Origin of the sequence: Photobacterium lipolyticum (assembly GCF_003026475.1) — a bacterium.
Lineage (GTDB): Bacteria > Pseudomonadota > Gammaproteobacteria > Enterobacterales > Vibrionaceae > Photobacterium > Photobacterium lipolyticum.
Genome location: NZ_PYMC01000003.1, coordinates 403553 through 461223, shown reverse-complemented (window position 1 = coordinate 461223; position 57671 = coordinate 403553). Strand labels below are relative to the sequence as shown.

Annotated in this window: 39 protein-coding genes and 2 pseudogenes (2 of these 41 running past the window's edge); 26 read left to right on the top strand and 15 right to left on the bottom strand. The window is 44.5% G+C overall.

Translation table 11 applies throughout. The features are described 5' to 3' along the window. Window positions 1–64 (bottom strand): annotated as a pseudogene (locus C9I89_RS07320) (ATP-dependent RNA helicase) (its annotated part extends 221 nt beyond the left edge of the window); the annotation flags it as partial. Between the two features lie 282 nt (window positions 65–346). Here C9I89_RS07320 and sbcD point away from each other — a divergent pair. Beyond that, window positions 347–1594 (top strand): exonuclease subunit SbcD, encoded by a 1248-nt coding sequence (sbcD, locus tag C9I89_RS07315; RefSeq protein ID WP_107282687.1) that lies wholly within the window; start codon window positions 347–349, stop codon window positions 1592–1594. After that, on the top strand, window positions 1591–5277 hold the full coding sequence (locus C9I89_RS07310) for an SbcC/MukB-like Walker B domain-containing protein (RefSeq protein WP_107282686.1): 3687 nt from the start codon (window positions 1591–1593) through the stop codon (window positions 5275–5277). Before sbcD ends, C9I89_RS07310 begins: the two co-directional genes overlap by 4 nt. Window positions 5278–5414: 137 nt before the next feature. Here the strand turns inward: C9I89_RS07310 and cspE (C9I89_RS07305) are convergent, their stop codons facing one another. Both cspE (C9I89_RS07305) and cspE (C9I89_RS07300) read right to left on the bottom strand, forming a co-directional pair. Continuing rightward, complete coding sequence (gene cspE / locus C9I89_RS07305; RefSeq protein ID WP_107282685.1) at window positions 5415–5624, bottom strand: transcription antiterminator/RNA stability regulator CspE; 210 nt, start codon at window positions 5622–5624, stop codon at window positions 5415–5417. Window positions 5625–6029: 405 nt separating this feature from the next. Beyond that, window positions 6030–6239 (bottom strand): transcription antiterminator/RNA stability regulator CspE, encoded by a 210-nt coding sequence (gene cspE / locus C9I89_RS07300; RefSeq protein WP_107282684.1) that lies wholly within the window; start codon window positions 6237–6239, stop codon window positions 6030–6032. A 431-nt stretch (window positions 6240–6670) separates the two neighbouring features. Here cspE (C9I89_RS07300) and C9I89_RS07295 point away from each other — a divergent pair, with 431 nt between their 5' ends. Beyond that, the gene (locus C9I89_RS07295) at window positions 6671–6976 is read left to right on the top strand and encodes a DUF496 family protein (RefSeq protein WP_107282683.1); all 306 of its coding nucleotides are present in this window, start codon (window positions 6671–6673) and stop codon (window positions 6974–6976) included. 278 nt (window positions 6977–7254) lie between these two features. Beyond that, window positions 7255–8529: a MipA/OmpV family protein gene (locus C9I89_RS07290; protein ID WP_245905431.1), complete on the top strand. Its 1275-nt coding sequence runs from the start codon at window positions 7255–7257 to the stop codon at window positions 8527–8529. A 300-nt stretch (window positions 8530–8829) separates the two neighbouring features. Here the strand turns inward: C9I89_RS07290 and C9I89_RS07285 are convergent, their stop codons facing one another. From C9I89_RS07285 to C9I89_RS07265, 5 genes are all read right to left on the bottom strand, one after another. After that, the gene (locus C9I89_RS07285) at window positions 8830–9423 is read right to left on the bottom strand and encodes an FMN-dependent NADH-azoreductase (protein WP_107282682.1); all 594 of its coding nucleotides are present in this window, start codon (window positions 9421–9423) and stop codon (window positions 8830–8832) included. A gap of 343 nt (window positions 9424–9766) precedes the next feature. Next, window positions 9767–11197: a 16S rRNA (cytosine(1407)-C(5))-methyltransferase RsmF gene (gene rsmF, locus C9I89_RS07280; protein ID WP_107282681.1), complete on the bottom strand. Its 1431-nt coding sequence runs from the start codon at window positions 11195–11197 to the stop codon at window positions 9767–9769. Window positions 11198–11315: 118 nt separating this feature from the next. Continuing rightward, entirely contained in the window at window positions 11316–13943 is a 2628-nt protein-coding gene (locus C9I89_RS07275; protein WP_107282680.1) for a PqiB family protein, read from the bottom strand. Continuing rightward, a complete protein-coding gene (locus C9I89_RS07270) occupies window positions 13924–15120 on the bottom strand; it encodes a paraquat-inducible protein A (protein WP_107282679.1) in 1197 nt (398 codons plus the stop codon). Before C9I89_RS07270 ends, C9I89_RS07275 begins: the two co-directional genes overlap by 20 nt. A 116-nt stretch (window positions 15121–15236) precedes the next feature. Continuing rightward, the gene (locus C9I89_RS07265; protein WP_245905425.1) at window positions 15237–17057 is read right to left on the bottom strand and encodes an ABC transporter ATP-binding protein; all 1821 of its coding nucleotides are present in this window, start codon (window positions 17055–17057) and stop codon (window positions 15237–15239) included. A 77-nt stretch (window positions 17058–17134) separates the two neighbouring features. Here C9I89_RS07265 and C9I89_RS07260 point away from each other — a divergent pair, with 77 nt between their 5' ends. The 4 genes from C9I89_RS07260 (at window position 17135) to C9I89_RS07245 (ending at window position 21316) form a co-directional block, all read left to right on the top strand. Continuing rightward, window positions 17135–17593 (top strand): GAF domain-containing protein, encoded by a 459-nt coding sequence (locus C9I89_RS07260; RefSeq protein WP_107282678.1) that lies wholly within the window; start codon window positions 17135–17137, stop codon window positions 17591–17593. Window positions 17594–17703: 110 nt separating this feature from the next. Beyond that, the gene (gene proQ, locus C9I89_RS07255; RefSeq protein ID WP_107282677.1) at window positions 17704–18348 is read left to right on the top strand and encodes an RNA chaperone ProQ; all 645 of its coding nucleotides are present in this window, start codon (window positions 17704–17706) and stop codon (window positions 18346–18348) included. Between the two features lie 17 nt (window positions 18349–18365). After that, the gene (gene prc, locus C9I89_RS07250) at window positions 18366–20366 is read left to right on the top strand and encodes a carboxy terminal-processing peptidase (RefSeq protein WP_107282676.1); all 2001 of its coding nucleotides are present in this window, start codon (window positions 18366–18368) and stop codon (window positions 20364–20366) included. 287 nt (window positions 20367–20653) lie between these two features. Then, window positions 20654–21316, top strand: a complete 663-nt coding sequence (locus tag C9I89_RS07245; protein ID WP_107282675.1) for a lipocalin family protein — start codon at window positions 20654–20656, stop codon at window positions 21314–21316. A gap of 66 nt (window positions 21317–21382) precedes the next feature. Here the strand turns inward: C9I89_RS07245 and pncB are convergent, their stop codons facing one another. Then, complete coding sequence (pncB, locus tag C9I89_RS07240) at window positions 21383–22612, bottom strand: nicotinate phosphoribosyltransferase (protein WP_107282674.1); 1230 nt, start codon at window positions 22610–22612, stop codon at window positions 21383–21385. 249 nt (window positions 22613–22861) lie between these two features. Between pncB and pepN the strand changes: the two genes are divergently transcribed. The 10 genes from pepN (at window position 22862) to rmf (ending at window position 40630) form a co-directional block, all read left to right on the top strand. Continuing rightward, complete coding sequence (gene pepN, locus C9I89_RS07235; protein ID WP_107282673.1) at window positions 22862–25501, top strand: aminopeptidase N; 2640 nt, start codon at window positions 22862–22864, stop codon at window positions 25499–25501. A gap of 126 nt (window positions 25502–25627) precedes the next feature. After that, complete coding sequence (locus tag C9I89_RS07230; RefSeq protein ID WP_107282672.1) at window positions 25628–25849, top strand: DUF2835 domain-containing protein; 222 nt, start codon at window positions 25628–25630, stop codon at window positions 25847–25849. A 283-nt stretch (window positions 25850–26132) separates the two neighbouring features. Continuing rightward, on the top strand, window positions 26133–30962 hold the full coding sequence (locus C9I89_RS07225; protein ID WP_107282671.1) for an NAD-glutamate dehydrogenase: 4830 nt from the start codon (window positions 26133–26135) through the stop codon (window positions 30960–30962). A gap of 183 nt (window positions 30963–31145) precedes the next feature. Next, window positions 31146–32156 (top strand): quinone-dependent dihydroorotate dehydrogenase, encoded by a 1011-nt coding sequence (gene pyrD, locus C9I89_RS07220; RefSeq protein WP_107282670.1) that lies wholly within the window; start codon window positions 31146–31148, stop codon window positions 32154–32156. A gap of 147 nt (window positions 32157–32303) precedes the next feature. After that, window positions 32304–32843, top strand: a complete 540-nt coding sequence (locus C9I89_RS07215) for a cell division protein ZapC (RefSeq protein WP_107282669.1) — start codon at window positions 32304–32306, stop codon at window positions 32841–32843. A 1091-nt stretch (window positions 32844–33934) separates the two neighbouring features. Further along, window positions 33935–36079: a bifunctional 23S rRNA (guanine(2069)-N(7))-methyltransferase RlmK/23S rRNA (guanine(2445)-N(2))-methyltransferase RlmL gene (gene rlmKL / locus C9I89_RS07210; protein WP_107282668.1), complete on the top strand. Its 2145-nt coding sequence runs from the start codon at window positions 33935–33937 to the stop codon at window positions 36077–36079. Then, window positions 36080–36343: a glutaredoxin family protein gene (locus tag C9I89_RS07205; protein ID WP_107282667.1), complete on the top strand. Its 264-nt coding sequence runs from the start codon at window positions 36080–36082 to the stop codon at window positions 36341–36343. Further along, window positions 36330–38270 (top strand): ATP-binding cassette ATPase Uup, encoded by a 1941-nt coding sequence (gene uup / locus C9I89_RS07200; protein ID WP_107282666.1) that lies wholly within the window; start codon window positions 36330–36332, stop codon window positions 38268–38270. Before C9I89_RS07205 ends, uup begins: the two co-directional genes overlap by 14 nt. Then, window positions 38270–40288, top strand: coding sequence for a DUF3466 family protein (locus tag C9I89_RS07195; protein ID WP_107282665.1), 2019 nt, complete (start codon window positions 38270–38272; stop codon window positions 40286–40288). The genes uup and C9I89_RS07195 overlap by 1 nt, the downstream gene beginning before the upstream one ends. 171 nt (window positions 40289–40459) lie before the next feature. Next, window positions 40460–40630, top strand: a complete 171-nt coding sequence (gene rmf, locus C9I89_RS07190) for a ribosome modulation factor (RefSeq protein ID WP_107282664.1) — start codon at window positions 40460–40462, stop codon at window positions 40628–40630. Between the two features lie 190 nt (window positions 40631–40820). Here the strand turns inward: rmf and fabA are convergent, their stop codons facing one another. Together fabA and C9I89_RS07180 are read right to left on the bottom strand one after the other, a co-directional pair. Continuing rightward, window positions 40821–41339 (bottom strand): bifunctional 3-hydroxydecanoyl-ACP dehydratase/trans-2-decenoyl-ACP isomerase, encoded by a 519-nt coding sequence (gene fabA / locus C9I89_RS07185; protein WP_107282663.1) that lies wholly within the window; start codon window positions 41337–41339, stop codon window positions 40821–40823. 63 nt (window positions 41340–41402) lie between these two features. After that, the gene (locus C9I89_RS07180) at window positions 41403–43151 is read right to left on the bottom strand and encodes an AAA family ATPase (RefSeq protein WP_107282662.1); all 1749 of its coding nucleotides are present in this window, start codon (window positions 43149–43151) and stop codon (window positions 41403–41405) included. 198 nt (window positions 43152–43349) lie between these two features. On the opposite strand from C9I89_RS07180, the gene matP reads away from it, so the two are divergent. The 3 genes from matP (at window position 43350) to C9I89_RS07165 (ending at window position 44714) form a co-directional block, all read left to right on the top strand. Then, entirely contained in the window at window positions 43350–43826 is a 477-nt protein-coding gene (gene matP, locus C9I89_RS07175) for a macrodomain Ter protein MatP (RefSeq protein ID WP_107282661.1), read from the top strand. Between the two features lie 94 nt (window positions 43827–43920). Further along, window positions 43921–44226, top strand: coding sequence for a DUF3634 family protein (locus tag C9I89_RS07170; protein ID WP_107282660.1), 306 nt, complete (start codon window positions 43921–43923; stop codon window positions 44224–44226). Window positions 44227–44321: 95 nt separating this feature from the next. Beyond that, window positions 44322–44714, top strand: coding sequence for a PPC domain-containing DNA-binding protein (locus C9I89_RS07165; RefSeq protein WP_107282659.1), 393 nt, complete (start codon window positions 44322–44324; stop codon window positions 44712–44714). An 81-nt stretch (window positions 44715–44795) separates the two neighbouring features. Here the strand turns inward: C9I89_RS07165 and C9I89_RS07160 are convergent, their stop codons facing one another. Next, window positions 44796–45041, bottom strand: coding sequence for a hypothetical protein (locus C9I89_RS07160; RefSeq protein ID WP_107282658.1), 246 nt, complete (start codon window positions 45039–45041; stop codon window positions 44796–44798). A gap of 356 nt (window positions 45042–45397) precedes the next feature. Here C9I89_RS07160 and C9I89_RS07155 point away from each other — a divergent pair, with 356 nt between their 5' ends. Next, the gene (locus C9I89_RS07155) at window positions 45398–46123 is read left to right on the top strand and encodes a PilZ domain-containing protein (protein WP_107282657.1); all 726 of its coding nucleotides are present in this window, start codon (window positions 45398–45400) and stop codon (window positions 46121–46123) included. A 222-nt stretch (window positions 46124–46345) separates the two neighbouring features. Here the strand turns inward: C9I89_RS07155 and C9I89_RS07150 are convergent, their stop codons facing one another. Beyond that, complete coding sequence (locus C9I89_RS07150; RefSeq protein ID WP_107282656.1) at window positions 46346–47719, bottom strand: SLC13 family permease; 1374 nt, start codon at window positions 47717–47719, stop codon at window positions 46346–46348. A 1152-nt stretch (window positions 47720–48871) separates the two neighbouring features. On the opposite strand from C9I89_RS07150, the gene C9I89_RS07140 reads away from it, so the two are divergent. Next, window positions 48872–51595, top strand: coding sequence for a cation-translocating P-type ATPase (locus C9I89_RS07140; RefSeq protein ID WP_211315217.1), 2724 nt, complete (start codon window positions 48872–48874; stop codon window positions 51593–51595). Window positions 51596–52483: 888 nt separating this feature from the next. Continuing rightward, window positions 52484–53080, top strand: coding sequence for an outer membrane beta-barrel protein (locus C9I89_RS07130; protein WP_107282652.1), 597 nt, complete (start codon window positions 52484–52486; stop codon window positions 53078–53080). 152 nt (window positions 53081–53232) lie between these two features. On the opposite strand, the gene C9I89_RS07125 is transcribed toward C9I89_RS07130, so the two are convergent. Together C9I89_RS07125 and C9I89_RS07120 are read right to left on the bottom strand one after the other, a co-directional pair. After that, a complete protein-coding gene (locus C9I89_RS07125; RefSeq protein ID WP_107282651.1) occupies window positions 53233–55638 on the bottom strand; it encodes a spermidine synthase family protein in 2406 nt (801 codons plus the stop codon). Between the two features lie 2 nt (window positions 55639–55640). Further along, complete coding sequence (locus C9I89_RS07120; protein WP_107282650.1) at window positions 55641–56372, bottom strand: protein-L-isoaspartate(D-aspartate) O-methyltransferase; 732 nt, start codon at window positions 56370–56372, stop codon at window positions 55641–55643. 225 nt (window positions 56373–56597) lie between these two features. Between C9I89_RS07120 and C9I89_RS07115 the strand changes: the two are divergent. Beyond that, a pseudogene (locus tag C9I89_RS07115) lies at window positions 56598–56873 on the top strand (ATP-binding protein); the annotation flags it as partial. A gap of 132 nt (window positions 56874–57005) precedes the next feature. Continuing rightward, a protein-coding gene (locus tag C9I89_RS07110) for a DUF6035 family protein (RefSeq protein WP_107282649.1) crosses the window boundary here: on the top strand, window positions 57006–57671 show its 5' portion. The gene runs 528 nt beyond the window's last position; the window shows 666 of its 1194 coding nt (coding positions 1–666); its start codon is at window positions 57006–57008; the stop codon falls past the right edge of the window.

Genomic DNA, 57671 nt, shown 5'->3' with positions numbered 1-57671 from the left:
TACCCGTAAAGACAAAATCATCATTGTGAAAAAGCATAATGTCATCGACAGACTCAATCGGTAACAGCACTGGCGTATAAATCCACACAACGAGAGGTGCGCCTAGTTTACCCGGGATTGCCCATTGAAAGCACATTGGATGGGGTCAAACGCTTAATTTATCGTCATGAAAACCAGAAAAAACGTGTAAACTATCATGCATTAACATCATCAGCTGTAAATCTGAACTTGTGATCGGGTTTTAAACATCGACTGGTTAAATTCAATGTCACAGCTATAGCTTGCGAAGAGCGATACAATCCACCTAATTGCAGCAAGCAATATATTTGATCCTAGAGCACACATCATGCGAATTTTGCACACCTCTGATTGGCACCTTGGCCAGCATTTTATTACCAAAAGCCGGGCGGCTGAGCATCATGCCTTTATTACATGGCTATTAGAACAAATTGTTCAACACCAGATCGATGCCGTGATCATCGCCGGTGATGTGTTTGATACCGGTGCGCCACCCAGTTATGCCCGTGAGCTGTATAACCGCTTTGTGGTTGAAATAAACAAGCTTGGTTGTCAGTTAGTTGTGTTAGGAGGAAACCATGATTCGGTTTCAACCTTGGATGAATCCAAAGGGCTGCTGGCGTATTTAAACACCCAGGTTATCGCTAAAGTTCAGCCCGATCTCGATGAGCAAATTGTGGTGCTTAATAACCAGCAAGGTGAAGCCGGGGCTGTGCTGTGTGCCATTCCTTTTATCAGGCCGCGAGATGTGATGATCAGTCAGGCCGGAGAGAGCGGAGCCGAGAAACAGCAAGCATTAGGAAAAGCCATCAGCGAGCATTATCAAGAGCTTTATCAACGCGCTGTTAAGAAAAGAAGTGAGTTTACTCAGCCTCTGCCTATTATCGCCACCGGCCATCTAACGGCAATGGGGGTGAAAAGCTCAGATTCGGTACGGGATATTTATATCGGTACACTAGAAGCCTTTCCGGCCAGTGCATTTCCACCGGCCGACTATATCGCGTTAGGTCATATTCACCGCCCGCAAGTTGTTGCTAAATCAGATCATATTCGCTACTGCGGTTCGCCAATACCGCTTAGCTTTGATGAATTGGGCAGTCAGAAACAGGTGCTGGTGGCTGAATTCAATGATGGGAAACTGGCTAAGCTGGATGCTTTGGAAGTCCCTCAGTTTCAGCCTATGCAGGTGATTAAAGGCGATCTGGATAGTATTGAAACGCAATTGAATACACTGGCGGGCTACGATGGGGCGTTGCCGATTTGGCTCTACATTGAAGTTGAGACTCAGGATTACCTGAACGATCTGCAGCAACGCATTCAGGCGATGACAGCAGAGTTGAATGTGGAAGTGTTACAGCTGCGCCGCTCACGCACCAATCGACAAGCTCAGATTGAACGTGAGGAAAAAGAAATGTTAGCCGAGTTAACTCCTCTGGATGTATTTGAACGACGGTTAGCTCAAGAGCAGTTTGATACTGAACAAGATCAGCAGCGTATTACACGTATTCGTCAGACTTTTTGTGACATTGTGGAAGAAGTGACTGAACCCGCCAGTGATCTAGAAGGTAAAGCATGAAAATTCTGAGTTTACGTTTTAAGAATATCAACTCGCTGAAAGGTGAATGGAAAATTGATTTTACCCAGGCACCTTTCTCTGACAATGGATTGTTTGCGATCACCGGCCCCACCGGTGCCGGTAAAACCACTATTTTAGATGCGATCTGTCTTGCTCTCTACCACCGTACGCCAAGACTAAATAACATTTCCAAAGTCACGAATGAATTAATGACACGTGGTACCGCTGACTGCCTGGCTGAAGTGGAATTTGAAGTCAAAGGAAAGGGATACCGGGCATTTTGGAGCCAGCGCCGCTCTCGCGATAAGATCGATGGCAACTTACAAGAAGCCAAAGTAGAACTGGCCACAATCGATGACGGTAAGATTCTCGCTTCGCAAGTGAAGAAAAAAGCCCAATTGATCGAATCATTCAGCGGGTTGGATTTTGCGCGATTCACCAAATCTATGCTGCTTTCCCAAGGTCAGTTTGCCGCGTTTTTGAATGCGGATGCCAATGAGCGTGCCGAGCTGCTGGAAGAGCTTACCGGTACTGAAGTGTATGGCTTAATTTCAGAAAAGGTTCACGAGCATTTTACTACCACCAAAAACGAGCTGGCACAGCTGAAAGCGAAAGCCGATGGGGTCGAGCTGTTGACCGCAGAGCAGCTGGAAGCGCTGTTAGAGCAACAAATCCAGTTGTCGGGTCAGGAACAAGATGCAGAGAAAACACAGCGGCAGTTACAAGCCCACCAACAGTGGTGGGAAAAGGTTATTGCTGCCACAAATGCGGTTGAACAGGCTAAAAGCAAGTTAAGTCAGGCCCTGCTGCAGCAACAGCAAGAACAAGCAAGCTTAGAGCGTTTAGCGCAAAGTGAGCCGGCAGAAAAGATGCGCTCTCAATTTACTTTGCATCAGGCGGCGACGGAAAAAGCAGCCCGGGCCAAAGGTGAACTTGAACGGTTAACACTGGCATTACAGCAAGCGGGTGAGAAAGCTGAGCAGGCTAAACAGCAGTATAAACGGGCCAGTGACCGGTTCTCGCAAGCGAAGCAGGCCCAGCAACAGCTGGACATTTTGCTGAATGAGAAAATTGTTCCGCTTGATGCTGAATGCAAACAAAGTTTTGATGAGCTAACCAAGCTTCAGACCCTGCAACAGGCTCAGGAAGAACAAAGTAAGCAGGTGGCTGAGCAGTTACAACTGCGCGAAGTTCAGACACAGCAACATAAAACGAAACTAACTGAAGTGGTGTCGTATCTGACGCAACACAGCAACGATGCGGCCTTAGCCGAACAACTACCACTCTGGCAAGCGCAGTTTGCCCGTCTGGGGCAGTTGGCCAAAGGTAAAAACGATCTTGAGCAACGCCGTGTCCGAATTGATAAAGAGATCACGCAGCTGGCGGAAACCCAGCAGCAGTACCAACAAGCATTAGCCGGTAAAACTCTGCAGGTTGAGCAGAGTAAGGCTGAATTAATTTCTGTCGAACAAGCAGTATCTCAAGCCTTAAAAGGCAGCGATGAAAGTAAAATAGAACAGGAACACCGCTTATTGGCAGAGCAACACGGGCTGCGGCTAGAATTGCAGGCGCTGGCACAACAGGCTCAAAAGTGTCATCGCGAACAAGAACAACGCTTAGCAAGACAGACAGAATTAACCGCGACCAGCCAACAGTTGGATAAACAGATTGACACCCTGCGAGGGCAGTATAAAGACAAGCGAACGCACCTAAAAGATCTCGACAGGCTAATCGAACAGGAAAAGCGCATTACAGATTTAACTGAAGAGCGCGCTAAGCTGCAACCGAATGACCCCTGCCCGTTGTGTGGTTCGAAAGAGCACCCATTGGTGGAAAGTTATCAAGCCTTAAATGTATCGGAGACCGAGCAGCGTCGCCAGCAGGTTGTAACTGAGTTAGACACGATCGAACAACGTGCCAGTAAGCTGAAAGAGCAGTTGAATAAAGAGCTGGTAGAGTTAAGCGAATTGACCAAGCGGCTTGAACAGCTCACGACAGAACAGACCGAACTGCAGTTAAAGTGGCAGCAGCTCAGTGATTCATTGCAAATTGAACTGGCAATCACCGAACAGGAACTGCTATCGGCTTACCTTAATACCGTTCAACAACAGCAGAAAAGCTTATCAGCACAGCTTGAGCAGTTGAAACAGCTTAATCTGCAGAAAGTGACGGCTCAACAAGCCGTCGTCAATGCAGAACAGGCTGAAAAAGAGGTAAAACATCACATTGAATTAAATACCCAGCAGGGTGAAAACCTTGATAAGGAGATCTTGCAAGTCAGCACCGAACTGGAACAACTTGGTCAGGAACGGCAACTACTTGATGATAAGTTAACAGCGCAGCTGGCTAAATTAGATCTCACGTTACCAGAGTCCGATCAGATTGAAACCTGGTTAGACCAAAAACAGCAAGCGGCAGCAAGCTGGCAACAGGCAGAAAAAGAGCATCAGTCATGTCAAGAAGCATTGAAGGCTCTGGAGATTGAAACGACGAACCTGCTTGAAAAACAGCAAGAGATCGGTAAGCAGTTGCAAATCCTGTCGTCACAGCAGCAGAGCGTAACGATACAACTGAACGAAAAACGGCAGCTCAGGTTCGAACTGTTTGGAGAAAAATCGGTAACGGATGAGCGTCATAATGCGCAGCAGCTGACGCAACGCAGTGACAGTGAACATCAGCAGGCACAAAGCGCTCATCAGCTGGCGGATCAGGCACTGCAAAATCTGACGGGGCAATACAGTACTGCTGAGCAAAATCACCGCGATCTTGCTCAGGATGCACAAACTCAACAGCAGAAGTGGCAGACACGATTGGTATCTAGCCCGTTTGCGACGCATCTGGCTTTTGAGGCAGCCTTGTTAGCGGAAGAAGATCGTGCAAGGCTGGTTAGCTTAAAGCAACAGATCCACGATCAGTTAGCGCGAACTCAGGTTCTGAAAGAGCAGGCAGAAGAAGCTTACGCAGATCTGCATGCTAAACCAGATCAGCAACAATTGGCGCAAACACCATTAGAACAAGTGGCCGAACAGCTAGCTACCATTAGCGCGACGCTGAGAGAGATCACCCACCGACAGGGTGAAATTAAACGTAGCCTTGATGACGATAGTCAGCGCCGCAGCAACCAGAAGTCGCTGTTTGCACAGATTGAACAGTGGCAAGAAAAATACGACGATATTGCGTATTTGCATGCATTGATTGGATCGCAGAAGGGTGACAAGTTCCGTCGCTTTGCCCAAGGGTTAACGCTTGATCATTTGGTTTATCTGGCAAACCGACAGCTTGATCGCTTACACGGTCGTTATTTACTGCAACGCAAACAAAGCGAAGCGCTAGAGCTTCAGGTACTTGATACCTGGCAGGGGGATACCGTGCGAGATACCAAGACGCTCTCTGGTGGTGAAAGCTTTCTGGTCAGTCTTGCCTTAGCGTTGGCATTGTCTGATTTGGTCAGCCACAAGACCAGCATTGACTCTCTGTTTCTTGATGAAGGGTTTGGTACCTTAGACAGCGAAACCTTAGACACCGCCCTTGATGCCCTTGATAGCTTGAATGCTTCAGGAAAAATGATTGGTGTGATCAGCCACATTGAGGCAATGAAAGAGCGGATCCCGGTGCAGATTCAGGTGAAAAAAATGAATGGGCTAGGGGTTAGCCGATTGGAAGATCAGTATTATGTCAGGTAGGTGCTTAGCTTATCAACGAATGGGTATATATCCACCTAGCTATGATCCGCCTGATTAAGGGCGGAACTATTGAAAATTAATAACAAAAAAAGGGTATCCTAAGATACCCTTTGTCAATCTTACAAACTTAAAGCGAATTAGATACGCTCAACGTTTGCAGCTTGAGGACCTTTCTGACCTTGTTCAACGTCGAAAGATACTTTTTGGCCTTCAGCCAGAGATTTGAAGCCGTCACCAGCGATAGCACGGAAGTGAACGAATACGTCAGCGCCGCCGTTGTCTTGAGTGATGAAGCCAAAACCTTTCTCGTCGTTAAACCACTTAACAGTACCAGTTGTTTTAGACATGACATGTCTCCTGAAATTTGTATTTAAAATCACGCACTACGCGTACTTAAGCCAAAATAATGTATTACTTATGGACAAAAGAAGAATGAAGCTTCAGGACAACGACACTTATTATTAAGTGGTGTAACGAAGTTTTCGTTTTCAATTTCAATTTGCTGCATAAATAGGACCGCATTACAGGCCAAAACTATTAAGCCACAGGGCTATTTTGAGGGCAAGGCATTAGACTTAAAATCAAATAACCAGAATTAAGAATTGTGATGAAAGTAGCATAGTAGCTTGAGTAAAAGATAGGAATTAGAAGAGCTTAACGAAAAGTTGACCTGATTATAAAGGCTTGTGTCACTATGGTCAGGTGATAAAAAAAGGGCCGAACAGCCCTTTTTTATCAAATCTAACATAGGACTACATTTTTTCTACATTAGCAGCTTGTAAGCCTTTAGGACCTTGCTCCGTTTCATATGTAACTTTGTCGCCTTCAGCCAGTGTTTTAAAGCCGTCACCAGTGATAGCGCGAAAATGAACGAATACATCAGCACCGCCGTTATCCTGAGTGATGAAACCGAAACCTTTTTCTTCATTAAACCACTTAACGGTACCTGTTGCTTTAGACATGTTGTCTCCTGGATTCTCTACATCAATACGTTATAGCCAATAACAATTTAACTTATAGTGACAATTGAAACTTGAACATCTTCAGGACAACTTTCTTAAATTAAGAATTGTTACACGAAGCTTTCGGTGTTCAGATTGCTGCATTTCTGTCAAACAACTACTGGTCTACAAAAAGAGTAGGCATTGATATGCCAATTGCAAATATTGAAGTGGAAAATTTGTGATGACATTCACGCAGATAGGTGTAAACCTGTACTGAAGTAACAAAAATATGCCTATTGACTATGATATCAGGCGTCTGAATCGGCATTGAACGTAATCAATGAACCATAGATAAAATGGAGAGGATTCTATCTGTGACTTGAGGTTGTGCATGACTTTCTGTTATAACGAAGCGATTAAGATTTTATAGATTCATAAAAGGATAAAATATGAGCAATATCTTAGATCTAGTACGACAGACGCGCCGTAAGAATAAGCTGAAGCGTGAAATTTTGGATAACGATCGTAAGATCCGTGACAACCGTAAGCGTGTTGAGCTGCTTGAAAACCTTCTAGATTACATTCGACCTGAAATGACTCAGGAAGCGATTCTCGAGATCGTAGAAAATATGAAGGGTGATTACGAAGATCGTGTAGATGATCACATCATCATCAGCGCTGAGCTGTCGAAAGAGCGTCGTGAAGTGAGCAAGAACGTAAAAGAACTGAAGAAAGCCGAGATCGCTGCTAAGTAGTCATCAACCCTTTTTTCAGGTATTCAATTATTAGATTATGATTAATTGATAACCACAGAAACAAAGCCCGATAGCGTTCGGGCTTTTTTTTTTTCTTTTTTACTGCCACGAACTATAAATAATTGCAGCTATTGTTACTATTTAGCGGAATTTGCTCATATTGAGGAGGTCGTCTTTTGTTGAAAATCTTGTCCTGTTTTGTTTTGTTATTACCTTCACTGACGCTGGCGAACCCAAGTGAGGGGCTTGCTGAACAACTGCTTTCAGAAAGCCATGAAATAAAAAGTGGTTTCATTTCTGTTGAAGAGTTGCGACAGCAGAGAGCAGAAGAGCAAGACTGGGGAATTGCGGCTGTGATCCGGCATGCGGAAATTCCTTATGCCGTAGATTCTGACCTTGAAGACAATACCGTAACGACCTTTGTCCCGATGATATTTTACAGAGGGGAGCGTTTTTTCATTAACGGAACCGAAGGCGGTTTAAATCTTTACCGTCAGGATGACTGGGAAGTTAATGCATTATTACGCCTGCATTTTATTGATATTCCTTCTTCATATCAAAATCAGATCGGTGGCGACAGCGGAGATGGTGGCCTTCAGCTAAAGTTCCAGCTTGATGATAGCCTGTATAGCGAGCTGGACTTCATGTTCGACCCTGATATGAGGTTCCACTCCGTTGCGACGGTGGGGGGGCGATACAAGAATGGCAACTGGCTAGTTCATCCGAAAGCATCATTGATTTGGAAAGAATCGGATTACAACAGCTACTATTATGGCTTGAACCGAGAAACGATTGATAGCGGAATATCCCTAAGGCTTGGGGCTAATGCTCGATATCATGTAGCTTCGAATCTCTACCTGCTTGGTGGTGCGTATGCCACACGCTTTGATAGCAATGTTCGTCATTCCGCGACGGTTGATACTGACTGGCAAGGCGAGCTCTATGCCGGATTTGGATTCTTCCGGGATGACAGCAAACCGAAGAAGTCATCGTTAAGACAGAAATCTTACTGGCGATTGGCACATGGTTGGGCGACGCCGTCAAATATTGGCGAAATTTTCTCTGGCAATCGAGTTAAAGATGAATTTGATAACAAGCTTACATCCGTTTTTTATGGTCACCCTTTAACGGATGAGCTGTTCGGTCTGCCGTTAGATATTTATTTAACCCCTGGCTTTGTATGGCATTGGCATTCTGAGGTTCAGAGTTCTTCTCAGGAATATGTTGTTGCGGTTAAAGCGTACTATACGTTTAACTGGCCCGTTGAGTGGCGATTTGGGGTGGCGGAAGGTTTATCGTATATCAATAATATTACCTATATTGAACAGATTGAGATGGATCGAAAAGAATACGAGCCAAGTAATTTGCTGAATTATCTGGATTTTTCATTTGATGTTAACGTAGGTGATTTGTTAAAGCAAAAATCAATGGATGGGGTATGGCTTGGCTACAGCTTGCATCATCGTTCTGCCATTTTTGAGAGTGCATCTCAGTTTGGCCGTATCAAAGGAGGCAGTAACTATAATACGGTTTATCTGCAGTTTGATTTTTAACGGCTCAATTTATTCAGCGCTTAACAGACTATTTTAGAGACTCGTACCTTGACTCATTAATTATGATAGATGGAAATAGTCGAAGTCCGTCATCCCAGAAACCGCCAAACACTGAACTTGCAGGCTTTCTCAAGACTCACCTGGCGGTTATCAGGGATCCATCATGCACGGAAGTTTCAGTGGACTGTGGATCCCCGATAATCGCTACTTTAAATCCAATTGATAAGAAATAATCAGCTCAATCAATCATAATTAATGAGTCAAGGTACCAGCAGGAATGTCCATTTTTTGTCTGGGATACTAAACGGTTAGTTGCTCAATGGCTGATTTAGCTTCAGAAATGCCTTTGGCCGCCATCTCATCTCCCATACTCAGGGCTTCACCATAGATCACGTCAACATCAGTCATCCCGACGAAACCTAGAATAGTCTTCAGATATGGCACCATCAGATCGGTTGGACCGTTTTTGTGCATGCCACCACGCGTGGTAACGACAATCACTTTTTTACCTTCAATTAAGCCTACAGGGCCATTTTCAGTATATCTGAAGGTTACTCCTGCACGCGCAATAATATCAAACCAGTTTTTTAGCTGAGTCGGAACAGAGAAATTGTACATAGGTGCTGCAATCACAACGGTATCGCTGTTCTTTAGCTCTTCAATCAATTGATCAGAAATAGCGACTGCTTCTTGCTGACGTTGGTTAAGGTTATCGCCACCACGAAGTGCACCGGCAATTTCACCATCTAAGACAGGGATTGGATTTGCCGCTAAATCACGTTCAACAACAGAGCTGACTTTATCTCCCCATGAGGCAATTAAGTGGTCAATTAGGCCATTTGATTGAGAGTAGTCACCTAGAATGCTTGATTTTAGTACCAGTACATTAGACATAATGTGTTCCTTAATCGGTATTGGGGGGCATTTGCTGTGGGAGTAACTATAAGAAGCTTGATGCTATGAAGATAGCGGAAAAAACTGTGTGACTTGTTCGATAAAATCGAATGAAGGTTTGGTATGGTTTAGTTTTTACAAATCAATTGGTTGAATAATATGCATTGTGAGTGTATGGCTGGAGCAGGGTAAAAAATAGCCCGAAACGACTCCTGTTTCGGGCTTAGGGGAATGGCTCGTGAGAGCCTTGCGCTAACTGGTTAGTAAATGGAGATCAATTACACTATCAATGTTAGTTCAAACAGCATAATTTGCCAGTATTACTAATAAGAAGTATTAAGACTTAGATATCAAATAAATTGGTATCTCTTACCAGTTCTCGCGGCAGGCCATTTTTGATTCGATTGCTGACCCATTTCCCGATACCAATAGGGTAATCGCGATAAGTTACAATGATCTCTCCCTTGCCTGGTGTCTGTTCCGGGCGAATATCTCGTCCCATAAACCACTCTTTAGCTTGTTCTGCTGTAAGGGCAAGAGAGACCTTTTCATCCCCCTTTGCTAACGCCATGATGGCTTCGTGTTGCCAGCGATAGCCTTTTTTGTGCTGTTCTGCCAATTTGATGCCCATGCGCTGGAATCTGATCTCAGTGAGCAACGGACGAAGCTGAGAAGGGAACAACCATACTTCTTTATCACGTAGCCATATTTCACTCTCAGATGGCAAAGTGATATCCAGAGTGGTCTCAAGCTCTTTAGCAATGATCTGTGTATCTTGGTCTGATGCTGGATTAAACGGGAATTTACCTAAGCGCTTTTTCACTTGTGGTGATTCGACTGAAGCATGCTTTCGGATCCGTGCAACAAAGAAACCTTCGCTGTCGAAAATTTGCGGGTAAACGTGCAAAAAGCCTTCCGCGGTACAAGCCTGATCTGCGCCGTCAAACAGATCGTTTAATGGCTCAAATTCAACGGAGTCACCAAAACGGTCTTTCAAGAAATGACAAATGTTTTGGTTTTCACTCAAGTTCAGGGTGCACGTTGAATAGACCATAACGCCACCTGGTTTTAATGCCTGGAATGCGCTTTCAATGAGTTTGCGTTGAACCGCGGCGATGTCTTCAACTGATTCCAGACTCCAGTTAGCCATTGCATCGTCATCTTTACGAATGGCCCCCTCACCGGAACAAGGTGCGTCTAACAAGATGGAATCAAATGACTCTGGTGCCCAGCCGCCGAACACACAACCGTCAAAGTGGGTCAGGGCAACATTGTAAACACCGCAACGCAGAAGGTTTGAATGCAGCACTTTAATGCGACTTGCGGCTAATTCATTGGCGACCAGCGCCCCGCGGTTTTGCATAGCACAGGCAATTTGAGTGGTCTTAGATCCCGGTGCAGATGCCATGTCTAATACACAATCGAGTGCATCATTGTCTTTTAATAAGGCGGTAACCGGCATCATTGAGCTGGCTTCCTGGATATAAAAAAGCCCGGCCATATGTTCCGCGGTATTGCCAAGAGATACTGATTCCTCATCTTCACGCTCAATCCAAAAACCAGTTTCACACCAGGGTACAGGCGTTAAGGTCCAGTTTTTGTCGGCCACACGTTCAAGAAAATCGGTTACACTGATTTTCAACGTATTGACACGAATACTACGACGCAAAGGGGTTTTGCAAGACGCAATGAAGTCATCCATGCTCAGGTGATCAGGCATGATTTTGCGGATCTGTTCAATAAACGCGTCAGGAATATAGATGTTAGGGTGCAAGGGAGTATCTCGTTTAACTAGCAGTAGAGCGAGAGTCTATACCAATATTTATTATTAATCGATCAATAAAAAGGAGCCACAATGTGCTCCTTTTCAGTGCTATACCGGACCAGTTGATTTAGTTACTGGGTATCGCGGTACGCCAGGTTTTCCATTCTGGTTTAGCATCTTTATAAAGCAAGAAGTGGCGGTTAGCTTTTGCCCGCGGCGACAGTGGCTGTTTTTCAGGTGTTGCAAAGGCAATCCCGCCTCGCAGCATACTATCAACCGTACCGGTCTGAATGTTGGCACCGGTTAATCCAATTGTTACATCAAGTCCTGATGCATTCCAGAACACAGTATCAGTACGGACCAGGTGGCTATATTCCTGCTCAATCTGAGCTTCAATCACCACGCGATCAGCAAGCTCACCCAGTGAGACTTTAACGACCTGGCCAACCTGAATATCACGGTAAAGCAGAGGCGTTCCTTCACTGATTGAATTGCGGTCTTCGCTTTCTAAGATAAACGTCAAACCAGACTTAACCAATTCGGCTGAACCCAATTTAAAGGTTTGGGAATAATGACCGTCACCTGGTGCAACGGCAATGTAAGTACTGAGTAATGAATCTAAATTCTTCGAGCCGGTTAAGCTTAGCTTTGGTTTCACCGCCCAGAAGTAACTACCCGATTTAGCCACCACGTCAGCATACTTGGGGAACAATCGGGCTTTGATGTTGACATTGCCAGTATTGAAATCAGGTTCAATCGCCACCACACTGCCGATGTTTATCCCCTGATAACGGATGTCGGTATTTTCTGATAGCGCACGGGCATCGCTCGCTGTCAGGGTTATTAATAAACCGAAGTTCTGGGCCTCACTGAGGTTAGGGTATAATTTATAACGTGCACCTGCTTTGTTGGCTACGCCTGGCAGATCGTCAAATGCAATACCGCCTTTCATCAATGTGCTGATCGGGGCAGCCTTGACTTTTACTCCAGTTAAACTGGCTTCAACTTCAACCCCGGAACGATTCCAGAAGACGGTGTTTTTCGAGATCAAGTGGCGGTATTTATTCTCTACCTTAATCGAAATGGTGACGCCGTCACGTGTAAGGGCATAACCGGCCACTTCACCAACCGGTAAGTTACGATAAAGAAGGGGGCTGCCTTCTGAGACAGGAGGTAGTTCATCTGCAAAGAGGGTGAAGTTAGCAAAGCCTTTCAGGTTATCAGCCGCAAGCTGAGCGAGGCGCTTATTTTTGTACAAAGGATAAGTTGTCTGGATTTGCTGTTTACCTGAGGAGGTAAAGCTGATGCCATTACTGATCAGTTGGTCGGCTGGTGGCAGTGATACATCAACGCCTTGTGCGCTGATATTCGCTTCAATCCCACCATCAATATAGAAGCGGCTATTTGACCGAACTAGTGCAGTGTATTCCGGCTGCACGATAACATCAAAACGAACCCTCTCACCGTCAAACAAGACTTTTTTAACTCGGCCCACATCTAGGCCGCGATGTTTAAGTTTTGCGCCGCGTTTAATGCCAAAGCTGTTTTCCGCGAACAGTGAGAATGTGGCGATACCGGGCTGTTTCTCTTGTAGACTCTCTTGCGTAATCGCTTTGAATTTCCGAGATTGTTCGCCTTCTCCCGGGATCAGGGTGAGGAAATTGCCGCGGATTAAGTTGCTGATGTTCTTCAGACCATTTAACGAGACTGCTGCTTCTTCAAGTAGCATGCTCGAACCTGCCGTCAGTAAATCACTCATACTCGGTTCAATCGCAGCATGAGCAATAACTTTATTGCGTTCTTTATCTAAACGTAAATCAGAAATCTGGCCGATTTGCAGGCCACGGTAAATGATAGGGGCACCGCTGGTACTGATGTTATTATCGTCGGGTAACTCGATGGTAATAGCAATACCTCGACCCGCGGTATTCAAATCAGGATATAAGCGGAATAAGTGATTAGGTTCAATCGGCAAACCTTCATCGGGAGAATCGAAAGCGATAGCGCCGGAAATCATCGCCGAAAGGCTTTCAAATTGAACATCCACACCATTAAAGCCAATGTTGGCACTCATACCACTGACATTCCAGAAACGGCTCTTGTTAGTTACCAGATCAGTATATTGAGGCTGAATCAACACATCGATAAGCACACTTTTTTTGTCATTACTGAGGGTATAGTTATAGACTTCGCCGACAGGGATCTTTTTATAGAACACCTGTGAGCCTATACTGATTGAGCCCAGATCGGGGGCACGAAGCTGAACGGTCAGGCCATCACCCAGCGTGGTGTCAGAGGGCTGAGTATCTAATGCAGTAAATTTAGTTCTAAACTCGCCTTCGCCGGGCTGCAGGGCGATATAGTTACCGGAAACCAATGCATCAAGACCTGAAATACCGGTAATTGAAGCTTTAGGTTTGACCAACCAGAAGCGACTGCCATCTTTCAGCGTTTGTACTGCCTCAGGGTAGATATCTGCTTCAACATAAATGCTTTGAAGATCTTCCGACAGATTCACGTCACGTACAATTCCGACTTCCAGCCCCTGATAACGGATCGTTGTTCTGCCCGCAATTAAACCAGCGGCATCGTTAAAGTGGATTTGGATGCGTTCTCCGGCCTCGTTCACCGCTTGAAAAATAAGCCAGCCGGCCAGGACGAGGGCGAGCAGGGGCAGTAACCACAGTGGTGAAAGCCCTCGGTCACGACGAATATCTACCGGTTCTGGTTGTTGGTTATTTTGTCCGTTGTTCATAGTTGTCCCATATCAGACGAGAATCTAAGCTTTCAGCTGCCAGCATCGTTAACACCACCACAACGGCGAAAGCGATGGCACCGGGGCCAGGTGTAAAATCTAAAATTTGTCCGCGATCGATCAGAGCTACCATTAATGAGATGACAAATAGGTCCATGACAGACCATTTTCCGATCCACTGTATGATGCGAAAAATTTTCATACGATAAAGGTGATAAACGCGGCGTTTAAATTGGATGCTCAGTAGGATGTACGCAAGGCCGAGTACTTTTGCCACAGGTACAACGATGCTGGCTACGAAGATGATGATGGCAATACCAGCCATATCATCTCTGATCAGTGATGCGACGCCTGAAAAAATGGTGTCTTCAACCCGTTTACCGTTATTGAAGAATATTGAAATAGGAAAAAGGTTGGCAGGAAAAATAAACACGGCTGCCGCAATCAGGTAGGCCCAGGTTTTCTGTATTGAATGAGGCAGGCGAATGTGCAGCAAATTACCGCAACGTTTACAGTGCGTAGCGTTGGCTTGAGTTAAATGGCATGAATGGCAGTGCGCTTCAAGTTCATTGGCTTTATGGTCGGTTTCTGGCTGCCAGGCTTCCCAGTAACGATTGAGGCTTACGCGGGTGATCAGCAACGACATGAGAACTTGCAGGATCACCAGGCAATACAGCCCCGGTCCAACATAAATATCTGCAATTTCTTGCACTTTGAAACATGCAATCGCCAAACTGACCAGGAAAACATCGAACATTGCCCAATTCTTTAAGTGTTTGATGATCCATAACGAGGATTTGAATAAGCGAAAATGCTTTAACTTTAACCCCAGTTGAGCACTAAAAACTGACAAGCTCACCAGTAAAGGAGCGATCGAGCTGCAGAAAAGAATGAGAGCGGCTACCGCTGGAAAATCCGATGCTAAAGTCAGGGTACCCGACGGGAGGGTAGCCGGGATCATCACGCCAAACAGGCGAATAGTAATAAGCGGGAAGAGGTGTGCCGGAATGAAAAGGATTAAACAGGCGAAAGCAATCGCCAGTTCACTGTTGAAACGGCATTCACCACCGCGATAGAGACGTGTCTTACAACGGGGGCAATACGCACTCAGCCCGCGCGGAGCGACTTGAGGCATAATAGGTAGGTCACAGCCGGGGCAACGTCGAGCTGTAGACATGTTAGTTCAATCCCTTATTGCGCACAAAAATCATCACTATTCTGGTTATTAATCGTTATAAGTCATTATAAATGAACACTATATTATTTTGTGGTCATTCTGGCTACCGCTAGTTGCTATTCAGGCGCAGTTAATGAAGGCTCAGGCGATTGTACGGAACCATATAATGTTTGATAAAGGCCTTTTTCGTTGACCAGCTGGGAATGTGTACCTGTCTGGCTAACCTGGCCATCTTCGAGCACGTATATTAGATCAGCTTGCTTAACCGCAGATAAACGGTGGGCAACTATTAAGGTCGTTTTGTCAGATAAAAACTGGTTTAAAGCCCTATGTAACGCAGCTTCAGTCGCGGTATCTAATGCAGAAGTCGCTTCGTCGAGAATGACAAATTCCGGGTTAGTCAGGATCATCCTTGCGATGGCCAATCGTTGACGCTGTCCACCAGACAAGCGGATGCCCTGGCGTCCAATTTCGGTCTCTAAGCCGTGGGTCAGGCGTTGTGTAACGTCGGAAAGCTGCGCAATCTCAAGGGCTCGCCAAAGTTGCTCATCACTAAAGTCAGCACCCAACGTCAGGTTGTGCCTCAAAGTATCATTAAACAATACGGGGTGTTGCAACACAACGGCCATTTTGTCGCGTAAGGTTTCATAACCTACCTTTTCAATCGGATGACCATTGATATATATGTCACCGTGATCTTTTTGATAGATACCCAGTAATAGCTGGATAAGGGTTGATTTTCCGCCACCAGACGAACCGACCAAAGCGACACGTTTACCCGCCGGAATGGTTAAATTCAGCCCTCTTAATACTTCTTTATCTTCGTCGTAGGCGAAATGGAGTTTTCTGACGTCAATACTCAGCGCTTCGCCTTGTCGGAACGGGTTCTCTGTTGGTACAGGGCGCACTTCTTCCTCAAGCGTCATCAGGCCATTCAAGCGTTGCATTGCTGCTTTGGCACTGTACCATGCGAACTGAATACCCAGTAATTCTTGTACCGGGCCTAGCATAAACCACAGATAGCCAAAAACAGCGAACATTTGCCCGATAGTCAGATCGCTAAAAAGAACCATCAGCATTGCAGCAGCACGGAACAGTTCAAAGCCTAAGAGAAAAAGAAGAAATGAAAGACGTCCGGCTGCTTCTGATTGCCATGCGTATTGATCGGCGTTGTGGCGAATATCACTGGCATTGGATTTAAGCCGGGTAAGAAATTCACGCTCTCGATTAGCTGCCCGAAGCTGGTACAAACCATCTAATGTTTCGACTAAGCGTTGCTGGAACTTTTCAAAAGCCTGATTTTCTTTCTTTTTAAGGTTTTTAACCCGGTTTCCCATCATGCGTGATGCATAAACAACGAGTGGGTTCATCAAAAGAATGAACAAACCAAGTTGCCAGTTAAGCCAAAGCAAAATGGCTGCTGTACCGATGACGGTGAGTAAGCCAATCAAAAAACGACTTAGCGTATCGCCAATGAATTTATCGATTGTTTCGACGTCTGTAATGAGGTGCGACGTAACACCACCACTGCCACGTTCTTCATACTGACGCATACTGATGCGGCCGAGTTTATCGATCAGATGCTTTCGCAGGTTATAAGTAATGTCTTTTGCTACCAGCGTAAACTGACGACTTTGCAGTATATTCAGAGCTTGACTGGAAATTCGCATCAATACAACGAGCAAGAGAACTAACAGGATATAGCTGGCGGGTTGATGAAGCGATTCCGGCAGTAATAAACGCAGAAACTTAACACCATCTGCAGGTTTGCTAAGTAATACCTCATCGACCATCAGAGGCATAAGTAATGGAATAGGTACGCTGATCAATGCAGCGATGAGAGCAATAATATTAGCGATAACTAATCTTGGCTGATGACGTTTTGCTTGCTTTAAAAGCCAAGGCCAGTTAATTATCTGATTTGAAATACCTTTCACGGTGATAATGATTCCTATTACCAGTTGGATTTATTAGTTTAATGGCAATAAACGGCAACAAATATAGAGAGTAAGCCATGGAAAATAAAAACGCTTTTTATAAAAGACTGACTCAACAGGCTATTGCTCTGATCGATGGAGAGCCGGATGTTATTGCTAATATCTCTAATATTAGTGCGTTACTCTACATGGAGTTAGAAGATATTAACTGGGCAGGCTTCTATTTATTAAAAGATGGGCAGTTAGTACTCGGCCCGTTCCAGGGGAAACCGGCCTGCGTGCGTATACCTGTAGGGCGCGGCGTTTGTGGTAGCGCGATAGCCGAAAACAGAGTGCTGCGTGTCAGGGATGTACATCAGTTTGAAGGTCATATAGCCTGTGATGCGGTAAGTAATTCTGAAATCGTTATTCCAGTCACGGTGAAAGGCGAACTGTTTGGCGTATTGGATATTGATAGCCCAACTGTATCAAGATTTGACCAAAATGATGAAGATGGTTTAGTTTCTTTTGTTGAAGAACTACAAAAAAGACTCTAATTGTATGCTTTCGGTGGTTTTTCAGCGTTAGGTAACTATAATAGCGACACTATTTCTTTTTGATCACAGTACAAACAGCGAGGTTACCTCGTTTGATGTCAGGAAACTCCATGGAAAACTCTGAAAAGTTAACGAACAGTAAAGAAGTTATTGCATACATTGCTGAGCGTTTCCCAAAATGTTTTACTATTGAAGGTGAAGCGAAGCCACTTAAGATTGGTATCTTCCAAGATCTCGCAGCGCGTTTGAATGAAGATCCTAAAATCAGTAAAACACAATTACGTACAGCTTTACGTCAATATACATCTTCCTGGCGTTACCTTCATGGTGTAAAAGCCGGTGTAAGCCGTGTTGACCTAGATGGCAATGAATGTGGTGTGTTAGAGCAAGAACACGTTGACCACGCACAAAAAGCACTGGAAGAAAGTAAAGCCAAAGTTCGCGCTCGTCGTAAAGAGCAGGCAGTGGCTAAAGCTGCAGCGAATAAAGAAGGTGAAGCAAAAGCGGATAAAAATAGTACAAAATCGCTTAAACCTAAGAAGACTAAACCAAATACGTCTAAGCTAAATAAAAAGCCTGCTGAAATCACCCGTGCTCTTACTGCTGATGAAGTGAAAGTTGGCAACGACGTTCGTGTCAACATGGGTAACGGGAACATGCCGGCTACTATCGTTGAAATTAATAAGGACGATGTGCGTGTTCGTTTGACCAACGGTTTAACCATGGTTGTAAAAATGGAGCACCTGCGTTCGTAAAGGAGAATGCTCGACGCATGAACTGTCGATTCCGTTTCTCACTGATCGCTGCCGGCATGATGCTGGCAGCCTCAGCGCAAGCCCTAGAGGCTAAATATTCATTAAGTGACTTGCCGCAGCTTGCGCCCGAAAAGCAGCATGCAACAGCAAGCAAAAGGATAGCTTCGCGGTATACACGGTCGCATTACAAGCAATTCTCTCTTGATGATCAATTCTCTGCTGACATTTTTGATCGCTATATCGAAATGTTGGACTTTAATAAGAGCTTCCTAACCGCAGCCGATATTAAGCAATTTGAAAAATGGCAAACCCAGCTGGATGATCAACTTAAAAGGGGAGATACCTCTGGCGCCTTTGATATTTTTAATAAACTGCTACAACGTCGATTTGACCGCTATCAGTACGCGTTAAGCTTGCTTGATAACGAAATTACCTTCGGTCAGCCGGATGATTTTATTATTGACCGCTCTGAACTTGCCTGGGCAAAAGATCGTAATGAATTAAATGAGATCTGGCGCCAGCGTGTTAAGTATGATGCGCTAAACCTGAAGTTGACGGGTAAAGAGTGGAGTGAAATTAAAGAAACATTGGCTAGACGCTATAACAACGCGTTAAAGCGCTTAACTCAGACTCACAGTGAAGACGTATTTCAAATCTACATGAATGCATTTTCCCGTGAGGTTGATCCGCATACGAGCTATCTGTCACCACGAAATGCTGAACAGTTCCAGGCCGAGATGAATTTGTCTCTGGAAGGAATTGGTGCAGTGCTTCAAGTCGTTGATGAATATACTGTGATTCGTTCTTTGGTTGCAGGTGGACCCGCATCGGCGTCTAAGAAATTGACCGCTGGCGACAGAATTGTCGGTGTTGCACAAGATGGTGAAGAGGTTGTTGATGTTGTTGGCTGGCGTCTTGATGACGTTGTTCAATTGATCAAGGGTCCTAAAGGCAGTAAAGTTAAGCTTCAGATCCTGCCTGAAGGTACGAACAAGAAAAGTTACGATGTAACTATTGTTCGCGACAAGATCCGTCTTGAAGATAGGGCAGCGAAATCGTCTGTGAAGAGGGCCCAAGGTAAGAAAATAGGTGTTATTGAAGTACCTAGTTTCTATGTAGGGCTGTCTGAAGATACGAAAAAAGAGATTGCCAAACTTAATGAAGATCAGGTCGACGGCATTGTTATTGATTTACGTAACAATGGTGGTGGTGCGTTAACGGAAGCGACTGCATTAACCGGTTTGTTCATTAATAGTGGACCCGTAGTTCAGGTTCGTGATAGTTATGGTCGTGTCAAAGTCAATGGCGATTCCGATGACCGCGTCTATTTTGATAGCCCATTAACCGTGCTTATCAATCGATACAGTGCATCGGCATCTGAAATTTTTGCCGCAGCGATGCAGGATTATGGTCGTGCTGTCGTGCTAGGCGAGCAGTCTTTTGGTAAAGGCACTGTTCAGCAGCACCGTTCACTGAATCATATTTACGATCTGTTTGATCAACCTTTAGGTCACGTGCAATATACCATTCAAAAGTTCTATCGTATCAATGGCGGTAGTACTCAGAATTTAGGTGTCGTGCCTGATATTGCCTTCCCGACTGCAATTGATCCTGCTGAAACGGGAGAGAGCGTTGAAGATAATGCATTACCATGGGATAGCATTAAACCTGCTAGTTACCAGAAAGTGTATAACTATTCAGCAGTTCTGCCTCCTCTGATAGAGAAGCATGATAAACGTATCAACAATGATATGGAATTCCGCTTTATTCTTGATGATATTGAAAAGTATAAAGTTGAAAAAGATATTAACCAGATATCACTGAGTGAGAAGCAGCGTATTGCTGAGCAAGAGAAAGAAGATCGTGAACGCTTGACTCGTTTGAACAAACGTCAAAAAGCGTTAGGTAAGAAGTCTTTTGCTTCTCTAGATGATGTGCCAAAAGATTATGAATCACCAGATGCTTACCTTAATGAAGCGGTAGCAATTACAGCGGATTTAGTCAGAGCGCAAAGTTAATTCTTTGAATCGACATATCAATCAGAAACGGCATCTTTTCAGGATGCCATTTTTTTGTTGTGTTCACCTTACTTATCCTTATTGGAATTCAAGCTATTTGAAATCGCGCTAGGTGGGTAGAGATTAAATAGAATTAGCAATATATCAATCAGATAGTTATGTTGATTGGTATTACTCTTAAGACAATGGCATTTCAATCTGTGATTGAAGTCATCTTTTAATGCAAAAGAAAGCATTGCAGACTAGGGTTTATATAGGACCTTGTGTGTTGTCTCGGGAGCAGTGCTATGTATAAGTCTCTATTGGTTGCGATTACACTTTACTTAAGCACCTTTAGTTGCCCTTTGTTTGCAGATGATCTTACTGAGTTTGATTACCCTTTACTTCTCGGTGACTGGTATTGGTTCAGTACGGCAGAAGAAGGTGTCGAAAGTGAGGGGGCGAACTATCGCGCCATGAATATAAAATTTAAGTCATCTTATAATTTTGTAATTCGTTTACTGCGAGTTGATGGCACTGTTGATGAGTGGGATGGTAAGTACGACATTGATGAAACTAATATCAACTTCTTGGCAAAAGGGCAAGATGAACAGCAACATAGTTATATGCTGAGTTACAACCAGTTTATTTTGGATGGAGCAAGGTTTACTAAACTAGCACCTGATAATTTGCCTGGCGAATGGCGTTCTTCTAATATTTCAGGAAATGATGTCGGTGAGGGGATAGAGCAGTTATCCATTTCACTACGCCCTGACTTTTTATTTTCAGCTGAAGTTTCTAATTCCGATGGAAAGAAAAAAGAGCACCGTGGTATTTATTATCTCGAAGGTGATCAGATTGTTTTGATATATGAAGATGGTCAACAAGAAAGTCAATTCCTTTTGGGTACAGATACCCTGACATTAACCAATAAACAGTTTGGTATGAAAGCAACTTTTCAAAGAGAATAATAGATACGTGATAATTAAGTTAGCTTAGTAAAAAGGCTTATCAAGAATAAGCCTTTTTAATAGTAATTACATACATGTTGAACGATGATGCGCAATTTTGAATGCCTGACAAAGCTGATGCAAATAAGCTTCATCGCGACATATACTTTTACCCGGCTCATCCGAAATTTTTGCCACTGGTCGGCCTTCACATTCCGTTAGTTTTAATACGATATTCAATGTGTCGATGCCGGGTAAATCACAGGTTAACTGAGTACCAACGCCAAAACTGACATTGATACGATGTACAAAGTGCTTGTAAATATTCAGCGCTTTGTCCAAGGTTAAACTATCTGAGAAAATCAGCGTTTTAGTTTTTGGATCAATTCCGAGCGATTCATAATGCTGGATTGCTTTCTCGCCCCAAGATATTGGATCAGCACTATCATGACGCAGACCAACAAAACGTTTTGACAAGCGGAGGTCGAAATCACGCAGAAAAGCATCCATATTGATACAGTCGGTGAGGGCAATACCTAACGAATCTGGGTATTCCTGAAGCCAGCGATTCAGCGCCAGTTGTTGTGAATCTGCCAGTTCACCGGCTAATTGCTGGTGCGCCTGGAACCATTCATGCGCCTGGGTGCCAAATGGTGTCAGACCGCGAGTACGGGCTAAATGGTAGTTAGAAGTGCCTTTAAATTCAGGCATATTAGCGACTAAATAGTCGACAACCTGGTGATGTACGTCTTTTGAAAAACGACGACGAGTACCAAAATCGACTAATGAAAATTGACTTAAGTCTACTGCTTCCTCGTTATGAGAAGCTTGAGCATTTTGGTAAAAACGTTCAATTTTTGTTTTTAACTGACCAATAGCATCATCTGCAGTTGCTTGCGGATAGCGTTGAGTTGCGCGTATTTCACAGATGATGGCAAGCAGAGGCACTTCCCAGAGTATAATATCAATCCATTTCCCTGTGATTTTAATTGCTAATTGGTCACCTGAGTCGTCAACTTCTACCTGCGCACTGTTTAGCGAGAATGTTTTCAAGTAGTTGAGATAGTCAGGTTGGAAGAAAGAAAGCGTTGATAAATATTCCAGCTCTTCGTCAGAGAAGGCTAATGCTGAAACTTGTGCAATTTGCGCTTGGATTTCTTTGCAGTAAGGACGGAGGTCTTCTTGGCTTCGGCAATGAAACTCCGCAACCGCCTCTATATTTGGGTATTGATGGAAAATCGCTTGCTGCATATGCAGCTTATACGCATCGGTATCAAGCAGGGAGTCGATAACCCCAATGTGTCCTGTGTTATTCATATCTAGTGCTGTTGTTTTTCGCAATCCAGAAAGTTTACATTATTTTCATCCTGATTTGGCTTAAATCATTCAAATCAGCAAAAAAATATGGGCTATTCACTAAATCCTAACCTTGAAAACAACAAGATTGTTCACAATATGATATAAATTCTTGTTTGATGGCTAAAAAGCCAGAATAATACAAGTATCGTGTCAGCCGTTTATGATGGGCAATACCTTGCTCTGGCGGATAACAAAGGAACAGAAACAATGGCAGAACAGTCTACAGCAGAGCAATCTACAGTCACACAACCAACAGCCAAATACAGAGCCAACTATCGCGCTCCTGATTACACTATTACTGATATCGCACTTGAATTTGATCTTCATGATACTGAAACTCATGTTGTTGCCGTCAGTCAGGTTAAACGACTGGCCGAGACTGATGAAGATCTTGTGCTGGATGGCGATGGTCTGAATCTGGAACGTATTGAAGTGAATGGCAAGGCATGGTCAGATTATGACGAAGCTGAAGCATCACTGACTTTGCGTGGACTACCTGCTGAATTTGAGTTGACCATTGAAACGAAAATCAATCCTGAAGCAAATACGCTTCTGGAAGGATTATATAAGTCGGGTGGTGGGTTCTGTACCCAGTGTGAAGCCGAAGGCTTCCGCCGTATTACTTTCTATCTAGATCGCCCGGATGTACTGGCTCGCTTTACAACTAAAGTCATTGCCGACAAAGCGCAATTTCCTTACCTACTGAGCAATGGTAACCGCATTGATTCTGGTGATCTGGACAATGGTCGCCATTGGGTGCAATGGCAAGACCCTTTCCCGAAACCGAGCTACCTGTTTGCTCTTGTTGCCGGTGACTTCGATGTACTTCGTGATAAATACACTACCATGAGCGGTCGTAACGTTGAACTTGAGATCTTTGTTGATAAGGGAAATCTTGATCGCGCTGATTATGCCATGACATCGTTGATTAATTCGATGAAGTGGGATGAAGACCGTTTTGGCCTGGAATATGACCTTGATATTTATATGATCGTTGCCGTCGATTTTTTCAATATGGGGGCGATGGAAAACAAAGGTCTTAATGTATTCAACTCTAAGTTCGTGCTGGCGAACTCAAAGACTGCGACGGATACTGACTACCAAGGAATCGAAGCGGTCATCGGCCACGAATATTTCCATAACTGGACGGGTAACCGAGTAACGTGTCGTGACTGGTTCCAGTTAAGCCTGAAAGAAGGTCTAACAGTATTCCGCGATCAAGAATTCTCATCTGATCTGGGTTCCCGTGCTGTTAACCGCATCAACAATGTTCGTATTGTTCGAGGTCCGCAGTTTGCTGAAGATCGTGGTCCAATGTCCCATCCAATCCGTCCGGAAAAAGTGATTGAGATGAATAACTTCTATACTCTGACCGTGTATGAAAAGGGTAGTGAAGTGATTCGGATGATGCATACCTTGCTTGGCGAAGATAAATTTCAGGCGGGTATGAAATTGTACTTTGAGCGTCACGATGGAACTGCCGCAACCTGTGATGATTTCGTACAAGCGATGGAAGACGCATCAGGTATTGATTTAACGCTGTTCCGTCGTTGGTACAGTCAATCTGGTACCCCAGTTGTTAAAGTGACGACAGACTTTGATGTAGAACAAAAGTGTTACCGTGTCACAGTTCAGCAGCAAACTGAACCGACAGCAGGGCAGGAAGAGAAACTTCCGCTGCATATTCCGCTTGATATCGAGCTGTATGATAGCCTGGGTAATCCGATCGGGTTACAGTGTAACGGAGAGCCGGTAAAAAACTTGCTGGATGTCACAGCCAGCGAGCAGATTTTTGAATTTACGAACGTTCATGAAAAGCCCGTGATCTCATTGCTACGTGAATTCTCTGCCCCGGTCATTCTTGAATATAATTATTCAGATGAAGAGCTGGTCTTCCTGATGGTGCATGCACGTAATGAATTTGCCCGTTGGGATGCTGGTCAGATATTACTGGCTAAATATATCCGTAATAATGTTGAACGTGTTCAGAAGGGCGGATCTATTGATTTTCCAGCTTCTGTCGTAGATGCTTTCCGCGGTGCATTACTGGATGAGAAACTGGATCCTGCATTTATTGCAGAGATGCTGACATTGCCAAGTGAGAACGAGATAGCTGGCTGGTACAAAACAGTTGATGTTGATGCGATTAACATTGTAGTCGGTCAGATCGAGAAGATCTTAGCGACTGAAATGGAAGATGAGTTTACCGCTATCTACCATTCATTAGCGCAAGCTGAATACAATACCTCTCATGAAGCGATGGCTAAACGCGCATTGCGTAACTGTTGTTTAGGTTATCTGGCTTACACTGAAGCAGGCAATCAGTTAGTGACAGAGCAATACAACCACTCTGATAACATGACCGATACAATGGCGGCGATGTCAGCGGCGAATGATGCTCAACTGGTATGTCGCGAATCACAAATGGCTGATTTTAGTGATAAATGGACGCATGATGGTCTGGTGATGGATAAGTGGTTTATCCTGCAAGGTAAAAATCCGGTTGAAAACTCACTTGAGAAAGTTCGTCAAACCATGACGCATCCAGCGTTTGATTTGAAAAACCCTAACCGTACTCGCAGCCTGGTCGCAAGTTTTTGCGCGAATAACCCTGTTCGTTTCCATGCTAAAGACGGTAGTGGCTACCAGTTCTTGTCGGAAATTCTGACAGAGCTGAACAGCAGTAATCCACAAGTTGCTTCTCGTTTGATTGAACCATTTCTGAAGTATCGCCAATATGACGTGCAGCGTCAGGCATTGATGCGTACAGAGCTGGAAAAACTTGCGAAGCTGGATAATCTGGCAAAAGATCTGTTCGAGAAAGTGCAGAAAGCACTAGATCAGTAATATCTACACAATTATTGATAGAGCCTCTAATTTAGAGGCTCTATTTAGTTTCGAGTTTCTAGTAAAGCGTATCGAGAAATGCGTTCTTTGATCTAGCTACTCGCCACTCTAAACTATCGTACTCCTATGACAACCTACACATTCTCACTCAACATCACCTATCAATCTTTTCTTAATCACTATTCAGGAGCAGCCAGTACCGTAATAGTGGTGACCGATCATGGTCTGAAGCTACAGCTTCCCGCCTCGCGCTTTCGTCCCTTTTTGAGTCAGTTGGGGGTAAAAGGATATTTTCGGGTTGTCGTAAACCATCAGAATAAAATCGAAATCATCGAAAGAGTTGCATAATAAAGGGTGGATGACAGAGAGTGATACGGTAAATATATCGCTCTAGGAGCAGGTGAGCACAACGTTACGACGTTGATTACTTGATAACCATCATTCATATTATTGCCAGATAGAACAACCATTCAAAATCTTTACCTTAGTCACATATTCGATTTATTCTTATCTTAATAGTGCAATTGTTGTAACCACTTCGCAACAAAACCCCCTACAATAGCTATCACGCTAAAGCGTTCAACCCCCCTATACTCGATTTATAAAACATAATAATGATGGAGCATTCGCTATGACCGCACCCGATCAGATAGTGCCGGTACTGCTTGAGAAAGTGTATGGCTTAATCCAGGATAAGATTGAAGTTCCACAGCAGTCATTAGTCGAAATTTTCGCTCAACGACTGTTAGGGCAATTAGCTGAAGACGATTTGCTTCAACGAAATGAATCTGATTTATATGGTGCCGTATTGAGTTTGTGGCACCATTTAATGCAAAACAAACCTGATCAAATTTCAATACGAGTTTATAACCCGACACTTAGCCGCTACGGTTGGCAATCCACCCACACGGTTGTTGAGATTGTCATGCCGGACCGTCCTTTCCTGGTCGATTCTGTTCGTATGACACTCAATCGCATGGATATTACCAGCCACCTTATGTTTAACGGCCCTTACTTCTTTAAACGAAATAAACAAGGGGACATTATCGAAGCGTGTGGTAGCGAAGGGGATTATCAGACACTGTTCCATATCGAAGTAGACCGTCTTACTGACAAAGCAGAAATGCAGGCACTAAAAGAAGAACTGGAAAACGTGCTTCATGATGTAGATTTGGTGGTCACTGACTGGCAGGCCATGAAGACAAAAATGCAGGAAATTGCGGATGAACTAAAAACCACAGATTTGCCTGTTGATGATGAGCATCGTGAAGAAGCCATCGAATTCATTGACTGGCTCAATCGCCATAATTTCACTTTTATGGGCTATCACCAATATGACTTAATTCCAATTGAAGGTGATTTTGAACTACGGCCAACAGATGAACATGGTTTAGGCCTTCTTAGTAAGCCAGGTAAAGCTCATAGTCTGTTATTGTCAGAAATTCCCGAATCAGCCCGTTTCGAAGCGCGTAAGCATGAGCTTCTGATTTTAACCAAGAGCAACACCAAGTCGAAAATCCATCGTCCTGCTTATGTTGATTACGTCGGTATTAAGCGATTTGACATAAAAGGGAATGTGATTGGCGAGCATCGTTTTATCGGTCTTTACGCGTCGACCGCTTATCATCAGACTGCGAAGGATATCCCATTGATTCGAAACCGAGTGTCTCGGATTCTGGATGCGAGCGGTTATTCAGCAGGCTCTTATTCTTGGAAAGCGTTGAACAACCTGCTTGAAACTTATCCTCGTGATGAGTTAATTCAGGCAAACGAAAAAGAAATGCTGGATGTTGGCTGCGGTGTTATACAAATGCAGGATCGTGACTTATTACGCCTTTTTGTCCGACGTGATCCCTTTGGCCGGTTCTTCTCTTGTATGGTATACGTAAAAAAAGAGCGCTATAACACTGAATTACGAACTAAAACGCAGGCCATTCTTAAAGACTACTTCGGTTCTGAACAGTCTGTTGAATTTACGACTTTCTTTCCCGAAGATTCACTAGCGAGAACTCATTATATCGTGCGGGTTGAAAATAATAATTTTGATGTTGATGTGAAGGCTATCGAACATAACTTGGTTGAAGCGGCAGCATCTTGGGAAGATCGTTTAAGCAATTCATTAGTGGCGAACTTTGGTGAAAGTAATGGAATTCCATTAGCGAAGAACTATTCTCGCGCATTCCCGCGGTCATACAAAGAAGAGATGCTGCCCGGATCTGCCGTCGCAGATATTGAGCAACTTGAAAGCCTGAGTGAAGACAATAAATTAGGCATGCTTTTCTACCGTCCTCAGGAAGAAGCAAATGATTCACGTTTTGTGAAGCTAAAGCTGTTCCATCGCAATGAGCCGATTCACTTATCAGACGTGATGCCAATGCTGGAAAACTTAGGATTGCGAGTGATTGGTGAGTCTCCGTATCAAGTGGTTACCGCGAATGGCACCGTTTTCTGGATCCTTGATTTTTCGATGTTTCACAATGCCTGTACGGGGATAGATCTCAGTGAGGCACGGGATCGTTTCCAAGAAGCATTTTCTGCTATTTGGCATGGCAGCCTCGAAAGTGACGGTTTCAACCGCCTAGTTCTTTGTGCGGGTTTAACCGGGCGTGAGATTACCGTTGTGCGAAGCTACGCGCGCTATATGCGCCAGGTCGGCTTCCCGTTTAGTCAGCAGTACATTGAAGAAACCTTGTCTAGCCACAGCGATCTAGCACGCGATTTGGTTAAACTTTTTACCTTCCGTTTCGATCCAAAAAAACATCATTCAGAGAAAGCCGAACAAGATCTCATCAAAAAACTGAATAAAAAACTGGATCAAGTAGAAAGTCTTGATGATGACAGGATCATCCGCCGCTACATGGATATGATCATGGCCACCCAGCGGACTAACTATTATCAGGTTGATGATCAAGGCAGTGCTAAGCCGTGGTTGTCACTGAAACTGCGCCCGTCTGAAATTCCTGAGATTCCCGCACCAGTACCATTTTTCGAGATCTTTGTGTATGCACCCGATATTGAAGGTGTTCACTTGCGAGGCGGTAAAGTGGCCCGTGGTGGCTTACGCTGGTCTGATCGTCAGGAAGATTTTCGGACTGAAATTCTGGGGTTGGTTAAAGCACAGCAAGTTAAGAATACCGTCATTGTTCCCGTGGGAGCAAAGGGGGGGTTCGTATGCAAACGCCAGCCACAAATGACAGCACGAGAAGAAATTTGGGCTGAAGGGCAACGCTGCTACAAACGTTTTATCTGTGCCTTGCTGGATGTGACCGATAACATTTGTGATGGTGTTCTTGTGCCACCAGCGAATGTCGTGCGCCATGATGAAGATGATCCGTACCTGGTTGTGGCTGCCGATAAAGGAACCGCAACATTTTCAGATTTGGCGAACTCAGTATCGAATGATTACAATTTCTGGTTAGGTGATGCATTTGCCTCTGGTGGCTCAAACGGTTACGACCATAAGAAGATGGGGATCACCGCGAAAGGTGGTTGGGAATCAGTTAAGCGTCATTTCCGTGAGCTGGGTATAGACTGCCAGACGACAGACTTTACCTGTGCGGGTATCGGCGACATGGCCGGTGATGTATTTGGTAATGGTATGTTATTGTCGAAACATACCCGACTGGTTGCGGCGTTTAATCACATGAGCATCTTCCTGGATCCAAATCCAGATGCCGCATCGAGCTGGAAAGAACGTGATCGTCTGTTTAACCTGCCACGATCCAGCTGGGAGGATTATGATCAAAGCCTGATCTCGGAAGGGGGCGGTATCTTCTCCCGCCGCAGTAAGTCGATCAAACTGACACCACAAATCCAGAAATTGCTGGGCACGCGTAAGCAGAGCCTGACACCGAACGAACTGATCCGCCTGATCTTACAAATGGAAGTTGATTTGCTTTGGAATGGTGGTATCGGTACGTATGTGAAAGCACAAAGTGAAACCCATACCGATGTTGGTGACCGCGCTAACGATGGGCTTCGTATCAATGGCGGCGAGCTACGTGCCAAAATTGTCGGTGAAGGTGGTAACTTGGGTATGACCCAGCTTGGTCGTGTTGAGTTTGCCAAAAAAGGTGGCAGGGTTAACACCGATTTTATTGATAATGTCGGTGGTGTTGACTGTTCTGATAACGAAGTGAACATTAAGATATTGCTCAATAGCCTGGTGGCAGCGGGTGACTTGACCTACAAACAGCGTAATGAGCTGCTGGCACGTATGGAAGGTGAAGTCGGCAAGATTGTTCTTGATAATGCTTACTGTCAGAGTGAATCTATTTCAGTGACTCAACAGCAACAGGTACAGTTACTGAAAGAGCAAATTCGCTTTATTCATCAGCTTGAGCGTGCAGGAAAACTTGATCGTGTGCTTGAATACCTACCCGATGATGATACGCTGGCAAAGCGAGAAAAATCGGGGATGGGGTTAACCCGTCCGGAACTCGCGGTGCTAGTGGCATACGGTAAGATGGTCCTTAAAGAGGATTTAGTCAGCGATGAGATCGCTAACGACCCTTACCACAGCCGCTTGCTGCCAGCTTATTTCCCGAAAGAGTTACAGGAAAAATACCGTCTGCAAATGGATCAGCACCCGCTGAGACAAGAGTTGATTGCGACTGCGCTGGCTAACCAGATGTCGAATGAAATGGGTTGTAATTTTGTTACCCGTCTGCAGGATGAGACCGGGGCAACCATAGTCGAAATATCTGCAGCTTATACCGTCGGCCGTCAAGTTTTTAATTTTGAAAGAATCTTTGACCAGATCCGCGAGCTCGATAATGTGAGCCCGGCAGAAGTACAATACGAGATGATATATCGCTGCCGTCGTATGCTACGTCGTGCGACTCGTTGGATTTTGCGTAATCGTAATCGCGCAATGGGAATTGAACAGCAAATTGACTTTTATCGACCGGTGGTGAAAACACTGGGTGACAACCTGGAATGTTACCTTGTAACGGAAGAGGTGGAAGAGCATAACGAGCAAGCCGCGTTGATGATTGAACAGGGAGCGCCAGAAAGCCTGGCTCATAGTATTGCCCGCCTAAGCAGCTTATTTTCAGCAATGGATATTGCGCAGATTGCGAATGAGTTGGGTAAAGAGGTTGATTATATCTCCAGAGTCTATTTTGTCGTAGGTGCGAAACTGTCATTGCACTGGTTCTTAAAGCAGATACACAACCAACCAGTAGAAAACCATTGGCAGGCTTTAGCACGTGCATCTTTCCGCGAAGATCTGGATTGGCAACAACGTCAGCTGACATCTGCAGTAATTACCAGTTCGCAAGATATGCAAGAAGCGGAACAGAGTATTGATAGCTGGCTTGATATGAATCGAGGCGTGATTCATCGTTGGAATAGCGTGTTAGCCGAGTTCAAAGTGGGTAAAACTCATGAGTTTGCGAAATTCTCAGTCGCGTTGCGTGAATTGATGCTACTTAACTTGAATTGCCGTTCGAATGTGTAGCACGTAGCTATACTGTTATCATGAGATGTAATCAGTAATTTTGTGTTTAATAGGCCATTATGTCTTCGGATAGAATGGCCTTTTTGTTATCGAATAAGCATTATTGCCGAAATCGTTTGCGTTAAAAGGTAAACCTGTGAATAATGTCACCCCGTTTACACGGGGCTTTTTTAAGGAGGTACAATGATTTACCGCCTCGCACGATCCGCTATTTTCCAGCTAGACGCAGAAAAAGCACATGATCTTGCTATTCAGAACTTTTCTCGCTTTACCGGCACTCCACTTGATCTTTTCTATCGTCAACACGTTCCCGATCATCCTGTTGAAGTTATGGGTATCACATTCAAAAATCCGGTAGGACTGGCAGCAGGCCTGGACAAAAACGGTGAATGTATTGATGCATTCGGCGCGATGGGTTTTGGTTTTGTTGAAGTTGGAACAGTCACGCCTCGTCCTCAACCCGGAAATGACAAGCCTCGTCTTTTCCGTGTTATTCCCGCCGAAGGGATTATCAACCGATTTGGCTTTAATAATTTAGGTGTTGATAACCTAGTTGAGAATGTGAAGAAAGCCAAATATGACGGTGTCATTGGTATTAACATCGGGAAGAATAAAGATACACCGATTGAAAAGGGCGCAGAAGATTACTTAATCTGCATGGATAAAGTTTATGAACACGCCGGTTATATTGCGGTTAATATTTCCTCGCCGAATACGCCGGATCTGCGATCACTTCAATACGGTGAAGCACTCGATGATCTTCTTGGCCAATTAAAGCGGAAACAAAAAGAGTTAGCCAAGAAATATGATAAGTATGTTCCGCTGGCGTTAAAGATCGCGCCTGATCTTGAAGATCATGAGATTGTGCAAATAGCCGACGCCTTGATCCGCAACGAGATTGATGGTGTCATCGCGACTAACACCACGCTTGATCGTGCCTTGATACAAGGTATGCCTCATTGTGATGAAGCTGGTGGGTTGAGTGGCCGTCCACTTCAGAATCGAAGTACTGAAGTTATTCGCAGTCTTGCTCAAGCGCTTAATGGTGCTCTTCCTATTATCGGGGTAGGCGGGATTGATTCTGCAGTCTCTGCTCGCGAAAAAATGTTGGCTGGTGCTAAGCTTGTTCAGATCTATACCGGCTTCATTTATCACGGCCCGAAATTAGTTAAAGACATTGTGACTAATATTTAACCATACCTTGTCAAAAAAACATTAAGCGAACACTAAGAAGGGGAATTTATTTCCCCTTTTCTTTTGTAATCAGAGCAGTAAAATTCTTCTAAAGTTTTTTCTATATCGTTTGATAACTATATAAAGAACTGATTTTGGAGAGTTTACGTGCTAAAACCTAACGACTCATGGAAGTGGTATTACGACCATAAGGAAGATTCCCTGATGCTAGATCTAGGGGACGATATGGTTTTTCGCGTTTCAATTCCGACCAAGAATCTTATTCCTTGCGCGTATGATCAATGCGTATTTACTGTCGATGATGCGACAGCCTTTCAGACGTATAAAGAAAGTATTTCCCACCTTGATATTTCTGTGCCACGTAAAGCAGAACTGGCCCTTAACGCGGTCGCTGCAAGTCGTTTTCACAAGCCTATGATGCCAAAAAGCTGGTTTTTTGAAGCCAGATCGGAAGGGTGTAAACCAGCCAGCAGCGATATTGTTACTCTTCAGACTCCGCATGGTACAGCCAAATTCCTTGTCATCGAAAATTGCGGCTCTGCAAGCCTTTGTATGATGACCGAGATTGAGCCTTTTGCTTTATCAAACACCAAAGAGATGGCGTTCTGCGACACTATTAAGGTGATGAATGACCGTATGGAGCACCATCGGCAAGAGGTTTCGCTTAATTTGGCCATGGTCGGTTAGCGAACCGCGTATCAATGATCTAAAATCCCCGAACAGGTAAGGGGGTTGCCCCCGCGTTCATTATCCCCCAGTTTTCTTTACCAACACTTCTAATTTCTATTTCATTCCAATTCCCAATAAATCTGATAGTTTTCTTTCTGCTTTTATAGCAAAAGCATCTTGTGGTTAGTTGGCTATAGCGAGCCAGCCCGCAGTCTTACCAACGTATTAATACTTGCTATTCAGAGAAGCTCTCTGGATGAGATTAAAGCGGTATGCAGTTGGCTCTTAAAGTATCTGACAGAAAAGTATCAAGTTTATTTGACCCAGATATTGAAGGTGACAAGCTTTGATGGTTTGGTTCATGTAATTGTGATGCTTATAATCTGAACAAAATAAGTGATTTTTATCAAAAAAATCCTAAAAGATAATATTTTTTTGTGCCTCTTTTTTGCGTTTTTTCACAAGAAATGCAGCGAAAAGATGCATTTCTTGCCTCGTTATATTTGTGATTCAACGAAACATTTCCTCATTTCCCCCTTTGGTGAAAGTTAATTACAGGGGGATAATATCCTTCCAGCCAATAGTTTCCCAGTGGGAAATTATTGGGCAGAGACGCAAAGGTTCAGGTTGAAAGGCTCCAGGCAACAGTAAGCAATCACCAACAGCATCAGTGTTAAATTTTGTTGATAAACCGGGCTTGTAGTCATTAAATGCAATAAAATCAACGCGCTATGGTTGGCGTTTCCTCACGGAGACAATGCTTCCTGTCGAGTGTGAGTACATACTTTCACTCTAGGTCATTGAAAGCCACTTTCGCAAATATTCGCATTGTTGATGCTGGTGCACAGTGTTGCTGATGTGAGTTTAATACTAAAAAACCGTGCTACAGATCGTAATATTTCCGGACGGTTGCTACCGATGAAATGGTTTTTTGGTAATAGTTGATGCCGGGATTTAAGGCTGAGATAGCCGTGATGTTTCGACTGAATCAATTAAGGTCGAAAATTGGCGTTTTTTTAGCTAAATGATGTCATCAAACTCGTGAAGGAAGAGGCATTTACTCGGTTTTCGGTTATAATTCTCGCCAACTTAAGTGTGAAAAGAATTCCATGAATCAATATCTAGCTATTACCTCTCGAGGTCTTGAGAACCTCCTTGCAGAAGAATTAGTACAATTTGGTGCTCAAGACATCCAGGTTGCACATGCCGGCGTCCGTTTCAAAGCCGATCAGGCAACGGCTTATCGCTGCTGTCTATGGACCCGCATATCATCTCGTATCATTCAGGTCCTTAGTGAGTTTAATGTCCGTGACGACATGGACTTGTATCTGGGTGCAACAGCTATTCACTGGCCGGACTACTTTGGTAGTGATACGCGCATTATTGTTGATTTCAACGGTACTAACCGTGAAATCCGCAATAGCCAGTACGGTGCAATGAAGGTAAAAGATGCCATCGTTGACCGTTTTACCAAAGCGGATTTGCGTCGTCCGAATATCGATCGTGAACGTCCGGATCTGCGTATTCACATGCGTTTATCTGGTGAGAAAGGTGTTCTTGGCCTTGATATGGCTGGTAGCGGTCTGCACCAGCGTGGCTATCGTACCGAAGCAGGTAAAGCGCCATTGCGTGAAACTCATGCTGCTGCACTGGTCATGAAAAGCGGCTGGACGCCAGAGAAGCCGTTATTAGATCCAATGTGTGGTTCTGGTACCTTGCTTATTGAAGCTGCCATGATGGCCGCTGATATTGCACCGGGCTTAAAGCGTAAGCGCTGGGGTTTTGAATCGATTAAAGATTTTGATAAAGAATCATGGTTGGAAATTCACGCAGAAGCGTCAGTAAAAGCACGTCGCGGTCCTGCAAAAGTTGAGACTAAGTTCTTTGGCCGTGAAATGGATCGCCGTGTATTAACCATTGCTCGCGATAATGCTGGTCGAGCTGGCGTGAAAGATCTGATTAATTTCGAATACGGTGATGTGACACAGCTTGTGAGCCCAGAAGGCTTTGAAGCCGGTGTTGTGCTGTGTAACCCTCCATATGGTGAGCGTTTAGGTACCACGCCTGAGCTGATTTCACTGTACACCGAATTTGGAAATCGCTTAAAGCTGGCTTTTGCCGGTTCGACAGCGGCAATCTATTCAGGATCAAATGAGCTGTTAAGCTGCTTACGCATGCGTGCTGATAAGCAGTTCAAACTCCGTAACGGTGCGCTGGATTGTGTGCTTAAAACGTATTTGATCACCGCTGGTGGCGTTAAAAAAGCTGAAGGCGATGAAGTAGGTGAAGGTGTTGTCGTTCAAGAGAACGTCGCGCCAGATTTTGCTAACCGTCTTAAAAAGAACATTGCGAAGCTAAGTAAGTGGGCGAAGAAAGAGGGTGTTGAGTGTTACCGCATTTATGACGCTGATTTGCCTAACTACAATGCCGCTATCGATAAGTATAAAGATTACTTAATCATTCAAGAATACGCTGCACCGAAGACGGTTCCCGAAGAAACCGCTCGCCGCCGTATCATGGATGTGCTGCGTGCCACGATTGAAGTAACGGGTGTTGATAACAACAAGGTTATTTTAAAAGTTCGTGAGCGCCAGAAGGGTAAGAACCAATACCAGAAGCTGTCCAGTGCAGAACGTCACATGACAGTGAATGAGTACGGTGTTGATCTAAAAGTAAACTTGTACGATTACCTTGATACAGGCTTATTCCTTGATCACCGTATTACCCGTCGTAAGCTGGGTGAGATGGCAAAAGGTAAAGACTTCTTGAACTTGTTTGCTTATACCGGCTCTGCAACGGTTCATGCCGCTTGTGGTGGTGCTAAGTCAACAACCACGGTTGATATGTCCAATACTTATCTGCGTTGGGCTCAAGAGAACATGGAGCTGAATGGGCAGGTAGGCCCTGAGCATGAATTTGTTCAGGCTGATTGTTTGCAGTGGCTGCAGGAAGTCGATGATACGTTTGATCTGATCTTTATCGATCCGCCAACATTCTCGAATTCTAAGCGCATGAAGCAGACTTTCGACGTACAACGTGACCACGTAATGTTGCTGGAAAACTTAAAGCGCATGCTACGTCCACAAGGTCAGATTGTATTTTCTAACAATAAGCGCCAATTCAAGATGGATCTGGAAAAGTTAGAAGAACTTGGCCTGAAAGCCCAGAACATTTCTGACAAAACGCTTCCGATGGATTTTGCCAAGAACAAGCATATCCATAACTGCTGGATCATTACCCATAAGGAAGCTTAAGTGCTAATTACGCTGTATAGCACACAAGGATGTCATCTCTGTGAGCAGGCTTATCGCCTGCTCACAGAGGCAGGCGTACACGAGCGCGTTCAAGAGGTCGATATTGCCTTTGATGATGCGCTCTTTTCACGTTACGGCGTCACTATTCCCGTTGTTTCTATCTCTGTCTCTTCTATAGAAAATCAACATTCAATTTCAGAACTTGGTTGGCCGTTTGATGCGGCTGAACTTGCAGCATGGTTAAACAGTAATGGCATTAATTAATATTAGTAACGCACAACTTGCGTATGGCGACCACGCTTTACTTGATAAAGCAGAGTTTGTTCTGCAGCCGAATGAGCGTGTTTGTTTGGTCGGTCGTAACGGCGCTGGTAAATCGACGTTAATGAAGGTTATCTCTGGTGATGTATTGCTCGATGACGGCAGCATTCAGCGCCAGACTGAATTGAAAATCTCACGCCTTGAGCAAGATCCACCGCGTAATGCTGAAGGTAACGTGTTTGATTATGTTGCGGAAGGTTTGGCAGAAGTTGGAAAGGTACTGCGTGAGTACCACCATTTACTTGATTTGATTGCGGTTGACCCGAGTGAATCAAACCTAAATAAACTAACTCGTGCCCAAGAGAAGATTGATCATGCCAATGCATGGCAGTTTGACACGCAAATCGCCGCTGTATTAGAGACCCTTCACCTAGACCCTCACACACTCTTATCTGATCTGTCTGGTGGCTGGCAGCGCAAGGCAGCTCTGGCGCGCGCATTGGTTTGCGACCCTGATATTCTTTTATTAGATGAGCCGACCAACCACCTGGATGTGTCGACCATTGAATGGTTAGAAGGCTTCCTGAAGAGTTTCCGCGGCTCAATTATCTTCATTTCTCACGACCGTGCCTTCATTCGCTCGATGGCGACGCGTATTCTCGATTTAGATCGTGGTCAACTAACGTCGTTCCCTGGTGATTATGAGAAGTATTTAGAAGATAAAGAAGAGATGCTACGCGTTGAAGCGGAACAAAATGCAGAATTTGATAAGAAACTCGCGCAAGAAGAAGTGTGGATCCGTCAGGGGATCAAAGCTCGACGCACTCGTAACGAAGGCCGGGTACGCGCGCTTAAAAAGTTACGTAATGAACGTAGTGAACGCCGTGAAGTAATGGGTAAGGCCGACATGCAGCTACAGGAAGCGAAACGCTCCGGTAAGATTGTATTTGAAGCCGAGCATATCTCATATAGCTACGGTGACACGCCAATCATCAAAGACTTTAGCTTTACGGTAATGCGTGGTGACCGTATCGCCCTTATTGGTCCAAATGGTTGTGGTAAGAGTACGTTATTAAAACTGATGCTTGAAAAACTTAAACCGACATCTGGTCACTTCCATTGCGGGACCAAAATTGATGCGGCATATTTCGACCAATACCGCGAAGTGCTGGATCCAGAAAAAACCGTGATGGACAACCTGGCTGACGGTAAGCAAGAAGTGACCGTTAATGGTGTTACTCGTCATGCCTTAGGTTACTTACAAGATTTCTTGTTCCACCCCCGCCGTGCCCGTACGCCGGTAAAAGCTTTATCAGGTGGTGAGAAAAACCGACTGTTATTAGCGAAGTTGTTCTTAAAACCCAATAATTTATTGATCCTAGATGAACCAACTAACGATTTAGATATCGAAACACTGGAACTTTTAGAAGAAATTCTTGCCAACTATCAGGGTACTTTGCTGCTAGTGAGTCACGATCGTCAATTTGTTGATAATACTGTGACAACGAGCTGGATTTTCGAAGGTAATGGTGTCGTCGACGAGTACGTAGGTGGTTATCATGATGCCCAGGAACAACGTGCAAATTCTGCCGCCGTTCTTTTGAAACAAAAAGAAGCGAAAGAGCAGGCGGCTCAAGTCGCAGAAGCTAAAAAGAAAGAAGAGAACATGCAGCGTCAGGTAACCCGACCGGCTTCAACCAAGAAGTTGTCGTATAAATTCCAGAAAGAACTGGAAAGCCTGCCGCAAAAAATTGAAGATTTGGAAAATGAAATTGCTCAGCTGCAGGAACAAATTAACGATCCTGCATTCTTCCAGGATGTGAAGAATGACACTCAAGCGACACTGTCACGTTTAGCCGTGGCAGAAGAGGAGTTTGAGCAGGCATTTGAACGTTGGGAAGAGCTGGAAGCGATGCAGAAGGAATTATAATGCAACATAAGACGTTAAAGCTTTCTACACTGGCGATGCTGATCGCCGGTGCAACACAGGCCAATGCTGCGGTCTATCAGGTGGTAGAAGTTGCATCTCAAGGTGATGTTGAATCATTAGAGTATTTTAATAAAGATACTAGCCAGGCATTAGAATTCTATGGTCAGGGTATTAAAGCTTCTGCAGCCGGGGAAAACTGTTTCAACGCTACATGTAATAACGGAAATGATTACACAGTAGTCGGTGAAAGCCGTTTTGGTACCGATGGTATTAACTATCGTGATGAAGCACCTTTTATCTCTGATAATGAGCAGTCAATTAACGATCTCTGGAGTTTTGAACGCTACTGCAACGATAACCTGGGCCCGAATACTTGTGATGTTTGGGCTGAATCTCAGTATTTCGGTAAAGGCTATAACCGTGACGACAGATATGATGGTTCGGGTTTTGGTGGCCTTCTCCGTGAACAACAGGCCTGGGTTGCGAAAGACTATTTTGCCCATGCATTTCCTCTGGTCGATGGTAAGAAAATAGCGACATTTGCTGTAGCCGAGACCGGTTATGAGGCTGATAACCTTGCTGTGCTTGGTAGCCTTGTCGGAAAAGATAGCAGCACTCATATTACTTCTAATGCGGTTGTAAACGGTATTGTTACCGATGGCAACTATGCATTTGGTGTGACAAGTTCGGGTTATTTTGATAACGGTACCCGTTATGCGCGGCAGTTTGCCAAACGTGGTTTTATTAACACGGCTTCGAAAAACTTAGAGCTGGGACCGATTAAGGGTAACGCGTTTGTTGAGCGAATGGGGCAGTCACTTGCATGGGATGCGGTTGAGTATCCGGCAGGGAGCGGCAATCTACTGGTTGTCGGCTCGGCCTCTTATGATCAAAGTGATCTTGATGACAATGATAAACTGCCGGATGATGTTGAAGTTAATCGCAAACCCATTGGATATACAACATCGACGTTAGTGAATTGCGGCACTACGCCTACTGCCGCAAATTTGTTTAGTACCGCCGAATGCCAGTATTCAGTTTTTGCCAATAATGCTGCATTCTGGCTTGTCGATGCTGCTAATGAAACAGCCGAAGATGCTAAGCAAGTCGCTCCCATGCCGGTTGCTGCTCGCGAGACTGACAGCGACCGTTCTGCCCAGGCAAGCGGCCGGGCTGTAGCATTAGTGAATGGTAAGCCGGTGATCGTTGGCTTTACCACAGAAGACGTTGATGGCGATTATTATGCGTCCCGCGCGGCTATTTTTACCCCGAAAGTGTCTTTTGATGTCAGTGACCCAGCTACGTATGCATGGGACATTACTTTAATCCCCGGGACAGACATTGAGGATAGCAGCAGCGATCGTCAGTATCGTTACTCAATTGCCACAGACATTAATGGAAATAACAAGGTCGTCGGTGTTTCGAAGAACTACCGTTCCGAGAACCGTTCGTATGCCGAACGTATCTTTGTATATGATGGTACAACTACCAAGTACATTGATAGTTCGATTAATGCCGATATTTTCTTCAGTGGTTATAACGGCTTCCCGAGTGCCATTAACAACCATGATCAGGTTGTCGGCTGGGTAGACTCAGAAAGTGCCAATCAGGTTGACGGTAAGTTCCGTCGCCAGCGTGGCTTCACCTATAACGCAGGGGCTGCTATAGCAAATTCACCGCTGGCGGCTAATGGTGCGTGGATGCTGGATGATCTAACCAATGATGGCAATCAAAGCGGGACTGCCAACCAGTTTCGAATTGCTCAGGCGACCGGTATTAACGATGCGGGGGTGATTTCTGCGACGGCGCTTAAGTGTGCTGGTGGTTATCAGAACTTATCAGGTGAATCGCAGTGTAGTGGTGATGAAAGACTGGTTGCGGTGAAACTGGTTCCGATCCCAGATGGCACGATAGAGGCACGCCCTGAAATAGCTTCATCAGTTGAACGTTCAGGTGCATCGCTAGGTATGTTTGCTTTGACAATGCTAGGCTGGATTGGTTTCAGAAGAAGAAAATAAATTTTTGTCAAAATAGTTTGTTTTTCACTCAGGCTCACAAATTGTGAGCCTGAGTTGTTTTTGGGGTTGATCAAACGGGGTAGATCGCTAATTCTTATAACTGGAGTTACAAAAAACTCCATCATTATGAAGCTGTAATGAAAGAAAATAGCTAAAGATAAGGATCTAACTATGAAGAGACAAAAGCGGGATCGTTTAGAACGTGCACAAGCTCGTGGTTATCAGGCTGGGAAAAATGGTCGCTCCAGTGAAGCTTGTCCATATCAATCTCTGGATGCCCGTACTAATTGGCTTGGTGGTTGGCGAGACGCAAGAGAGGAAATTCAAACAGGCCTCAAATAACCCTTTCTCATAGAACCCTTATTTAGCCCCTTTGAGGAGAAGGGGCTTTTTAAAATTCCCCCTTCTGGTTTTAAAAGACATTTTAAAAATTCATCGCTCTGAATTGATAGCTTATCGTGCTCTTGGTGATCCTTAAACGCAAAAAAGGCCGCAAAATGCGACCTTTAAAATGCAATTTAGTCTGAGAGACTTAGAAGCTAGCAGTGTCAGTGAACAGACCTACTTTTAAATCTTTAGCGACGTAGATTTCTTTGCCGTCTACCAGTACACGGCCGTCAGCAACCCCCATGACTAACTTGCGGTTAATCACACGCTTCAGATTAATTTCATAGGTCACTTTCTTGGCGGTTGGCAGAATTTGCCCTGTGAATTTCACTTCGCCTACACCAAGCGCACGGCCTTTACCTTCACCGCCATGCCAGCCAAGGAAGAAACCAACAAGTTGCCACATTGCATCAAGGCCAAGACAACCAGGCATAACCGGGTCACCTTTGAAATGGCAGTCAAAGAACCATAGATCAGGGGTGATATCGAGCTCGGCATGAATATAACCTTTGCCATATTCACCACCGTCAGCCGTGATTTCTAAAATTCTGTCCATCATCAGCATGTTGTCAGATGGTAGAGAAGGGAATGCAGGGCCGTGTAGCTCTCCATTACCACATGCAACTAAGTCTTCACGTTCATAAGAATTGCGTTTCATCAGAATTCGTACTGCTCCAAGAAATTATGGAAGCAATTTAGCTTACACGTGTAAGCTAAACAACTCGGATCAGTGCTGGACAAACCAGTTGCGAATAATCGTTAACCAACTGACTTCATTGATTACATCACCATGATGGAAGTGATCAATACGTTCAGCAATTTTAGCAAGTATAGTATCAGTATCCAGTTTGTCGCCTCTGAATGCTTTGCCTGTCAGCAATGGAATGGCGTCATCAACGCTTTCAATCGCCCAGATATGGAATTTTTCTGACTTGATTGCATCGAGTACTTCATCATTAAGGCAAAGATTACCTAAATTTGTTTTCGGTAAAATGACACCCTGATTGCCTGTAAGGCCGCGATGTACACATACCTTATAGAAACCTTCAATCTTTTCATTAATGCCGCCTACAGCCTGAACACGGCCAAATTGGTCAACAGCACCTGTAACTGCAATTTGTTGATTAATTGGCTGCATGGAAAGTGCAGAGACCAATGAACACAGTTCTGCCAGCGAAGCACTGTCACCGTCGACTTCACAATAAGATTGTTCAAATACAATTGAGGCTGTGAAGGGTAATGCATGATCCAGATCGAGTGCGGCACTGACAAATGCCTGCATGATCATCATTCCTTTGGCGTGAAGATTCCCGCCCAGCTCAGCTTTGCGCTCAACATCCGAAATGTCGCCCTCACCAAAGTGGACCACACAAGAAATACGAGCCGGCTCACCATAGGATTTTGGATGTCCGGGAACATCGACAACCGTCAGACCGTTGACCTGGCCAATTTCTTCCCCCTGGCAATCAATGACAACCTGACCCAGGTGGATATCTTCAATAGCACGTTCTGGCAAATACGATTCGCGGTAATCACGGGCCTTCATTGATGCGTTAAAATGCGCTACGGTAATTCTATCGCCCTGAGATTCAATCGATGCTTCTGATAGCAAACTCTGATGCCACAGAGGGCACAGAGGAACGCGGCTTTGATCTTCGGCATAACGGGCGCCTGTTCTTAATAGAGCGGCCAGGGCGTCGCTGTCAGCCAAATCGGGTAGCTTCGCCTTGTGAACCAGATCTTTAACATAAGAAAGGTAAAGCGGTAAGGTTTCATCACTCAGCAGCAGATCTTGCTCGAATTCACCGTACATAGAAAAGCCGGATGTAATATCTGGTTCTGCATTCTCAAGCTCAGCCATCAAATAGCGATCACCGATCAATACCAACTTTACATTCAGTGTTTCAGCAGGCGGAATTGGATATAACGTTTTATGAGAAGCCGGCTGCCACTCAAGCGAACCATTCATTAAGACGCTTTTTAGGCGTGGCCACAATGTTGGGTTACTCAAAATGCTGGTGACGGAAAGAACCAAATAGCCGTCATTTGCTTGATGAAGCAAACCATGCTTAACTTGCGCTTTGCTGATTTTACCGTCTTCAGATGGGGGATAGACGGCACCAAAAAGGCTCAGCTCTGTTACATTTTCACCGGCAATGATGATCGAAGATTCATTATTCTGATTCTGGTTATTGATTTGACTCTCAGAATCACCTTGCTGATATTTAACTTTTTGATTTTTTGCGTCATATTTTTCTAAAAGTTCAATCACGTAGTCGCGATAAACTTTGTTATCGGGCGCTGTGATACGTAGAACACGAGGCTGTAATTCAACAGCGGTGAACCGGCGTACGGCATCGCTAAGACGGTCTTGCAAAGTACCTGTAGGGGCAAGTGGCAGATTATCATAATCTTCCAGAATAGCTTGATACTTTGAGTGATCTGGGGTCATTGTACGCCAGGATTCTTGCTGCATAGACTTGTGCTTTCTTTCGTTACTGTGAAAAGGACAGCAGTATAAAGGAATCAATGGCTTCATAATAGGCAGATATTGATGATATTTAGCCTTAGATAAAACAAACAGTTAAATATCATAAAGGTAATTGAGCTTTTATGTGCCAACAGTTACACTGTCACATACTAAGTGTAGACTTTTTGAGAATAACTCACGTATATGAAATATCAGCAGCTTGAAAACCTCGAAGCCGGTTGGAAATGGACTTACTTGGTTAAGAAATGGAAAGAAGGCGATGCTATCACTCGTTATATCGATACGAGTGAGGCTGAAGCCGCTATTCAGGCATTGCTTACTATTGAGCATGAACCCACTAAAGTCATTGAGTGGATTAGTAAGCACATGTCGCCTGAGCTTGATAAAAAACTCAAGCAGGCCATACGTGCCAAACGTAAGCGGCATTTCAACGCCGAGCAGGTACACACGCGTAAAAAGTCTATCGATCTAGATTTCCGTGTTTGGGAAAAGCTGGCAGAAAAATCGAGAGAATTAGATTCGACTTTATCCGACACGATTGAATACCTGTTGAGTGAAAGTAGTCGCACGGAAACAGTCAGTAAAAAAGTCCTGGATATTCGTAAAGATTTGCATGAACTGTTAGATTTCGATGCACCTGATTTTGATCCACTTGATTAAAGATTGCCTTGTATCGCTGAGATGTCGAGTTCGCGGATAAAATGCTCGATTTGATATACGCTTAAAGAAAACATACACAATTAGGAGTTAATGGATGGAATATGTCATTTTACTAGCCATTGCGGTGGCCTTTCTTGTGTTCAAAGATCGTCCGGTAATGGTATTGAAGTTTGATAACGGTGAGCTTACCCATTCAAAAGGGAGCATACCGAATGGCTTTCTGACGGGATGTAAAGACATTGCGCATAAACAGCCTTTTTCTGGGCAAGTCAAAGTTTATAAAAACCGATTTACAACGAAATTGGTTTACTCAAAATCGGTACCAAGCAAAGTAAAACAGCGCATTCATAATATCTTTCCGCATTCCGGTTCGAACAAAAAGCAAGGGCGGCGTGCCTGACATTATATTCTTTCGTATAGAAAGGCTTCATCAGAAGCCTTTTTTGTTAACCAATTTTTATACTCATCCTGAATGCCTAAAAGCGACCTTATTCTATGATTCAACCCCATGCATTTCGTTTAACAGAAGGGAACGATCTTAAATCTTCCATTCTTGCCTATGTAAAAGCCCATTCAGTTAAAGCCGGTTCATTGCTAACCGGTGTCGGTTGCTTGTCAGAAGCGCAGATAAGGCTTGCTGATGAGACGAAAACCTTATCTTTAAACGGACCTTTAGAGATTCTCACGCTCTCTGGTACGTTAACCCCAGAGCATGTTCATTTGCATATCTCTGTCGCAGACAACACCGGTCAGGTCTTTGGTGGTCACCTGGTAGAGGGATGCCTAGTCTCATATACGGCTGAGATTTGCTTAGTCAGTTATAACAACCTGACATTTTTACGAGAACCTGATGGCAAAACAGGATTTGATGAGCTGGTGGTTAGCTAGGTTGGTCTATTGATTTGTTATTCCCTGAAATTCTTAATACTGGCAACCACACAGCATTAAGAATTTCAGGTTTTGCCTCGATTATTTGATGGCGTTGTGCAGGGCGCTTTGGCTGGCCAGGTAGCTAGCAATCATCTGTTTGAGCTGTTCCAGCTCTTCTTCTGCTTTAATTCTGCGCACTTTCTCTGCTTCATATTGCTTACCTAAATCAACCGCCAAGTAACCCCCCTTAATTAAAGCTTTGGTCGTAACATTGCTATTGGTTAATGCTTTAAGATCTTCGATCATGAAATAATGCTGGTCTAGATCCCGGATGGTGATTGCCATGCTTCCTCCGGCTAGCTGCTAATAAAGACGCATTTTAACGTATAACTGTCTGATTAAGGAATAAAAGATTGCATTTCTCCGAGGGGCTATCCGATGGGATTGTTTGTTTTGATTGCATTTTTTACGGGTTAGAAAAGAGCCCCTTCTTAATGCACTATAACTTTACGATGTGACAAAGAACACAAAGACTTTCAAATTAACTTTCACTAGCTCAATAACACCATAAAATAAAGCTTCAGATAAAACATATACCTTGAAGCTATATTTACAACAACTTATTTAAAAGAAGACTTCTTCGTATTAAAATCATCAATTAATCAATATGATAAAGACAGCTTTAGCTCGGTAGGACGCCCTTGATCCAGAATGGAAATGACTTAAAACAACGACTCTTATCTAATAAACGCGAGCAAACGATTCAAGGGAATCGGGGGATAGAGATGATCAATCATGGCAGTCTTGTCACAATCAGTGTGAAAACGCCCCTTGGACGATTATTTAGATGCGAAACAAAATTCATCGGTTCCGATGGCACTGAACACCTTGTATTAGCGCTGCCGAAGCTAACCCCGCATGATTTGGATGATTATTTTTGTGAAGGTTTTTGGATCACGGTAAAGGCCATCTCCGACAGAGGCGAAGGGGCAATCGTTAACTTTAAAAGCCTGGTGGCATATGTTATCAATAAACCTGTCGGTTTATTATTGTTAAATATCCCTCACACAATGTCTTTGATGCAGTTACGGAGTGAACCTCGCTACGAAGTTAAGTTACAAGGTCACATACCAATTGTAAATCGTAACTTGCTGGTGGAATTTAAAGATCTTTCAGTGAAAGGGTGTTGTTTTCAGTTTGGCGTTAACGGCCCCACATTTAATGCCGATGATGTGATCACCATTACGGTTAAAAATCCAAGTTCAACCCAGCATTATCAACTAACCGGTACTGTGCGTAGCATGCAAAAAAATGGCGCGTTGAAAAATTGTGGGGTGATGTTTGACAGCCAAGGACAGCACAGAGCTAAACAATTACTGGCACAACTTATTTTCGATGGTTCGAGATTATCTTTTAAACAGATGTAGCTATAGGACGCATAACAGCGTGGGATTACATTTAATATTGTTTTTAATAATGCTAATGCACTATAACTTTATAGTTGAAGCTAAATAAAACAAACCACATTTAAAAACTTCAACTATTCATCATTTATAAGAAAGATAATTAAAGCAATGGCAGTAAAACCATTTACGTCACAGTGTCACGCGTAAAAAGAAAAAGAGCAGGGAAGTCCTGCTCTTTTTCTGCTATTGCCAGAACAACCAGGCAAACATAGATAACGCGGCGATACAGGCAATGTTAAGAGCAACACCGACTTTCATCATCTCGCGCTGTTTGATATGGCCAGAGCCAAACACGATAGCGTTGGGTGGTGTTGCAACAGGCAACATAAATGCACATGATGCAGCAACACCGATCAACACCGATAGGATCACAGGCGATACACCCAGTACTTCAGCTATTGAGGCGAATATCGGCACCAGCAGGGCGGCACTTGCGGTGTTACTGGCAAATTCTGTCAGGAAAACCACGAAAGCAACCACGATTAGAAGAGTGAAGAACAGACCGGCTTGTTCAAGGAACCCACTCAGGCTGTGGGCCAGGAATACACTGGCGCCGGTTTCTTTGAGTACATTACTCAGACAGATCCCGCCCCCAAATAGCAGCAATACGCCCCAGTCGGTTGATCTATCAATGTCTTTCCATTCAACCACCCGAGCAACACCCAGCATCACGATTGCAGAAAGAGCCACCAGACTATCAAACTTACTAAAGCCGCCAAGGTAAGCATTCAGAGGTTTGCTGAAAATCCACATGGTTACAGTAATGCCGAAGATAATCAAAGTGGTCAGTTTTGCATTGTCCCATTTGACCGGCTCGTGGGTTATTTCAAACGTATGCTTCAGGTTTGGCTTTAGCATCAAATAGAGCAGGCCAACCGTCAGAGGTAGTAGCACTAGTGTGATCGGCAAACCCAGTGCCATCCATTCAGTAAAACTCAAACCCACTTCGGCTGCAGCAATAGCGTTTGGAGGGCTACCAACGATAGTGGCAATACCGCCAATACTGGCGCAGTATGCTATCCCAAGCAGTACAAAGACATAGGTGTTGTGACCACTTTTAGAATTAACCTTGGCCAGAATGCCCAGTACCAGTGGTAACATCATTGCCGTTGTTGCTGTGTTACTGATCCACATAGAAAGGAAAGCAGTAACACCGAACAACATCATGACAGCGAAGGCCATATGGCCTTTGGCGATCAGCAATACTTTATCGGCGATTGCTTTATCTAGCTCTTGGCGATGCATGGCTGCCGCCAACGCAAAGCCACCAAGGAAAAGGAAAATGATCGGGTTTGCGAAGTTGCCGAGAGCCTGAGGTGTTTTAAATACCCCCAATGCTACAGCTAACAAGGGAACTAAAATGGCAGTGATACTAATGTGAATGGCTTCTGTTAACCAAAGTATGGCAATAAAGGTTAGCAGACTGAGTCCAACTACAACATTGGGCTCAAATGGCAAGGTGTTTAACATAACCACAAACAGTGAGGCATCAGCAATAAAAATCAAACTGTTGCGGTCAAACAACCAATTTTTTATAGCGAGACTTAAGGTTGTCATAAGCTTTCCTTAGTACGTTATGCTTATTTGATAAGTGACCTATTTACGACAGCTTTGGATGACATACTCCGATTGCGCATAAAGTGTAGATGTCAATATAATTATTGCACAGATAAACCCCTCATGTTAACAGCGCTAACAATTAAAACCAATGCGTTACATATCAGCCGTTTAGTTCACAAATTCAATTTTTTGGGCTGAATCCCTTGCAATCGACTGACGATACTTTCAATTTTCAATATTGGATTGAGTAGTAATTAGAATAATCAACAGATAACGGTAACATTGTTAACGATAAGCAATGGTATTCATATTTCTGTGACTTACTTCTATTTCCCCATCGTCGTTGACGAGTAATTTTGCATGGCCATTTTATCAATAGCAAAAATACAAAATGTAATTAACTTATTGGGTAAATGGGAACACTGCCAGAGGGCATTTCTATCTATTGTCTAACACGAAAAGGGAAATTTTTTGATGTGTATTGCTGGTTGGAAAGGGAAGGAATTTCGTCACTCAAAAAAGAAGCTGAAAGCAACGTGCGTCAACGATAGCGGGCCCATGACATTCAGGGGAGATCGAACCCTCACAGTATGTGACCAACGTGGACAGGCTTATGAATTGTTTCTATTTGGAATATACCCAAGTGAACGCGATGTCAACAAACACAGAGAAGGTACGAAGGGGTGGGAATGGCTGGCTAAAGAGGATGATAATACCTGGTACCCAGTGACAGAGCCGACTTGTTAATAAAATGCTCTACGTTAAATCAGCTATTTTAATCCACAGAATCAGTGGATAACCAATGCCAGCCCATAGTATACAGGTGACCAAAATTAGAACCCTGTAACGTAAAAAAGGTCGCCCAGTGGGTGCATTACAGATCAGTTAAACGATCCTACCAGGCTAAAAAATCCGAAATCAAGTAATTGATTTCGGATTTTTCATATCGATTACCAGTGCATTACGACAATTTACTGAAGGGTATTCAGGGCAAGCCCGTATGAGCAATATATAATATTAATCTATAGGATAAAGTATTTTACCGTTATAGCTGTCTGTATCTGAACTTGGTTACTAACTGAAAACCAGCATGGTTAGTAATTAAAGCCCACTACATTTTGTTGTTTATCCCATATGGAGAAACTGTCAGTGGATGCACATTCCAGTCAAGCCGATAAATTACATTTACAGGATGCTCATCAGGTTGATGTCGGATTATTGCTAGATGATCTTTCTTCGAGTGAAGAAGGATTGAGTTCTGCAGAAGCACACCGCCGCCTGATAACCTATGGTGCCAACGTCCTGGAGGGTAAGAAAAAGAAGTCAGAGCTGGTTAAATTTCTGCAGCAATTCCGCAATTACTTTGCTGTGCTGTTGCTTGTCGGTGGCCTGCTGGCGTTGCTTGCGGAACGACTCGAGCCGGGGCAGGGTAATCTTTACATCGCCTATGCACTGATTGCGGTGGTGCTGCTCAATGCAATCTTTACTTACATCCAGGAACACCAGACAGAGCGGATCATGGAAAGCTTTAGCCGTATGCTGCCGCAGATGGTTACCGTATTACGTGACGGTCAACCGTTAAGTATTCGTGCAGACGCAGTGGTGCCGGGTGATGTCATGATACTGTCAGAGGGGGATCGCATCTGTGCTGATGGTCGTCTGCTGGAGCACAGTCAGTTAAAGATTGATCTCAGCAGCCTGACCGGTGAGAGCGAACCACAGCTGCGCCATCTGGAGGCGACGAGTTCCAATATACTCGAAAGCCGAAATATGGTGTTCTCCGGAACGCTTGTGCAAAGCGGTGATGGCAAGGCCGTGATTTACAGTACGGGTATGGATACCCAGCTTGGTCACGTAGTGAAACTGACCAAGGAAACAGAAGAAGTTGAGACACCGATACGCAGGGAGTTGCGCCGTTTTACGCGTATTATCGGATTTATTGCCATTGTTCTGGGCGTGTTGTTTTTTGTGATCAGCGTAGCGATTGGCAAGGGGCAGATCGACAGTCTTATCTTCGCAATTGGGATTATTGTCGCCAATGTTCCCGAGGGCTTGCTGCCAACCGTGACGCTGGCATTGACGATGGCGAGTCGACGCATGGCGAAAAAAAAGGCCTTGGTCAAAAACTTGGAGAGCATCGAGACGCTTGGAAGCACGACGGTCATCTGTACTGACAAGACAGGCACGCTGACACAAAACCGTATCCGTGTCAGTACGGTTATTCTGAACCGAAAAGAGTTTGTGGCGTGGGATCGAATGATTATAAAGCAACCCGGAGCAAAGGATATTCTGGATGCCATGGTGCTTTGCAATAATGCCTATTTGAACCATGATGGCTTCAGCGGCGATCCCACTGAAGGCGCTCTGCTGGTGTACGCCAACGGGTTAGTTGATGTTGCGCAGATCAAAACTCGCGAGCGATTTAATGAATTGCCCTTCGATTCATCAACCAAACGTATGATCACCGTTAATCGTGACGTCGATCCTGATGGCTATCTCGCTTGGTTAAAAGGCGCGCCTGAGGTCGTTCTGCAGAAATGCAGCTCTTACCTGTTGGAAGGTGCACAAGAGGAAATGAACGATGCTATGCGCCGGCATTTTATCGCTGACTTTCAGCGCCTGGCGAAGCGCGGAGAACGTGTTCTGGCACTGGCCTATCGCACCGTGGCGGAAACGACGCTGAGCGATGAAAGTGGTTTTATCCTTATTGGTTTGATCGGTATGCAGGATCCGCCGCGACCGGAAGTGCCTGACGCGATTCAGCGCTGTCGCCGTGCAGGCATCAAGGTGATCATGATCACCGGTGATTATGATATAACCGCAGAAACCATCGCCCGCCAGGTCGGTTTGATCAAAGGCGAGGGTGTTGTTATTCGAGGCGATGAACTGTTGACGATGGCGGACGAGCAACTGCAAGACAGTTTACAACAGCCGGAGATTGTTTTTGCTCGAACCAATCCGGATCAAAAATTACGCATTGTCCGTATGTTGCAGGCACAGGGCGAAGTGGTTTCCGTGACCGGTGACGGGGTTAATGACGCCCCCGCTCTCAAGAATGCTGATATGGGTGTGGCTATGGGAATTATGGGAACCGATGTCGCCAAGGAAGCCAGTGATATGGTGCTGATGGACGATAACTTCGCCACCATTGTTGCAGCGGTGGAAGAGGGCCGGACGATCTTTGAGAATATTAAAAAATTCATTGCCTATATTCTTACCAGTAACGTGCCGGAAATTTTGCCCTTCATTGCTTATGTGGTGCTGGATATCCCTTTGCCGCTAACCGTGGTGCTGATCCTGGCAATTGATCTAGGAACCGATATTCTACCTGCGCTTGGCCTGGGTTCTGAGAGGCCCGAATCTGATGTGATGAAGCGGCCACCTCGATCCCGACAGGAAAGACTGCTAACCCCTAATCTGCTTTTTAGAAGCTACGCCGTGGTTGGTATGATTCAGGCCGCGGCCGGCTTTTTCAGCTATTTTATTGTACTGCTCAACGGCGGTTGGCAGTGGGGCTTTGAACTGGCGACTACCGATCCCTTGTATCGCACGGCAGTGACGGCCTTCTTTGCTTCCATCGTGTTCTGCCAGGTTGCCAACGTATTGATCTGCCGTACCCGTAGGCAGAGCTTGTTTAGCGTGGGAATATTAACTAATAGGTTAGTATTGCTTGGCATTGCCACTGAGTTACTGCTGCTGGGCTTAATCAGTTATGTCCCCATCTGCAATAGCTTCTTCGGGACAGCCCCGCTGCAGGCCTGGCAATTACTATTGAGTGTGCCGTTTGCGGTACTCATTTTTTTGGGTGATGAGCTTCGCCGTATGTATGTCCGCAGGGAAAACGCCTTTGTGTTGAAATGGCTGAACTGGTGAAAGGGGGAAGAACAGGGAAGTAATAACAAAACGTCTTATCAAAACTTACTAAAAACAGACGCAGATGCAAGCAAATCATATTAGGAGCAAGCGCGTTGGCATAAGCTAACGCGCTTAGTTTTTTGATTGCTTTAGATGTATTATTGAAAATAAGTAGATTCTAGCTCTAATTGTGCTTGCTCCAGTAAATCCATCAATGGATCGACTTCATGATACTGACCGGTAACTATAGCGAGTCGTATCATACTTTGATGTGTCTTAACGTTCTCTTTACACTCGTGTCTTTTCATAAGAGATCGTAAGCCGTCAGCTTGATTAAAAGACTTATTAACTGAACTCATTGTTACCTCACAGAATCCGCACTGAATATGCAACTGGGTCACCAACAAAACATTAGCATGTGGCACATAGTCTTGCCACTAAAATTAAATCAATATTAATGGCGTGCTAAATGAAAGTGAGCTGTCTGTAACCTGCAATCGTTCTGTTTAATATTTTTAAATTATATTTCAATAGCTTAAACTTATTGATTAATGAATTCATTGCTGTGCGTACCTAACAAAAAACACCATGCGACCCGTTACGCTCGGAAGCTTGGGTTACAAAGCCGCAATCGCGGGCTTATTCATACCTAAAGGCTAGGGAAGTCGCTTGGTTTTCTTAGCCTGAAGAACTTTACGGTAAGCCTGAACCTTTCCTTAGTGACAGTGTCACTTTTGCGAGGGGGAACTAGTCCTTGAGAAATATCCACAGACACTGGTTTACGCACAAAAGGACATGATCGAAACCTACCCCCGAGATACAGAACTCAATATAAGAAACCATGATTTCAATGTAATAGTTTATCATTCATATAAGGTGTGTTTCATATAGCAAGGAAGAGTGAAAATGAAACGAACTCTTATTGGATTAAGTATTATTGCCGCATTCGCTTCTGCTCTAGCAAGCGCTGAATCCAACTATGTTAGCGCCACAGTTCTGGTAGATAACCCAAAGAAAGGATACATCGGTGGCTCACTTGGTAACACAAAGCTCGGCGTATCGTCAGAAGAAAAAACACTTAGAGAGAGTGAGGATGGAGCTTTCAATGATACGGATACTGGTTTTAAGTTATTCGTCGGTTTTCGCTTTCATGAAAACTTTGCAGCTGAAGTGTTTTATGCTGACTTAGGTAAGTTATTGCTTGAAATCAGTGAATTGAGATATACCAGTTCTACTTATGGTGTTTCTTTCTTAGGGATTTTACCTGTGGCTGAACATTACGAACTTTTCGCTAAAGTGGGGGTTCATGAAACGGATACTGTTGGGGACTCGGAAATTTTTACTGCATTCAATGAAGTTGGCACCAGAAACGGCCCACTATTTGGTATTGGTGCGGTATACAACATAAATCCAGTCTCAATACGAGCCGAATATGAGCTATACGAACTCGATGCAGGAGAAGACATTTCTATGATGTCGGTGGGTATTGCCTACAACTTTTAGTTACTGGCGGATAGAGTATCTTGTTCTTTTTCATAAGGTACTCGAATGCCTTGTCCTGAAACTTAACTTTTTTCTACACACCATTTGGGGCCCAGATAATGCGGGTTGGATTTAACAATGGGATCACAAGAGCTGAGCATATATGTCCAGCTCTACTCTTTTTCGGTTCCGGCACTTTTCGAACAAAGTACAGCTAATAAGTAAAATGCCGCTGCGCAAAGCATAATGGACTGGATGCCGGAATACAGGACAAGTCCAGCTGCAACAATGGAGGTGAGGACCGAGGCGCATCCGTTCATCGCCCAGGCATAAGCCCGCTGTAAAGGGGTCGTAAGGAGACAGCGCATTCCCAGAGCGAACGGCACTCCCATTAAGATGCCCGGCGGAAGAAGTATAAGCAGGGCAAATAGATAGCGAAGTAGTTCGGGTAATCCTAGAAGGTAATCGAAAAGCAGATCCATAAAGATAATAATTCCAAGGATCGCTAGGCAGAGACCCGTAAGAGAATAGATAACTGCTTTTCTTCCCATTTTCTGAGACCACCACCCGCCGATTCCGGAAGAGAGCAGAATACCCGCCAAGACAAAAGTAAAGCTGAATACCGGGTTGGAAAAGATCAGGATATAGGCCTTAATAAAATAGATCTCCACGAACATAAATCCCGCCCCGATGGAAAAGAAGTAGACCTTCTGCGCTAAAGGAACTCTCTCTTTTCTCCCTTTGGCAAGGAGCCTGGGAAGCAGTAAAAGCAGGGCAGCGACAGCCAGTGCCTCGAAAAAAACCACGGCAATGACGATCTCTCCGGAAAGAAGCATCGAATAGGGTCTGCTTCCCATGCTCTGGTACAAATCACCTAACCGGTCCCACTTGATAAAGCGGCCTGGAAACGGCCTGTGGTCATCCTGTGGTGCCGCATCCAGAAGGTAATCATCAAAAAATTGTTTCTCCTTATTTTCACTGTAATGTTGGATCAGCTTCTCTATGGCAAGGTAATGATGGGGGAGTTCGAAAATATTGAAGCGATTGGCAAGAGAAGACTGCATATCCTGGATATAAACAATGTCGAAGTTCAGCTTTTCAGCAAAATCGATCGGAATTTCTATATTTTCAATAGGATTTTTGCTAATGATCAGTGTGAAAATCCCCCAGTTTCTTAATAGAACAAGGTGATGCTGTGGATTTTTTATGCCGCGCTCCCGTAGGACCTGAAGTGCTGTGGAAAAAAGACGGATCGAGTCGGAAGGAGGAAGAAGCAGCTTGCGTGAAATGATGATGACACCCTTATCAGTAAGGTGGTTCAGATACTCCCCGAAGGCTTCCGTGGTGAAAAGGTGCTCCTGGCTTAGTGCTGCAGATCCAGGCAGTGATGTCCCCCAGTTTTCAAGATGGATGATGTCGTATTTTCTTTGCGACTGCCTGAGAAATATTCGAGGATTTACGGACGTTGTGTGCAGATTATAATGTTCCCCAATGGCTCGAGATATACTGGGGCTCTCATGAATAACGGTCAGTTCTGGGACCCCTGCAGCAAGTGCCGCAGGTATGCTGGTCCCTCCGCCTCTTATGATAAGAAGTGCGCTTTGAGGGAGGGGGACAAGATCGTAGCCTACCGCCGGCAAGGTAAATTCCGCAAAACCGAACACCTTTGAATTGCCGTCTGCCCCATAGAGAACCAGTTGTTCGTCTCCGTCCCGGAAAATGGATTTCTGCACGGGAAGGCTGCCGCTATATTTGAGACTGAGGCCCGGTGCGTAACGGATATAAGGGCTGGTTACGGTTTCTATTTTGCCGGTTATGCTGCTCAGCGACTCTGTTACTGTTGAATGCGGAAACTGCAGAAGCTGGCTCAGTGATTTATACGGCGAAGGGGTAACGGCCAGCTGAGCACCGCCCCATGGGGTGAAGAGCAGAGTCGCAGTCAGCAACATAGTACAAACACTTACTAGGGAGAGAAATAGATTTCGGGCCGGAAAACGGGGGCCGATGTTGTTTTCACCCTTAATAAAAACGGCTGCAGTGACATAACAAAGGGGGACTATCGCAACGGTCACGACAAGTTTTCCTTCCTCGATAAAAGGCAGTAATACGGAGGGGAGAATTGTTCCCAGAGCGGAACCAGCCATAGTGGAAAAGTAGATTATGCCTGTGTTTTCCGGCTGCTCGACATAAGCTGCCAGCACAACAAAACCGGCGAAGAAAAACGGTATCGCGAGAAGCGTATAGCTAAGGAAAAGGTAAAATGCCTGAATTGACTCCAGTGAAAGCCTGAAGTAATCAAGGGGAAGCTTTGTCAGAATAATAAAGGAAATAAGCGTAGAGCAGCTGTAGAGAAGCACCAAAACCGATGTCGCTTTCCCTGTAGCAAATCGCTTTATCCCGCCATTTTTCCTTGAATCGAGAATACTCAGTACGGTGCCGCTTGCGGCAAAGCCGAAAAGCGCGATGCTGATCACCATAAAGGAGAGATGATTCCACTGGCTGATCGAGAAGATCCTGGCCAGAAGTACCTCGAAGGCAAGAGATGAGAGGGATACTAGGAAAACTGCCGGGAGAATCATTGCTATTCCCCGGAGGCCTGCATCGCGTGCCCGGTCATGGGAACAAAGAGAACACCGGCGATTTGCCAAACCCTATAGTCAGCCCCTTTTTTGGTAACGAGCACAAGGTTCTGATAGCTGAAAGGATTTCCCAAAGGAAGAACCAGCCGCCCTCCGTCCTTGAGTTGCGCCAAAAGGGGCGGAGGGATATGGTCAACAGCGGCGGTGATCATAATAGCATCATAGGGCGCTCCCTTATTCCAGCCGAAGTAGCCATCACCACATTGTGTCTCAACATTGGTATAACCAAGAGAGTCCAGAAGCCTGCCGGCCTTAGTGCAGAGCTTTTCCTTGATCTCGATGCTGACCACCTCTTTTGCTACCTCGGAAAGCACCGCTGCCTGGTATCCAGAGCCGGTTCCGATCTCGAGCACTCTTTCACTGCCAGTGAGTTCGAGCACTTCCGTCATCAGGGCAACAATATACGGCTGTGATATGGTCTGTCCTTCGCCGATCGGGAGTGGGGAATCCGCGTATGCTCTGAAAGCCAGTATCTTCGGAACAAAGAGATGCCTAGGGAGCTTTTTCATTGCCGCCAGCACTCTCTTGTCGACAATGCCGCGCATGCTGAGCTGGCTTTGGACCATATCCTCTCGGGCGCGAACATTTTTTTCAGGATCACTCACGGCAAATGCTGCAAGGGGCTGGTTCCCGAAGATGATGAAGGTAATAAGCAGAAACAATAATCTACCCATAGCGCACTCCCTACAGGATTTAGATATAGCTAAATCACTATAGAGTATAGGAAGAATAAGCATCTTTATTTTGGTTTGTTTATACCTTGTTGTACTTGAAAACCGCCGCTTCTCCAATGCTAATTGGTCTCTTTATAGCGGCAATTATTTGTATCGTTCGTGACGAGATTAATATTCATGTCATGGTCAGTTTGGCGGCGCAATTCCGGCAGTAGCGGCCATACTTCGGGCAAAGCAACGGGCTATCATGGCAAGTTATTGAGGCTAGGGCGGAAGTACAACATTCACACTATCAACATGTTTCAACGTGGTCAGGAGGTATCAAAGACTATCATTGATAACTGTCAGTATGCGTGTGTGATGATGCAAAAAGCTGATGACAGTGCTCGTTACCTACAGCAGAAAACGGGGATCCCAGCTGTAGAAATCATGCCACTGAAGAAGCTTGAGTACATATTGCAGGATGGAAAGACTTGGAAAAAAGGGGTTATTCGTTGGTAACAGAAAAGCAATTAAAATTAGATATTTAAGGATATATCACGGAACTAACACTTAGTAACAATCTACAATGGCTGCTCAGTTGCATATTTGCGATTCTGTGTGTCTATAGTTGACCTTGCTTGAGGGGGTTCCGTGATCACTAATGCCATCAATAGTATATTCATCCCAGACGAAGATAAGACTGTTGACACCACTACTTTTCTAGATAAGCCAGAAGAAGAGTTATTTGAGATAAGAAGGAAGTTACGACCAAAGGTTAAAGAACTTACTCTCTTGTGCCCGACTTGTTTTCAACCCCTGATTCTTGCTGGAAAGAAAGACGGTAGTTTTTATTTCAGGCACGTGAAAGACTCTGATGACTGTCCAATAAAAACAACCTGCAACCTTACTTATGAACAAATATTAGCTATTAAATATAATGGGCAGAAAGAAGGACAGCGTCATCGGAAAAACAAACTTTTGCTAGCGGATTTTTTAAAAAAAGATGCTGCCTTTGATAACATCCAAGTAGAAAAAACATTCCGAGAAGAAAACCAAACTGGTGTTGCTAAATCATGGCGTAGGCCAGATGTGTCAGCGACATATACCTTAGCTAATCAAAAGGTCGCTTTTGAGTTACAAGTATCAACTACTTTTATCGATGTAATTATTGACCGAGAGCGGTTTTACAAAGAAAACAATGCGTTTATTGCTTGGATTTTCCTTAATTTCGAAGCAAAAACATTTACTGAACTAGATATTGCTTATGCGAACAGAGGCAACGCATTAGTCTTTGATAATGATTCAATAGAGGCCAGC

What these genes read in the sequence shown, in the direction of transcription:
- sbcD (WP_107282687.1), top strand. Translation starts at nt 347, where the DNA reads ATGCGAATTTTGCACACCTCTGATTGGCACCTTGGCCAGCATTTTATT.
- C9I89_RS07260 (WP_107282678.1), top strand. Translation starts at nt 17,135, where the DNA reads ATGGAAAATAAAAACGCTTTTTATAAAAGACTGACTCAACAGGCTATT.
- C9I89_RS07120 (WP_107282650.1), bottom strand. Translation starts at nt 56,372, where the DNA reads ATGGGTAGATTATTGTTTCTGCTTATTACCTTCATCATCTTCGGGAAC.
- proQ (WP_107282677.1), top strand. Translation starts at nt 17,704, where the DNA reads ATGGAAAACTCTGAAAAGTTAACGAACAGTAAAGAAGTTATTGCATAC.
- pepN (WP_107282673.1), top strand. Translation starts at nt 22,862, where the DNA reads ATGGCAGAACAGTCTACAGCAGAGCAATCTACAGTCACACAACCAACA.
- pyrD (WP_107282670.1), top strand. Translation starts at nt 31,146, where the DNA reads ATGATTTACCGCCTCGCACGATCCGCTATTTTCCAGCTAGACGCAGAA.
- pncB (WP_107282674.1), bottom strand. Translation starts at nt 22,612, where the DNA reads ATGAATAACACAGGACACATTGGGGTTATCGACTCCCTGCTTGATACC.
- C9I89_RS07150 (WP_107282656.1), bottom strand. Translation starts at nt 47,719, where the DNA reads ATGACAACCTTAAGTCTCGCTATAAAAAATTGGTTGTTTGACCGCAAC.
- uup (WP_107282666.1), top strand. Translation starts at nt 36,330, where the DNA reads ATGGCATTAATTAATATTAGTAACGCACAACTTGCGTATGGCGACCAC.
- C9I89_RS07165 (WP_107282659.1), top strand. Translation starts at nt 44,322, where the DNA reads ATGATTCAACCCCATGCATTTCGTTTAACAGAAGGGAACGATCTTAAA.
- C9I89_RS07195 (WP_107282665.1), top strand. Translation starts at nt 38,270, where the DNA reads ATGCAACATAAGACGTTAAAGCTTTCTACACTGGCGATGCTGATCGCC.
- C9I89_RS07225 (WP_107282671.1), top strand. Translation starts at nt 26,133, where the DNA reads ATGACCGCACCCGATCAGATAGTGCCGGTACTGCTTGAGAAAGTGTAT.
- C9I89_RS07270 (WP_107282679.1), bottom strand. Translation starts at nt 15,120, where the DNA reads ATGTCTACAGCTCGACGTTGCCCCGGCTGTGACCTACCTATTATGCCT.
- C9I89_RS07125 (WP_107282651.1), bottom strand. Translation starts at nt 55,638, where the DNA reads ATGATTCTCCCGGCAGTTTTCCTAGTATCCCTCTCATCTCTTGCCTTC.
- C9I89_RS07285 (WP_107282682.1), bottom strand. Translation starts at nt 9,423, where the DNA reads ATGTCTAATGTACTGGTACTAAAATCAAGCATTCTAGGTGACTACTCT.
- cspE (WP_107282684.1), bottom strand. Translation starts at nt 6,239, where the DNA reads ATGTCTAAAGCAACAGGTACCGTTAAGTGGTTTAATGAAGAAAAAGGT.
- C9I89_RS07130 (WP_107282652.1), top strand. Translation starts at nt 52,484, where the DNA reads ATGAAACGAACTCTTATTGGATTAAGTATTATTGCCGCATTCGCTTCT.
- cspE (WP_107282685.1), bottom strand. Translation starts at nt 5,624, where the DNA reads ATGTCTAAAACAACTGGTACTGTTAAGTGGTTTAACGACGAGAAAGGT.
- C9I89_RS07170 (WP_107282660.1), top strand. Translation starts at nt 43,921, where the DNA reads ATGGAATATGTCATTTTACTAGCCATTGCGGTGGCCTTTCTTGTGTTC.
- C9I89_RS07230 (WP_107282672.1), top strand. Translation starts at nt 25,628, where the DNA reads ATGACAACCTACACATTCTCACTCAACATCACCTATCAATCTTTTCTT.
- C9I89_RS07245 (WP_107282675.1), top strand. Translation starts at nt 20,654, where the DNA reads ATGTATAAGTCTCTATTGGTTGCGATTACACTTTACTTAAGCACCTTT.
- C9I89_RS07295 (WP_107282683.1), top strand. Translation starts at nt 6,671, where the DNA reads ATGAGCAATATCTTAGATCTAGTACGACAGACGCGCCGTAAGAATAAG.
- rmf (WP_107282664.1), top strand. Translation starts at nt 40,460, where the DNA reads ATGAAGAGACAAAAGCGGGATCGTTTAGAACGTGCACAAGCTCGTGGT.
- C9I89_RS07160 (WP_107282658.1), bottom strand. Translation starts at nt 45,041, where the DNA reads ATGGCAATCACCATCCGGGATCTAGACCAGCATTATTTCATGATCGAA.
- C9I89_RS07310 (WP_107282686.1), top strand. Translation starts at nt 1,591, where the DNA reads ATGAAAATTCTGAGTTTACGTTTTAAGAATATCAACTCGCTGAAAGGT.
- C9I89_RS07180 (WP_107282662.1), bottom strand. Translation starts at nt 43,151, where the DNA reads ATGCAGCAAGAATCCTGGCGTACAATGACCCCAGATCACTCAAAGTAT.
- rlmKL (WP_107282668.1), top strand. Translation starts at nt 33,935, where the DNA reads ATGAATCAATATCTAGCTATTACCTCTCGAGGTCTTGAGAACCTCCTT.
- matP (WP_107282661.1), top strand. Translation starts at nt 43,350, where the DNA reads ATGAAATATCAGCAGCTTGAAAACCTCGAAGCCGGTTGGAAATGGACT.
- C9I89_RS07275 (WP_107282680.1), bottom strand. Translation starts at nt 13,943, where the DNA reads ATGAACAACGGACAAAATAACCAACAACCAGAACCGGTAGATATTCGT.
- prc (WP_107282676.1), top strand. Translation starts at nt 18,366, where the DNA reads ATGAACTGTCGATTCCGTTTCTCACTGATCGCTGCCGGCATGATGCTG.